Below are 56,450 nucleotides of genomic sequence, written 5' to 3'. Positions count from 1 at the left end.
TGAAAGGAAAAAGAGTGATTGCAGGCATTCTGCTTGCGGGAATTTTAGCAGTCACCCTGGCAGGGTGTAAAAACACAGATAACACGAAAGAAGAAACCGAAAAGCCTGTTATTACCCTCGGCAGTGACAACTATCCACCATACAATTATCTGAATGAGGATGGTGTACCGACGGGAATCGATGTAGAACTGGCTACAGAAGCTTTCAAAAGAATGGGATATCAGGTGGACGTTGTCCAGATCAATTGGGAGAAGAAAAAAGAACTGGTGGAGAGTGGAGAGATTGACTGTATCATGGGCTGCTTTTCCATGGAAGGGCGTCTTGATGATTACCGCTGGGCGGGACCATATATAGCAAGCCGTCAGGTGGTTGCTGTAAATGAGAATAGTAATATCTATAAACTGAGTGACCTGGAGGGAAAGAACCTGGCTGTTCAGTCAACAACCAAACCGGAAGGTATCTTTCTGAATCGGACGGATGAAAGAATCCCAAAACTGGGCAATCTGATCAGCCTGGGACACAGGGAGCTGATCTATACATTTCTGGGAAAAGGATATGTAGATGCAGTTGCAGCACACGAGGAATCTATTGTTCAGTATATGAAGGATTATGATGCAAGCTTCCGTATTCTGGAAGAGCCTCTGATGATCACCGGAATAGGTGTCGCTTTTGCAAAAGATGATGACAGAGGAATCTGTGAGCAGATGAGCCAGACACTGGAAGAAATGCGTCAGGATGGCACATCCCTGAAAATCATTGAAAAATATCTGGATGATCCCCAGAAGTATCTGGAGGTGGATGATCGTGGATATTAAGAGAAAGAAAAAAGAAAAACGAATCCAGCTGTTCGGCGGTCTGATTGGAGTCTGTGTGGCTGTAGCCTCTCTGTTTTATTTCTTCCACGCAGAAAAAGCGGAAGCAGAGAAAAGAATGGTGGAGATTGTAAACTATGTGAAAGTGCAGTGCTCCACCTACACCCATTTTAATGAATCTTCGGAATCAAAAAGCCTCCTCCGTGCCATTGAAAGTGCCAGACAGATGAGTACAAATATTAAAATGGAAATAGAAAACGGCGGTCAGCTAAGCCGGGATTTCCTAAAGGAAAACCTGCAGACTCTCTGGGTGGATGGTATCATTGTACTGGATGCAGAAGGAAAGACGGACTGTGAATACAGCACGGATGAGTCTCTGGCTAATGAGATTACGGAGTATCTGCAAAAAGAAATTATCATGGATTTTGCCGGATATGAAGAAAGAAGCTATTCGGAACGGTTTACCAGGGAAGATGGATCCTTTATTGACATTGCAGCCTGCGCCAGAAAAGATGCACCGGGTATCGTAGCAATCTACTATTACACATCTCCTGAATTTGCCAGAAACTATACGCTGACGATACAGGGGCTTTTAAAGGGCTATAGTACTCAGAAAGATGGAACGATTATTGTTGCAGACGAGGGAATCGTTGTTGCCAGTAATGATGAGAGTCTGTTAGGACATAATACAGCCGACAACGAAGTTGTTCAGGCAATGAAAAAGCATACAGACAGTCAGCACATCTATCATTTGAAGAATGAAGGAACCGGATGCTACGGAATCATGCTGAAGCAGCGTGATTATTACATCTATGCGTATCTTCCGGATATGGAAGTATTCCGTAACCTTCCATTAAGTGTTATAGGTGTTATTTTTCTTTATTTTCTGATGTCCGGCATATTCTGGTTCTGGACATACAGAACCAATCTGGCGCACCGGAAACAAGAATTTGAAAAAGATGAAAAATATAAAGCAGAACTTCTGATAGCAGCAAAAAAGGCAGAAGCCGCCAATGAGGCAAAAACAGAATTCCTTCATCGTATGAGCCACGATATCAGGACTCCGATTAATGGAATCTACGGTTTGATCAATATGGCAGACCATTATGCAGATGATATGGAGAAGCAGAAGGAATACAGAACAAAGGTTAAAGCGGCATCCAATCTGTTGCTGGAACTGGTAAATGATGTTCTGGACATGAGTAAGCTGGAGTCGGGTGAAGTTGTTCTGGAAGAGAGTCCATTTAATCTGAGCAAAATCTCTGAGGAAGTGCTTGTTGTAATTGAACAGATTGCTGCAGAACAGAATATCCGGATTGTATGGGAGAAAAAAGAAATCATACACCGTGATCTTATTGGAAGTCCGGGGTATGTAAAACGTGTGATGATGAACATCCTGTCAAATGCAGTGAAATATAACAGAGAAAATGGACATATTTATCTTAGCTGCATGGAAATCCCATCCGAACAGCCAGGAATGACGACAATGGAATTTATCTGCCGGGATACAGGAATCGGAATGACTGAGGAGTTCCAGAAACATATTTTTGAACCATTTGCACAGGAATATACGGGAAGCCGCACAAAGTTTGTCGGAACCGGACTGGGGATGGCCATTGCAAGGAAGCTGGTCGAGAAAATGGGTGGAACCATTACTTTTGAAAGTGAAAAAGGCGTAGGGACGACATTTGTGATCCGGCTCCCATTTAAAATAGATCCGGATGCGGATAAACGTGAAGAACAGAAGGATGTATCCGAAAAATCTATAAAGGGATTTCATATTCTTCTGGCGGAAGATAATGAGCTGAATATGGGAATCGCTGAATTTATGCTTCAGAATGAGGGTGCGGACGTGATTAAAGCGTGGAATGGGCAGGAAGCGGTTGAGCTGTTCAGAAAAAGTGAACTTGGTGAATTTGATGTCATTCTTATGGACATTATGATGCCTGTAATGAATGGTTATGAAGCCACAAAGATGATTAGGTCTCTGGACAGAGAGGATGCAAAGGAGGTACCGATCATTGCAATGACAGCAAATGCGTTCACGGAGGACAGAATAAGAGCAAAAGCAGCAGGGATGGATGAACATGTTGCTAAGCCAGTTGATGTGGAATTACTGATAAAAGTAATTCATAAATTGGTGAATGATTGATAGAGCAGTGTCAAATAAGCGGTGAAATATAGACAGGAGGACTAAAATATGACAATGCAAGAGTGTTATGAAGCTATTGGAGGAAACTATGAAGAGAGGATGTTCAATGTATTCGTGTTTTATTACATCAAACATCTGTACAAAATAAAGAAATATCTGCCACGATAAAAGCGACGGTGGATAATAACAGTCAGATGTATAGAATGAAATTGCATACATTGTGGTCGCCTTTAAAGAAGGATGGATACATTGGAATCATTGGATATTTTGACACTGTAAAATAGAAAAATGCAAAATTAGAGTAATTACAATGCCACGTAAAGGGATAAAAATGAATAAATCAGTATTGCAAAGAGGTATCATTTTTATATTGTGCAGCTGCATCCTTTTTTCAATCTGTCCGGTTTATGCTTTTGCAGCAGAAAATCAGAAAGAGAGAGTTGTCAGGATTGGTGTACCGGATGATATATATGATAAGATAAATGGAAATGGAAAAAGAAGCGGATACGGCTATGAATATCTGCAGAAAATCGCAGGTTATACCGGATGGAACTATGAATATGTAGATTGTACATGGGAAAATTGTTTCGACAAATTAAAAAATGATGAGCTGGATATGATAGAAGGAATCTCTTATACGGAGGAACGGGCAGAGACTATGCTTTTTTCCGCTATTCCAATGGGAGACGAAAGATATTATGTCTATGTAAAACCCGATCATACAGACATCTCATCCTCTGACACTGCATCTTTCAATGGGAAAACGATTGGGGTGCTTATGGGTTACCTGTCGGAAATGGTATTGAACGAGTGGGAAAAGAAATATGATCTGCATACACAGCATGTCAATGTTTCAAATAATGAAGATGCTTTGAAGAAAATTGCAGACGGAGAAATTGACGCTTTTGTATCGTTAGAGGATTCCCGTCTGGATGGGTACGGAATGGTGGCCTTAACGAATCTCGGAAGTTCAAAAATATATTTTGCGATTGGCCAGAGTCATTCTGATTTAAAGACAGAGCTGGATAATGCTATGAGAAGGATCACAGATGATGATCCTTATTATGCAGATGAACTGCATAAGCAGTTTCTATCAGTGGACAGGGTATATTTTCTGACGGGAGAAGAACAGAAATGGCTGTCAGAGCATGGAGCAATCAAAATCGGTTATTTGATAAACGATGGCGGGGTCAGTACTCTTGATACAGAAACCGGAAAAGTGAGCGGCCTGATCATGGATTACACCCAGCTTGCACAAAACTGCCTGGAAGGACAGACTTTGAAATTTGACCTGAAGGGCTATGATTCACAAGAGGATATGCAAAAAGCGTTGCATGATGGAGAAATTGATATGATTTTTCATGTGATGCAAAATACGAATGCTGCCGAAGACCTGGGCTATGATTTAACAGATACTGTCTGGAAGTACAATATGGCGGCTGCAACGGTTAAAAAGAGTTTTGATGAAAATGCTGAAAATACGGTTGCGATACCAAGAGAAGACAGTGATTTGAAGTCTTATGTTTCCTACAATTATCCACAGTGGCATGTGAAGGAATATGCTACATGGAAGGATGCAAAGAAGGCTGTTTATAATGGAAAAGCAGACTGCATGATTATGGACTCAGGCAAGTTGGAACAATATTCTGATGATAATAAACTGCATAGTGTTTTTCTGGAAAAGTACGATATGGTGTCATTTGCAGTCAGACGTGGAAACAGCATGCTGCTGTCTGTCCTGAATAAGACTATAAAAACAATGTCTGTTTCAAAATTCTCCAATGCTGTGTATATGTATGACAGTAATCTGAAGAAAGTTACGGCAAAGGAGTTTATAAGGGACAATTTCTGGGGCTTTACGGTGCTTGTTGTATCTGTTTTTTTGATCGTGCTGATACTGATACTTGGATTACTCCAAAAAGCCAGAATTGCAGAGAAAAAGGCAAAAGAGGCACAGAAGCAGGCAGAAAATGCGAACAGTGCAAAGACAGATTTTTTGAGACATATGAGCCACGATATCCGGACACCTTTAAATGGAATTATTGGGATGATCAATATATCAGAGCGTTATTATGGCAATAAAGAAAAATTGGATGAATGTAAAGCAAAGGTAATGCAATCCATGGACTATCTGCAGTCCCTTCTGAATAATGTTCTGGATATCGGAAAAGTAGAATCTGGAACAATACAGCTGGAACACAAGCCATTTGATCTGGTTGCAATGCTCGTAAAACAGATTTCGATTGTTGAGACAAATGCAAAGGAGTATGGTATCAGCTTTGAAGGCGGAGCTTCCATGAGTACTTTTCATCACAGATATGTTATTGGCAGTGAGGAATATCTAAACCGCCTTCTTATGAATCTTGCTGGAAATGCCGTTAAATATAACCGAAGCGGTGGTAAAGTAATCCTGTATTTCAATGAGATTTCAAGCGATGACAAGACGGCGGTTTTTGAATTTGTATGTTCTGATACGGGACTTGGTATGAGCGAAGAATTTCAGAAACATGCATTTGAATCCTATGCCAGGGAAGGAAAAGAAACAACGAATGGATATAGTGGTGCCGGACTTGGACTTTCTATTGTAAAAGATATTGTGGACAGGATGAACGGAACAATCAAACTGGAAAGTAAAGAAAATGTAGGTACAACGTTTACCGTCACGATACCACTTGAGATTGATCATAATGCTGAGAAGGAACAGCAAAAAAAAGTGGAAAAGCCTGATCTGTCCGGTAAGAGTGTATTATTAGTTGAGGATAATGAGCTAAATCTGGAAATTGCAAAAATGTTGCTGGAAGATGAAAAGATGGTTGTGACTACGGCAGAAAATGGCGAGAAGGCTGTGGATATTGTTTCCCAGTCAGTTCCGGGCAGATTTGATTTTATTTTTATGGATATCATGATGCCGGTAATGGATGGATTAGAAGCAGCCAGACAGATAAGGACATTGAACCGTAAAGATACAAAAGAGATACCAATCATTGCGATGACAGCGAATGCATTTCAGGATGATATCAGGGACTGCATAGATGCCGGAATGAATGCACATATTGCAAAACCCATTGATAGTAAAAAAATAGAGGACACTTTGCTATTGGTTTTAAAACAGAAAATGCAGTAAGACAATTCTTTGTGTTGTGTTTCTGGCAGCCCCGGTCAGGGCGGCAGATTCAGATGAAGATATTGATGCGGCAGTGCAATTTTATGAAACCAGGAGGTTGACAAGGAGATTTAATATGATTTCGAGAGCAAAGAAATATGTGGCAGTGTTACTGGCTTTTGTATGCGTGTGTATGATATTTTCTCCCCAGACTGCATATGCAGCCGAGGACAGTTCGCAGCATGAAACTGTCAAAGTCGGTTTCTTTGCCATGGATGGTTATCATGTGATGGATGAAGAAGGCAACCGCAGCGGGTATGGCTATGATTTTCTTCGGCTGATGGCCCGTTATTGGGATGTAGATTACGAATATGTCGGATATGATAAGAGCTGGGATGATATGCAGCAGATGCTTGAAGATGGCGAGATTGATATGGTAACATCTCCCCGCAAAACACCGGAAAGAGAGGAAAAGTTTGATTTTTCACGTCCGATCGGAACCAATAATGGGATTCTGACCGTCCGCAGTGACAACAGCACGATTGTGGATGGCAATTACAGTACTTATAACGGTATGCGTGTGGCATTTTTGAACGGAAGCTCACGAGATAAAGAGTTTGCGGAGTTTGCAGGCAATAAAGGATTTACATATGATCCATTTTATTTTGATACGACAGCAGAGATGGAGGAAGCTCTTCAGAGCGGAAATGTTGATGCTATTGCTGCCACTTCTCTGAGAAAAACAAACAATGAGCGTATCGTGGATAAATTTGACAGCAGCGATTTCTATGTCATGGTTAAAAAAGGTAATACAGAATTGCTGGATGAGATCAATTATGCAATCGACCAGATGAATGCAGTTGAGAGTGACTGGAAAACGACACTTTATAATAAAAATTATGAAAGCATCGAAACTAAGAATCTGGAATATACGGAGAAAGAAAAAAGTATTATTTCACAGTATTCCAAGGACAACCCGCTTCATGTTCTGTGTGATCCGACCCGTTATCCATATTCTTATAATGAAAATGGTGAGATGAAGGGGATTATCCCGGATTACTTCCGGAAAATTGCAGACTATGCCGGGATTTCCTATGAGTTTCTTACACCTGCCACCAGAGATGAGTATATTGCCTATCAGAAAAATAAGGAAACCACAGATATAAGCATCGATGCACGCCTGGAAACAGATAATTATGCTGAGACGAAAAAATGGGGGATTACTGCACCTTTCATTACGATGCAGATGGCAAGGGTGACACGGCGTGACTTTGATGGAAACATTAATGTTGTTACTACTGTTGACCAGACAGTATCAAAGTCAATTGAAGATGCAATGGCACCCGGTGCAGAAAAGCTGATGTGCAGTACCCGACAGGAAATGATGGAAGCTGTCCGTAAGGGTAAAGCAGATGCTGCCTTCGTCTACTATTACATGGCACAGGCGTTTGTGAACAGTGACACTACGGGCACCATGACATATACTCTGCTGGAACAGCCTACATTCACCTACCGTATGGTAATTTCATCAAATGAGAACCATGCGCTGGCTGGTATTCTGACAAAAGGAATGTATGCCATGCCCAAAAATCTTGTTGAAGATCTTGCAGCAAAGTATACCGCGTACAAAGCAACAGAGCTGACATTTGTTGACTGGATCCGTCTGCATCCTGGTGCTACTGTTTTGGCTCTTCTTATTTTTGGATGGCTGCTGACTGCTATGGCTGTGATCATGGTGCATCTCAATGCAAGAAAAAAAGCTCAGGAGACGGCCCAGGAGAAAGCTGAGGAAATGGCGGAACTGGCAGAGCATGCACAGGCTGCAAACAAGGCAAAAACAGCATTTCTGTCACACATGTCCCATGATATGAGGACACCGATGAATGCAATCATAGGATTTACCAGTATTGCAATGAAAAACAATCCGTCAGACAAAGTGAAAAATTGTCTGGAAAAGATTGAGGAAAGCTCAGAGCATTTACTGTCGCTGATCAATGATATATTAGATCTGACCCGCATCGAAAGTGGAAAAGTGAAATACAATCCGGTACCGGCGGATGTGAAAAACATTACAGATTCTGCATTGGATATTATAAAAGGCTTTCTTACGAACAGGGATATCAACTTTAAGATTCAGCGTGAAGAAGCAAAGATTCCAAATGTACTTGCGGATCCTGCACGCCTGCGTGATGTGCTGGTCAATATTCTGAGCAATGCCGTGAAATACACTCCGGATGGAGGGACGATTACATTTGAAGCCCGGTGTCAGGAAAAGGGTGAGGATGGATATGTAAATATGCGTTACCGAATTTCGGATACTGGTATTGGCATGAGTAAGGAATTTACAAAAGAAGTTTTTGAAGAATTTGCACAGGAAGATTCCGATGTGAGAACGCAGTACCATGGAGTTGGACTGGGGATGGCTATCGTAAAGAAGTATGTAGATATGATGGGTGGAACCATTTCCGTGCAGAGTAAAAAGCATGAGGGAACCACATTTACTGTGGATATTTCTTTGGAAATTACAGATAAGGAATGTAATAAGTCAGACACAGGTTTTTCGGAAAAGGTAAATCTTACAGGTGTGAATGTCCTTCTTGCGGAGGATAATGAACTGAATGCAGAGGTTGCTGCCGTGCAGTTGGAAGAGTTTGGGATGAATGTAGAAAGAGCTGTGGATGGAAAGAATGCTGTTGAGATTTTCAGAAATCATCCGAAAGGCACATTTGATGTAATCCTGATGGATGTCATGATGCCTGAAATGAATGGTTATGAAGCGACAAAAGCAATCAGGGCAATGAATGACAGACTGATGGAAAAAACATCCCTATCATAGCGATGACAGCTAATTCATTTGCAGAAGATATTCAGGCATCACTGGATGCAGGCATGAACGCACATTTGTCAAAGCCGATTGTGATTGATGAAGTTATAAAAACGATTTTAAGGTATGTACATAATTGATTAGCAGAGGTTCATGAATTAGTGGAATAAAATTGACAGGAGGACTAAAATATGACAATGCGAGAGTGCTATGAAGCTATTGGAGAAAACTATGAAGCTGTCTTGGGATGCCTTCACAGCGAAGCACTGATTCGGAGATTTGCATTAAAGTTCCTTGAAGATCAGAGTTATATACAGTTAAAATAGGCATTGAAAAATCATCGGAAGCATGCATCCACCTGGGCAACAATATCTGCATCGATCCAGCCCCTGGCTGCATTTTCTTGAAGGATGGCAATGGCTTTTTTGTGGTGCATGCCAGCCTTGTAGGGGCGTGTTTCGGTCAGTGCATTGTCATGCAGGAGGGCACAGACGGTTAAGTCCTGCAGTGATTCTTTGGGGATTTCCATGGCTTCTGCCATGCAGACACATATCGTTTGTGCAGGAAAAATACAATTGCCGTTAGCTTTCCGTAACGGAAGGTTTTGTTGCTGGGTATGCGTTGTGCAAACAGCAACACGCGATTTTTGCCGAACTATGTCGAACGGAATTTCTTGCCGGATAAGTGGCTCTGTGCTATGCTTTCTTTATACATTTCTATGATTTTTTTCAAAAGTTATCTTGTTTATTATCATGCTTATCAGGATCATAATCCCGTTTTTACTGCATATCAAGGAGGCGCCAGTGGCGCGTTTATCAATTTTTTGTTTTAGGATTCTACTCCGGAGGAGGCGCGCTGCCGGATGGAATTAATACATGAAAATCTGTGACGCCAAGGGTATGGAAACACTGCAAAAACTTGTAGAGGAAAAGAAAATGTGCGTTTGCGGAAAATTAAAAAGGGGGAATCTGTATGAGAAAACACAACACGATGCGAATGGCCTATGCATTGGGTGTAGCGGTTATGCTTAGCTTCAGCCTGTTTAGCGGAACACTGGCCAGGTATGCGAGTTCTGGTAGCGGAACAGATATGGCCCGGGCTGCAAAATGGGTTATCAATGCCGGAACAGGAGGAAACCTGAAGGCGATTTCAACGAACGGTACCGATAGTATGTCTTTCGATCTGTTCAATAAAGTACTGGATACTAAGGGGGTAATAGAGGACAAGCGTGTTAAAGCTGGTGGTGATGAGACAATAGTGGCACCTGGCACCTGGGGATATGTTGATCTGAAAATCCAGAACCTGTCGGAGGTGGCAGCAGATTATGCGATCAATCTGGATGCAGAAGGAGAATCTTCTTTGCCCCTGGATTATGCGATCTTAAAAATTGATGGTTTTAAAAATGAGATGGCTTGTCCGGATGCCAGCACTGTAACATGGAAGGCAGATCCGTCAGAGGTGAAGGTAGCATCTACATCAGATACATTGAATCATACTGATGGCAATGTACTTTACCGCGTATACTGGAAATGGGATTATATGCGGGCCAATAAGGATCAGGAAGATACGGATATTGGCCGTAACGGGACAACAACGCAGACTATTAAGGCAACTGTAAAAGCGACACAGGCAGACTAGTGTATTAACAGATTTTCTCTAGATACCAGAAGCAATATTGTGTATAATAGACTTAACTGTTTGTGTTAACAAAGCATACAGGGGCTGAATGATACATAGAAAACCGTTGTTGTTCATGGAGCGGGAAATCCTGGATTGAAGCTCCCGTTGCCGGAGCCCTCTGGCATGTGAACAATACCGGAAAAAAGCTTTACGGGAAAGAAGGAGGATCTGTCTGTGCTAAAGGAATGGATCCCGGTCAAGATGCCGGAAGAGAAGGAACTGAAGACGAGACTTGAGGCAGCCAGAGAGAAACTTGCGGTACAGCAGCTTCAGATGAAGGAGAAGAAAGTTCCGGTTCTGGTGCTGGTAGAAGGCTGGGGAACCTCGGGTAAGGGCTCTAGCATCGGACGGGTCATCCAGAATATCGACCCGCGTTTCTTCAAGGTTTTCGATATGGAGAAAAAAAGCGAGGAGGATGCCCGTAAGCCATTTTTATACCGCCATTTTGCAAAGATTCCGGAAGCGGGAAAGTTCGTGTTTTTGGATTCAGGCTGGATGAGTGAACTGACCTCTGCTTATCTTCAGGGCGAGCTTTCGGAGAAAGAATATGAAAAACGGCTGGAGAGTGTGCGCCGTTTTGAGCGCCAGCTGACGGATAACGGCTATCTGGTGGTGAAGCTGTTTTTGAATATTTCCAAAAAGGAGCAGGGGAAGCGCATCAGCCATCTGACTGAAGAGAAGGATACGCAGTGGCGCGTCAGCAGCTACGATCTGTGGCAGCATGAGCACTATGAAGATTGCGGGGAAGTGTTCGCGGATTATTTAAAGCGGACAAGCATGCCATCGACTCCATGGTACATTATTGATGCGAAATCGAGAAAGTGGACGGAACTGCAGATCATGGAAATCCTGACCCAGGGAATCGATGTTGCCCTCAGCAACAGCCAGATGGCAGTGCCGCTGTTACAGAATGTGTTCCCGCTGGAGCGCATGCCTTTGCTTTCCGAGATCCCGCTCGATAAGACCATTACTGACGAAGAATACAAAAAAGAGTTAAAGCAGTTAAAGGAACGCCTTGGGGAGCTGCACAACCGCCTGTACCGCAAGAAGGTCCCGGTGATCATTGCTTACGAGGGCTGGGATGCCGCAGGAAAGGGTGGAAATATCAAGCGCATCACCAGTGCGCTGGACCCGCGTGGATACGAGGTGCATCCGATCGCAAGCCCGGAGCCGCACGAGAAAGCCAGACATTACCTGTGGCGTTTCTGGACCAGACTGCCCAAGACAGGTCACATTGCCATTTTCGATCGTACCTGGTATGGCCGTGTTATGGTAGAGCGGCTGGAGGGCTTCTGCAGTGAGAATGACTGGAAGCGGGCTTACCATGAGATCAATGAGTTTGAGAAGGAGCTTCATGACTGGGGCGCTGTCATCATCAAATTCTGGGTACAGATCGATAAGGACACCCAGCTTGCGCGGTTTACCGAGCGCCAGAACACCCCGGAAAAACAGTGGAAGATCACCGATGAAGACTGGAGAAACCGGGAAAAATGGGATCAGTACGAGCAGGCAGTAAACGAGATGATCGCGAAGACCAGCACGACCTACGCACCGTGGCATATTCTGGAATCTGTCGATAAAAAATATGCCCGCATTAAGGCAATGAAGATTGTAATCGAGGAGCTGGAGAAAGTGCTGGAAGTTCATGAGTAAACTGAACGAAAATTTTATTTATGAAATTCTGTCAGTAGTGGAGGAAATTCCAGAAGGGTGTGTTGCTTCCTATGGACAAATTGCAAAACTTATCGGTCGGGATAAAAATTCCCGGCTGGTGGGGAAAGTGTTGAGTCGGGCTGAATGGTATGGGGAGTATCCCTGCCATCGGGTTGTTAACCGTGCGGGGCGTACCGCTCCTGGCTGGTGGGAGCAGAGGCTTCTTCTGGAAGACGAGGGTGTACAATTCAAGAAAAATGGCTGTGTGGATATGAAAAATTACCAGTGGAAATGTGGAACAGAGTGAAGCCTGACTGAATGTACGGAAGCAGTTTACTCGGAGTGCAAGTGAAATATCAGAAAAAATCCATGAAAAGAGGAAGCATAATTGTATGAATATACTTGTGATTGATGCGCAGGGCGGCGGCATTGGAAAACAGATTGTGAGTGCTTTGAAAAAACGTTATCCGGAGCAGTATATCACCGCGGTGGGAACCAACAGTCTGGCTACTTCTTCCATGTTAAAAGCAGGGGCGGATGCGGCAGCCACCGGCGAAAATCCGGTCATTGTGTGCAGCCGTAGAGCCGATGTGATCATCGGACCGGTCGGAATTGTGATTGCGGACGCACTTCTTGGCGAGATCACGGCAGCCATGGCAGCGGCTGTCGGACAAAGTCCGGCAAAGCGCATCCTGGTCCCGGTAAACCACTGCGATAACTATATCGTGGGCGTGACGGACTTAAGCATGGCAAAGCTGATCGAGGGTGTGGTTGCGGAAGTCGGGAAGCTGATGGAAAGTGGAAACTGTGTTCGTAAATAAATATTTTGGGATATATAATGCCATAGAATATAAGCTGAAGTTAACTTCACATTCAACTTCTAGTTGCCATATCGGCAAAGTTATGCTATAATTCTTCTCAATTGGACAGCACGAAGCTGTTTTACAGAGGCAGAAGCTTCTGAATGGTGTTTGATTTTACGACGTATTTTTTGAAGAATGTATGCACAGGAAGGCATACGGCTTTTCCAGGAGAAGCCGCTTGCCTTCCTTTATTATTTTTTGAGAAAGAGAGGACTGGATACGATGGACTTACAGGAGTTTTTCAAAGAAAACCCGAAGGTGGCACTTGCTTTTTCCGGCGGTGTGGATTCTTCTTACTTACTTTATGCAGCTATGAAATATGGGGCAGATGTGAAAGCGTACTATGTAAAGGCTCTGTTCCAGCCGCAGTTTGAGATGGATGACGCAATGCGTTTGGCAGAGCAGTTAAAGGCTCCGGTCCGTGTGCTGCGTGCCGATGTGATGTCTGACCCGCTGGTAGTTTCCAATCCATCTAACCGTTGCTATTATTGCAAGAAGGTCATCTTTAACATGATCATGAAGGCAGCTGCAGAGGATGGTTATACGGTATTGCTGGACGGAACCAATGCTTCTGACGATGCGGGAGACCGCCCGGGCATGAAAGCATTGCAGGAGCTGCAGGTAAAGTCTCCGCTTAGAGAGTGCGGTCTGGTAAAATCTGAGATCCGCCAGCTTTCCAAAGAGGGTGGTCTTTTCACCTGGGACAAACCGTCTTATGCATGTCTGGCAACCCGTATCCCGACCGGCTGCGAGATTACGGCGGAGAAGCTTCAGAAGACCGAGGCAGCAGAGAATTTCATGTTCTCCCTTGGCTTCAGCGATTTCCGTGTGCGCATGATGCCAAACGGTGCGGCAAGATTGCAGGTTCCTGCCGCCCAGCTTCCGCTTGTAATGGAAAAGCGCGAAGAGATTCTGGCAGAGCTTAAGAAAAGCTATCCGGCAGTGCTTCTGGACCTGGAGGTTCGCGGATGAATAGTGAGATCAGAAAAACATTAGAGGCCGTGAAAAACGGTGAACTTTCGGTTGATGATGCGCTCCTTGCCATCAAAAAGGAGCCATTTGAGGATATCGGTTATGCCAAAGTAGACCTGCACCGTGGAATTCGCCAGGGTGCCGCAGAGGTGATCTACGGAGCCGGAAAGACACCGGAGCAGATGATCGGAATTATCGGAGCAATGCTGGAGCATGAGGTGCAGACCATCCTGATCACCCGGCTTTCACCGGAAAAGGCAGAAGAAATCCAAAAAACTTATCCTCAGCTGGATTACCGGAAGGATGCAAAGATTGGTACGATCGGACAGTTCCCGGCAGCAGACGGCATGGGAAAAATCGTGGTGGCAACAGCAGGAACCTCGGACATTCCGGTAGCTGAGGAGGCTGCACTGACTGCGGAAGCACATGGAAATGAGGTTGTGCGTCTGTACGATGTAGGCGTGGCCGGACTTCACCGCCTGTTAGCGCATATGGATGATATCATGAGTGCATCGGTGATCATTGCCATTGCTGGAATGGAGGGAGCACTCGCCAGTGTGATCGGAGGCCTGGCAGATTGTCCGGTCATTGCCGTGCCGACCAGCATCGGATATGGTGCGTCCTTTGGCGGCGTTTCTGCACTGTTATCGATGCTGAATTCCTGTGCCAGCGGGGTATCGGTGGTAAATATCGATAATGGTTTTGGCGCCGGATACCTGGCAAGCATGATCAATCATATGGCTGAGGCGAAAAAATAAAGAGTAGTTAAAGAACGGAGAAGAAATAGATGAAAACATTATATTTACAGTGTAACATGGGTGCTGCGGGCGATATGCTGACTGCTGCACTGTTAGAGCTGGTGCCAGATCCAGATGCTGTGGTAGCGGAATTAAACGGTCTGGGAATCCCGGGTGTGGAGTTTGTGAAGGAGCCGATGAGCAAGTGCGGTATTGGCGGAACCCATATGAGCGTGAAGGTGCATGGAGAGGAAGAGTCGGAGGAGATGTTCCACCACCACGATCATGAGCATATGCACGAAGGCCATGCACATGATCACGACCATACTCATGAGCATACACATGATCACGCACACCATCATCACCACAGCAGTCTCCATGACATCGGGCACATTGTGTGCGACCATCTGAATCTTCCAGAGCAGGTGAAACAGGATGTTATGGCAGTCTATGGTCTGATCGCTGAGGCGGAGAGTCATGCGCACGGAGTTCCGGTAACGGAGATCCACTTCCACGAGGTGGGTACCATGGATGCCATTGCAGACATCACGGCGGCTTGTCTGCTGATGAACCGCATCGCCCCGGATCAGGTCATCGTTTCCCCGGTTCATGTGGGAAGCGGACAGGTACGCTGTGCCCATGGCATTTTACCAGTTCCGGCTCCGGCTACCGCGTACATTTTAAATGGAGTGCCGATTTACGGCGGAGCAGTAAAGGGTGAGCTTTGCACACCGACCGGTGCTGCGCTCTTAAAGCATTTTGCAACCCGCTTTGGCGATATGCCGGTGATGCGCACCGAGGCAATCGGCTACGGCATGGGTAAGAAAGATTTTGAGGTGGCAAACTGCGTCCGCGCGATTCTTGGTGAGACAGAGGATGCCGGCGATACGGTTGCACAGCTGGAATGCAACGTGGATGACATGACTGCGGAAGAACTTAGTTTTGCCATGGAAACCATTCTGGCAGCTGGTGCGCTGGAGGTTTACACGGTGCCGGTTGGCATGAAAAAATCCAGACCGGGTACGCTGTTGAGTGTACTGTGCCATGAGGACCAGAAGCAAAAACTGGTGCAGGTGATCTTTAAAAATACGACAACGATCGGCGTGCGGGAGCACAGCTGCAGCCGCTACACGTTACAGCGCAGCTTTGAGACCGTACATACACCATACGGAGATGTCCAGAAGAAAATTTCTTCCGGTTATGGGGTAAAGCGGGAGAAATATGAGTATGAGGATCTGGCACGGATCGCCAGAGAGCAGGGGATGTCTCTTGCTGAAGTGAAGAAGCAGGTTTTATAAAACAGGGATGCAGCTGTGGGAAGCAGCCGCGGGAATGAAACGGCAGAAAGCAGCCCGAAAGAAGGAAGGCAGCAGAAGCAGCCGCAAAAACAAAATGGCAGCAAAGCTGTCAGGAGATCGGGAGAACAGGAATCGTGCAGGAACAGATGAATCAGGATGAAATTTTGGATACGCTGACGTCTTATTGGACGGACCGTGCGCAAAGCTACAGTGCGCAGAATATTGCGGAGATGAATGACTGGCGGAGGCAGGCATGGAGGGAGCTGATTCTTTCCCATGGACCACAAAAAGAATGCCTGCGCGTGCTGGATATTGGAACAGGCCCAGGCTTTTTTGCCATTAATCTGGCGCTTGCCGGGCATGAGGTGACTGCGGTCGATGTGACCGGAGAGATGCTTGCGCATGCGAAACAAAATGCTGAAAGCTATGGTGCAAAGGCAAAGTTTGTCCTTCACCGGGGAGAATTTCTTCCGTTTGAAGATAACAGCTTTGACTTGATCGTCAGCCGCAATGTGGTCTGGAACCTGGAGTACCCGGAGCAGGCGCTTTCGGAATGGGCGCGTGTTCTTGCACCGGGCGGCCGTATGGTTTATTTTGATGCCAACTGGTATCTGTATCTTTACGACGATGAACTCCGTGCGCAGAAAAAGGCAGCAGAGCAGGCTTTCCGCGCGAAGTATCCGGTGCACAATTATGCCGGAAATCTTCCGAAATCGCGGATTCTGGAGCTGGAGCAGACGGCATATTCCCTTCCTCTTTCCAAAGAAAAAAGACCGGAATGGGACAGGGCTGTGTTAGAAAGGCTGGGAATGCAGATTATAAAGGTGATTGACGATATTGGACCGGGGGTGCAGGATCCGCTGGACTGGGAGCGAGACCATCCGATCCATACGTTTATGATCTGTGCGGAAAAACCAGAAACCTAGACGGAATTTTGCTGCGTGCACACAGGCATGCATGGCAGCAGGAAGAGGTCCGATTGTACTGGGACGATGAAAGATAGGAGAAATTGCCGGGAAAGGGGGAATGGCTATGTCAGTTTTACACAGTGTACGGGAAAAACATCCTGCATGCGGATATGCGCTGAGACGGATCATTGCGCTCATTCCGGTACTGCTCGGTGTGACATTTCTGACATACGGTCTGATGTATCTTTCTCCGAAGGATCCGGTCGAGATGATGCTCCAGGGGCAGGGCACGGCACCGGCTCCGGAGGTCGTAGAAGCAATGCGGCATCAGCTTGGCTTAGACCGTCCATTTCTGGTTCAGTATGTGGACTGGCTCTCTTGCTTTGTCCGCGGCGATATGGGAGTATCGTATCTGGATGGTGCTCCGGTGGCTGGGAAATTGTTGTCCGCGCTGCCGAATACCTTGAAACTGACGGCGGCATCGGTGCTTGTGACGGTTCTTTTTTCGCTTCCGCTTGGTGTCCTGACTGCTGTGAAACAGGGAAAACCGGTAGATATCAGCATTCGTTTTCTGAGTTTTATCGGCAACAGCCTGCCCAACTACATTGTGTCACTGCTGCTTTTGTATGTTCTGGCGCTGAAGCTGGATTGGTTCCCGATCCTTTCTACAGGTTCCTGGGACAGTCTGGTGCTTCCGACGCTGGCGCTGGCGATTCCTATGACCGGAAAATATATCCGGCAGGTGCGGGCAGCCGTGCTGGAGCAATTGAGAAAATCTTATGTGGATGGCGCGTATTCCCGGGGCCTGGCTCCGGGAATTGTACTGTTTTCTTATGTGCTGCGCAATGCCATGACAACAATTTTGACGTTATTGTCCATGTCGGTGGGTTCTCTTTTAGGAGGAACGGCCGCCATTGAAGTGATCTTTTCCCTGCCGGGAATGGGATATATGGTAACCAGTGCGGTTACTTCCCGCGATTACCCGGTCATCCAGGCGTTTGTTGTCTGGATGAGTGTGATCTATCTGCTCATCAATCTGTTGACAGATTTCTTCTATTTTTATATGGATCCGCGGATTAACGCCGGAATGGAGGAGGGGGCATGAAGCATTCAAAAACCTGGGCAAAAAGAAAAATGATGGTTTACCTGCTCTTGTTTCTTGCACTTTGTTTATTTAGTCTGGTTTCGGCGCGTCTGGCTCCGCACGATGCGGAACTGGTAGATTTGCTTGCGGCAAAACATCCGCCGGATGCGGAATATCCGATGGGGACAGATGGACTGGGACGATGCATTTTATCCCGGATTCTGGCAGGAGCGTACAGCTCCATCTTTGCTTCGCTTTTGATCGTAGTATTATCTATGTTTATTGGTTGTACTATAGGGATGGTCAGCGGGTATGCAGGCGGCATCGCAGATGAAATCCTGATGCGGGTTGTCGATATTTTCCTTGCATTTCCGGGCATTGTGTTATCGATCGCAGTAGCAGGGATGTTAGGGCCAGGGCTGAAAAACGGGATTTTTGCATTAGCGGCAACGGGCTGGACGCAGTATGCACGCCTGACACGCAGCTATGTGCTTTCCATCCGGCAGGAAAATTATGTCAAGGCGGAAATCTTAAATGGCCAGAGCAGTGGGTCTATTTTGCTGCGGCATGTATTTCCCAATGCCATCCGGCCAGTCGTTGTGACCGGAACGCTGCATTTGAGCAGTGCTATGCTGAGTATTTCCGGACTGAGCTTTCTCGGACTCGGCTCCTCCACCGCGGAGTGGGGCAGCATGCTTTCGGAAGGACGCAGTCTGATGCAGCAGTGTCCGTGGATTGTTTTGTATCCGGCGCTTGCGATTTTTCTGGTCACGATTCTGTTTAACCTGCTGGGAGACAGCGTGCGGGATGTGCTGGACCCGGGCCGGTAGAGACAAGTTGTACGATTGTTGCTGTGAAAGGCCGCAACAGATGTTGGGAAGGTTGCAGACAGATATATGGAGACAAGGGCAGATATGAAAACAGATGGACACCGGCAATTTGGAAGTGAAACAGGAAATCGGAGAGTTTGGGATTTCAGATAGAATGAAAAGGAGAGTAGAAATGAAAAAAACAACAATTGCATGTCTGATCATGCTGGCGGTTCTGACGCTGACAGCATGTGGCAGTAAAACGGCTGGGGGCGTTGGAAGTGAAGCTGGATCGAATGCAGCAACCATGAACGGGAAGACCCCGGGCGCTGCAGCAGGCGCTCCGGAAGGTTCTGCTGGAAAAAAAGATGCGAATGCGTCCAGCAATTTGGAGGCTGGCACAGACACACGCAGCAATTTTGTCTTCGGTGATTATGTCGGCAATGTTGACCCGGCTTCGGGAGCGTATGCCTGGGTCGGCATGCGTACCGGTGTCATGGAATCATTATTCCGGTTCGATGAAAATTTAAATGTGGAAAAAAATCTGGTAAAGGAGTATTCCGTTTCAGACGATGGACTGGCCTGGACTATTGAACTGCGCGACGGGGTACTTTTCCAGAGTGGAAATCCCGTGGATGCGGAAGCGGTAAAGGCCTCTCTGTTACGGACCTGCTCCATGCAGAGCCGTGCGGCGCAGGAATTGAATATCGCATCCATCGACGCAGAGGGCAATACATTAAAAATCACAACCAACACGCCGAATCCGGTTTTGCCGAACTGTCTGTGCGACCCATATTCCGGCATTGTGGATGTGAAAAGCCTGGATGATGCGGGCAACGCAACAATAGGAACCGGACCATTTAAGCTGGTGGAATATGTTGAAAACCAGCGCATGGAACTGGATGCTTTTGATGATTACTGGGGTGGAAGACCGGCAAGCAAGCATGTGACGATCCGCGCCATCAATGATCTGGATGCTTCCAGTATGGCACTGCAGAAAGGGGAACTGGATGCCTGCTACGGTTTGTCTTACGATGCACGCGACCTGTTTGACGGTACAAAGGGCTTCAAGATTTCCCAGGCTGCAACCTCCCGTGTATACAAGATTTATTTTAATCTGGAACATGAATTTACGGGCGACCCTGTATTCCGGAAAGCCGTCTGCATGGCAGTGGACCGTGAAAATTACGCGAAGGTGCTGGTAAACGGAGCGGGAACTCCGACGAAAACCACGTTTCCGGCGGTCACGGCATTCAGCGATGAAGCATCTCTGGCCAACGTCCCGGATTTCGATATGGAGGGCGCAAAAAAACTGTTGGAGGAACATGGTTACAGGGACTCGGATGGAGATGGAATTCTGGACAAAGACGGAGAAAAAGTTTCTCTCCAGATCATTACCTATGGACGAACCGGTCTGCCGCAGAGCAGTCAGGCGCTGCAGTCTGCTTTAAGCCAGCTTGGCATTGAGGCAAGTGTAGAGCAGTTAGACAGCACCGAAGACCGCGGCCATGCAGGAACCTTTGATTTAAGTGTATACGCAGAGGTAACGCTTCCGACTGGTGATCCGTATTCTTATCTGATGAACAGCTACGGAACGGACGGTACCAACAATTTTGGTAGATATTCCAATGCAGAGGTCGATGCCCTGCTTGGAGAACTTGCCGTGGAATTTGATACTGGCAGGCGTGCGGAGCTTGCAAAGCAGATCGACAAGACCGTGCTGGCTGATAACTCCTATTGCAATATGTTTCATTTAAATATGTATATGGCGATGAAGGATACGGTTGAGGGACTGGAGCAGTCACCGGTGGATTATTATCATATTACGGCGCAGACCTGCGTGAAGTAGCGAAAGGAATGGTTTGTGTCAGGCAGGTCCGTGTATCCGTGGATTATGATGAAACAGAGTAAGGTTGCCTTGCTGGAAAAGGAAAAGCAGATGCCAGTGGAGAGGAGGGGATTTGGTGGAGCAGAAAATGCAGCTGAAGTGTGCAAGACCGTTGGAGCAGGATGTGCAGCCGGAATGTGTAATGCAGCCGGAGCAGGAAGCGCAGCCAGAATGTGTAATGCAGCCGGAGCAGGAAAGCTGGCCTGAACAAAATGCATTGCTGGAATTAAAAAATCTGTCAGTGCGCTATGCAGATGGTTCCGATTCTGTTCTGCAGGGAATCAGCCTTTCGCTGCATGCTGCGGAAATTGTCTGCGTGATCGGGGAAAGCGGATCGGGGAAGAGCACGCTGTTTCAGTCAATCCTTCAACTTCAGGACCGGGTGATGGTCACGGAGGGAAGGGTGCTGTTTCGGGGAGAGAGTTTGTGTGAGTCAGCTGCCCGGAAACTTCGGAGAACAAACGCTTCTGGATCTGCAGATCATTTTTCAGCAGGGAAAGAAGCCTGCCGGACTGCGGACAGACGACTTTGGAACCGGAGAAAAAGGCGGTTTGGAACCGGCGGGCTTTGCAGCATCCGGGGTACCGGAATCGGCGTCGTGTTTCAGGAGCCGGGCGTATCGCTCGATCCTACCCGCAAAATCTGGCGGCAGTTTTACGATGCCATGCATGCACATGACAAAAGCGTGCGAAAAGCGGATGCGAGAAAGCAGGCAAAATTGCTTCTGGAACAAATGGAATTTTCAGATCCCGACCGGATTCTCGACAGCTGCCCGGTGCAGCTGTCTGGTGGTATGAATCAGCGGGTAGCGATCGCATTAGCGATGGTTCTAAAGCCAGATGTTCTTCTGGCTGACGAGCCGACCAGTGCACTGGATGTTACCGTACAGGCACAGGTGATTAAAGAACTGCTGGAGCTGCGCCGGCAATATAAAACGGCCATTCTTCTGATCACGCATAATATGGGAGTCGCTGCGAAGATGGCAGACCGGATCGTGGTGATGAAAGATGGGCAGATCGTGGAGTGCGGTACCAGGGAAGAGGTTTTGAAACATCCGAAGCATCCGTACACCCGGGAACTGCTGGCAGCAGTTCCAAAACTTATGAAGACGGCAGGCGCATGTGGATAGTTTCTTTGGGCGCGCAGCAATTGGGATGCTGCCGGGCGTGTGTGCGTGGCCAGCAACACTTGCCAGCCAGGATTTACAGGTAAGGAAGACCATTGCCGTGCACGTGCGTGGCCAGCAACATGGACGATTCGGGAGGTGATAATTTTGCAGTCAGACATGCAGCCGATACTGGAAGTATCACATATCACAAAAACATTTCATGAGCATGGCGGCAGGCGGTTTTGTGCAGTCAACGACATTTCCCTTACTGTGAGACCGGGCGAGTGTGTTGGAATTGTCGGAGAGAGCGGTTCTGGAAAGTCGACTCTGGCACGCATTGTTACCCGCCTGGTCTTGCCGGACAGCGGTTCAGTAAAGCTGTGCGGAACGGAGCTGACTACAGCAAAGGGAGCTGCCCTGCGTGCGGCTTACCGGAACATAAAGATGATCTTTCAAGAGCCGAGAAGCTCGTTTGATCCGCGCTTAACACTGGGGGAAAGCATTTGCGAAGCCCTAAAGTTGGTCATGCCGGACAAAAAAGCACGCAGGGAAGAGGCTGGGCGGCTGCTTTGCAGTGTCAGCTGGATGAAAGCTTTCTCGGCCTTTACCCGGGACAGGTCAGCGGCGGGGAATGCCAGCGTGCCGCGATCGCGCGGGCGCTTGCACAAACCCCAAAGCTTTTGATCTGTGATGAAGCGACCTCTGCGCTGGATGTGTCTGTGCAGGCGCAGATCATAGCGCTTTTGAATGAGATCCGGCAGAATCAGCAACTCTCAATTTTATTTATTTCTCACGATCTCGCACTGGTCAGCAGCTTTTGCGACCGGCTTTATGTTCTTTATAAGGGAAGGGTTGTAGAAGAAGGGGAGACTGCGCAGGTGATCCAAAACCCCAGACAGCCGTATACGAAAAAACTGATCGATTCGGTGCTGTCTGTGTAATGGCAATAACGGTGTAAATTAATAGGGCAGAAAGTGTAGGAATTGCTAATTACCTGCGTATTCATTTCGAATTGCAGGAATGGAAGATATTAGAAAAAGGAAGATATCCGAAGATATTTACAGAAAGGAAATTTTGTAATGTTAACACAGGAACAGATCAACAAAGACTGGACCGTCCGGTCTGATAATTATAACAATTATGTTGAGGAGGAATTTGCCACGGACCGTCCGAAAAAATGGCTGGAACTGATTGAGTCCCAGGCACCGGACAGCCGTCCGCTCCGGATTCTGGATGCCGGATGCGGTCCGGGCTTTTTTTCTGTCCTGTTATCAAAGGCCGGACACCAGGTGACGGGCATTGACGGTTCCGAAGGAATGCTGGAGCACGCCAGAAAAAATGCGGAACATTACAGGGTATCACCGGAGCTTTTGAAGGGAGATTTCGGTGCCCTGCCATTTCCAGACGATACCTTTGATCTGCTGGTCAGCCGGAATGTGACCCACATCATAAGAGAGCATCTGAAGGTATACGGGGAGTGGCTGCGGGTCTTAAAACCGGGCGGTGTGCTCCTGATCTTCGATGCCAACTGGCATCTGCCGTATCAGCTGGGACCGGTGCGGGACGAGGCGATCCGCCGCGAGCGCGAAGGTCTGGAAAAATACGGAAGGGGCTATACCCATGACGGTTCCTACGAATACATCGACAGTGAACTGGAGCCGGAAAATTACCGGGTATTCGGAAACGCGCAGCGCCCGGATTTCGACATGGGCGTGCTCAGACAGCTCCCGTGTACCGATATCTCCTTTGTGCGGGATGTCACGAAAGAACTCTGGAGCGAACGCGAGAAGTTCTTTTACGCCGCAACACCGCTGTATATGCTGCGGGCGGTGAAAAAACGGACGAAATAGGGGGATATTTATTTGGAAAAGCGGAGAAAATTTCAACACAAAAGAAAGCGCTTTTGATCACGGGTGCATGACAGACGGGAAAAACATTTGCAATCCGGCAGTATGCGAAAAGCACAGGGAAAAATCTGGCTGAAAGAAGCCGGTGTGGCATTGCCGGTGTATTGTGCTTCGGAACCAGCATTGCGGCGTTCACAAAATCTTCACAAAAAAATTAGCACTCAACTATTGACAGTGCTAACAATGCGTGCTATAGTACATGTAGAACAAAGGAAAGGGATACAGAGGGAACAAAGAAAGAGGTTCCCGGAGATCCCTGAAAGATCCTGGTTCCAAAGAAACAAGGTTAAGCATAGAAAAGCATAGATAGAAAAGGAGAGATGACTTATGTTAATGCCGAGTATTTTTGGTGAGGATATGTTTGATGATTTTATGAGAGATTTTCCATTCTTCGATGAGAACGCTGGAAATAAGATAGAGAAAAAACTTTACGGACGTCATGCAAAGAACATGATGAAGACCGACATTAAGGAACTGGAAGGTGGCTATGAGCTGGAGATGGATCTTCCAGGATTCACCAAAGACGAGATCACCGCAGAGCTGAAGGATGGTTACTTAACCATCAGCGCATCCAAGGGACTTGATAAGGACGAGCAGGAGAAAGAAACCGGTAAGTACATCCGCCGCGAGCGTTATGCCGGTGCGTGCCAGCGTTCCTTCTACGTTGGTGAAGACATCACTGAGCAGGATATCAAGGCCGAGTTCAAGCACGGCATCCTGAAACTGTTTGTTCCGAAGAAGGAAGCACAGCCGAAGGTAGAAAATAAAAAATACGTAGCCATTGAAGGCTAATACAAATGACTGAAACTTCCCCGGAAAACAGTAAGGCTGCCTGGCCGGGGAAGAAACCGCAGCCATAATTATAGAAGACTGAATTTGATAATAAGTAAATTTTAGATAGATAAAGGAGAGATGACTTATGTTAATGCCGAGTATTTTTGGTGAGGATATGTTTGATGAATTTATGAGAGGCTTCCCGTTCTTCGATAACAGCGCAGAGAACAACGTTGAGAAGAAACTATATGGTCACAACGCCAAGAACGTTATGAAAACCGATATCAAAGAGCTGGAAGGCGGCTATGAGCTGGAGATCGATCTTCCGGGATTCACGAAAGAGGAAGTCACCGCAGAACTGAAGGATGGCTATTTAACCATCAGTGCCGCTAAGGGACTTGATAAGGATGAGCAGGAGAAAGAAACCGGTAAGTATATCCGCCGTGAACGTTATGCCGGTGCGTGCCAGCGTTCCTTCTACGTTGGTGAAGATGTGACCGAGCAGGACATCAAGGCAGAGTTCAAGCATGGTATGCTGAAGCTGTTTGTTCCGAAGAAGGAGCAAAACCGGCTGTAGAAACCAAGAAATATGTTACCATTGAAGGCTGATGCGTAAGCAGGCTGAGATGGCAGCAGAACCGCATGAGAGAAAGTGAATAAAAAGTCCACGGGCCAGTAAATGTGCTGGTCCGTGGACTTTTTGCGTGCTTGTAAAAGCCAGCGTCCGGTTGCTGTCCCATATCTGCATTTGGAATCTTAAGAAAAAAGTTTCCTTTCTTCATAAAACGATGACAATTTGGACACAATTTTATTGTTCAATAGGAGTGGCTGTAGAGATAGACACAGTTACAGATCGCATATGCATCAGCAGCCGGAAATGTTTTCAGATCGAGGAAAAACAGATTCCGTCTGCTGAAAAAGAAAGGTTGGTTAAAATGAAAAAAAGAGTATTGATTATGATGAGTACCGCAATGGTCATGGTATTTGCAGCAGCTTGTTCTTCAAAAAATACCCCGTCTGCTACAGCAGGTGAGACAACGGCTGCAGTGGCAGAGACAACACAGCAGGAGACCACAAAGGCAGAAAGCACAGCCGCTGCTGAGAGTCTGAACACAGATGAAGCAAAGGATTCAGAGGAATCTAAGGCAGATTCTGCCGCAGATCAGGAAGAAGCAAGCATGACAGGCACGATCAGCGATATCAAGGATTTCATGTTTACCATCACATTTGATGGTCAGGATTACGGCTTCAGCTTTGATCAGAATGAGAAGCCGCAGGGGTTAGACAGTGTAAAGGATGGTGATACCGTGATGGTAACCTATACCGGTACGGTAAATACCGTGGATGCCTTCACCGGAAAAATCCTTTCTGTTGAAAAAGTAGACTAAGAGGAAAACGTTTGGCAGGTCTGTACAGTGAATGTTCAGATCTGCCAAATAACATTATATGCTTCAGGAAGCACTGTAGGAATCTACCGTAATGGTATAGCAGCTGCTTCCTTTTTTTATTACCGTTCCGTCCCTCTTTTTGATGGTGACGTTTGCGCTGCCTTCACCGCCGTTGTCATCCGGTCCGCCCTTGCCGTCCGGCACTTCTTTGCCATCTGGCGCGCCATTTCCGTTATTGTTTTCATTCTGTCTGTCCTGATCTTTGTTTGATGTGCCTAGTATAAAGAACAAAGCTTAAATTCACAAAATGTTCATAAAAACAATAAAATTCTGATAAAATGAGAAAAAAAGAAATATTTTGCAACAAATCAACTGTACGAGTACGTAAAAAAATGGTATGATGCAAGAAAGAAAATAAACTGGGAAACAGCTTTATCGTTGAGTTTTAAGGATAATAGAGTAATGATCAGACAAAATCTCATATAAAGGGGGAACCAATCATGGCAGATTATATTATGGCACTGGACGCGGGGACAACCAGCAACCGCTGTATTCTTTTCAATAAAAAGGGCGAGATCTGCAGCATGGCGCAGCGGGAATTTCACCAGTATTTTCCGCAGCCGGGCTGGGTGGAGCATGACGCGGATGAGATCTGGGCCAGCATGCTGGGGGTGGCCGTGGAGGCCATGAGCCGCATCGGCGCAGAAGCAGCAGACATTGCGGCAATCGGTATCACCAATCAGAGAGAAACCACCATTGTATGGGATAAGGAGACCGGAGAACCCATTGCCCACGCCATTGTCTGGCAGTGTCGCCGCACCGCAGCCTATTGTGATTCCCTGAAGGAACAGGGCTATATGGACAGCTTCCGGAAGAAAACGGGACTTGTTATTGACGCGTATTTTTCCGCTACCAAGATCAAATGGCTGTTAGATCATGTGCCGGGAGCAAGGGAACGTGCGGAAAAGGGTGAGCTTTTGTTTGGCACCGTGGAAACCTGGCTGATCTGGAAGCTGACCAGGGGCGCGGTACATGTAACCGATTATTCCAATGCTTCCCGCACGATGCTGTTCAATATCAATACGCTGCAGTGGGATGATGAAATCTTAAAGATTCTGGACATTCCGAAATGCATGCTGCCGGAGCCAAAGCCGTCAAGCTGCGTATACGGAGAGACAGATCCTTCTTATCTGGCGGAGCCATTCCCATTGCCGGGGCTGCAGGTGACCAGCAGGCGGCACTGTTCGGTCAGACCTGTTTTGAGGCGGGTGAAGCGAAGAATACCTATGGAACAGGCTGTTTCCTGCTCATGAATACCGGAGAAAAGCCGGTATTCTCCCGAAATGGGCTGGTCACCACCATTGCCTGGGGACTGGACGGAAGGGTAAATTATGCGCTGGAGGGTTCCATCTTCGTAGCCGGGGCGGCGGTCCAGTGGCTGCGGGATGAGCTGCGGCTGATCGATTCGGCAGAGGATTCCGAGTATATGGCAAAAAAAGTGAAGGATACCAACGGCTGCTACGTGGTTCCGGCCTTCACCGGCCTTGGGGCGCCGCATTGGGATCAGTACGCCAGAGGAACTATTGTGGGTATTACCCGGGGCGTGAACAAATACCACATCATCCGGGCCACGCTGGAGTCTATCGCCTACCAGGTACACGACGTACTGGTGGCCATGAAAGCGGATTCCGGTATTGACCTGACTTCCCTGAAGGTAGATGGCGGAGCCAGTGCAAACAATTTCCTGATGCAGACCCAGGCAGACTTCATCCAGGCACCGGTCAGACGCCCGGCCTGTGTGGAAACAACAGCCATGGGTGCGGCCTATCTGGCAGGTCTGGCCGTCGGTTACTGGAAGAATCAGGAGGAAGTTAAGGAAAATCAGGAAACAGACCGGATCTTTATGCCGGAGCTGGATGAAAAGACCCGCAGGACCATGGTCCGCGGGTGGGAGAAAGCAGTGCGCTACGCATACGGCTGGGCGCGGGAACGCTGAGTGCCACAACAGGATCAGGCTGTCGGAAGTGCAATTTGGCGATAAAAAACACCGGAGCGCTGGGCAAAAGGCTCAGGACTCCGGCGGTGCAAAAAAGTCGCGTTCAATAAACAGGCATACACTGTCGACAAAGCTGTCCGGATCACAGGGTTCTTCCTGATCGAGATAGCATTGTACAATATTAAAATAGAAATCTGTCATCAGGCTGGTGAATATAGGGGCAGGAAGCTTCAAGCGGTAGCCCTTTTGTTCAGCAGCCTGAATTTTATCATTCATAATGCGGATGAGGCCGGTGCGGATGATGCGCATCAGGTCACCATCCTGATTGGCACGGTAGATTTTCTGGTACAGAATCCGGTTCTCGCCGATAAGACGCAGCAGGATCAGCAAGAAATCCCGCACGGAAGAACGGTTGATGAAATACATGACATCTTCATCCAGGCCAAGCTCATCTACCATGGAGCCAAGGCAGTAATGGAGCAGGTCATATTTATCCTCAAAATAGCGGTAAAACGTAGACCGGGAAATCAACGCGGTATTGCAGATGTCGGTCAGTGTGAGCTGTTCAAAGGGCAGGGCTGCAAGCTGGGAAAAGAGAGCACCCTTTAAAAGCGCATAGGTGCGGCGTGCGGTAATGCTGGTTTTCCGGGATGTAGACTGTGCCATGATAACCTCCGTGATTGATGAATTTGCGCATGAAAAACAGAACGGGTTCATAATGTATAATTCTGGACAAATCTAAAAAAGATGTTTCATTATGAACATTCCAAATAAAACTGATACTTGTGTATTTTAACATATACATAGATAATAATGCAAGAAAATGAAGCGGAATTCAGGAGGTTTCTATGGATTATCGAGATAAATTGCACAAAAACAAGGGGTTCTTAACGACTCCTATAGGTGTCGCATTTTTGGCGGCAGGACTCATGCTGCTGTCTTACCCGGTGCCGGTGCTGGCGGCTGCTTCTACCATTGAGGCAGGAAGTGGTGCTGTGGCAGAGACAAAGCCGGCGTCTGTATATGGAACGACAACAGTAATCGATTCAGAAGAAACAGAAACGGCTCGCGCAAACTGGATAAAGGAGGGGGACGACTGGTATTATCTCCTGCCAGACGGAAGCAGGAACCGGCAGGATCTCCAGTTTGACAATGCCCTTTATAAATTTAACTGGAACGGCTCTTTAAAGACTGCCCAGTGGGTACCGAATACCGGCGGCGGTGCTTATCCGGTGTTCTGTTACGATGAGGAAACACAGTTCTTGTTCGATCAGCTAAATGACGAGAAGCGGGATCTGTATTTTGAGGAATACCCGGACCGGGAAGAAGACTACAGTGGTGATGAAAAGACGCAGTACGACCGTTATGCCGGATTCCTCATGGATGAAAAGCTGAATCAGGCAGCAGCTTACCGTCTGGAAGCGGCTCTGGTCAATGGCTACAGCGGTGATGCGATTCCCGGTGAGGGAACCTTAAAGAATTACCTGGAAAAAATTTCCTACCGGAAAAATTCCAGCTGCCGGGAACTTTACCTGCGGGGGCGGGAGGATGCGGATGACGCCTTTGACAAGCTCATCGGCAAGACTCAGGACAAATACGATTCCAGCGGAAAACGGAAAGATTCCCTGGAGTATTACCGGCGTATCGGCATGGCGCATGCGGAGAAAGACGGAGAACACTATTTTATGGTGATCCTGATGCGGTAGAAATGAAAAGAAAAAGGGAAAGAGGAGCAGAGATCAGATATGAAAGACAAAAAATCTCTGAAAGAGAAATTGAAAGCGCATCTGCCCCACAAAAGGGGAGTGGAAGAGCAGCAGAAGAAAGGCACGGAGGATACCGGCTTTACCATTCGCCTGGCGCGTTTTATCATTGAAAAGCGTGCCTGGATCGAGTCGCTGTTCATTGCGGGCTGTATTTTCAGTGCGGTAGCCATGCTGTTTGTGAATGTAAACTACGATCTGACAAAATATGTTCCTTCCACGGCCCAGTCCAGCATGGGACTGGATGTGATGAAGAAGGAGTTTGGATATCCGGGAACAGCCCGGCTGATGCTAAAGGATGTAAGCCTGTACGAGGCGAAGCAATATAAAGATAAGATCCAGGCCATTGACGGTGTGGATCAGGTCCTCTGGTGCGACACCACGGTCAATGTCTATGCAGGAGAAGATTTCATCAATATGGATGATATCAAAGACTACTACAAAGACCGCTGTGCGGTTATGGATATCACTTTTGATGAGGAATCAGATTCCCCGAAGACCGAGACAGCTATCGATGAGATGAAAGCCATCACCGGAGACAAGGGCTGTTATGTCGGTATGGCAGTGCAGAACAAATCCCTGATCCAGACTACCCATGAGGAGATGAACAAGATCCTGGTGGTCGCGGTCATCATGATTTTTGTGGTACTTTGTCTGGCGACCACTGCATGGACAGAGCCGATCCTGTTTTTGCTGGTTATGGGTGTGGCAGTACTTTTGAATAAGGGAACCAATATATTCATCGGTACGATTTCCTTTCTGACCGATAATGTAGCCATCATTTTACAGCTGGCGACCTCCATGGACTATTCCATTTTCCTGCTGGATGCCTACATGAACTGGCGTGATACCGGACTTTCGGAGGAGGAAGCAATCGTCAAGGCAGTTGAGGAAGCGATCAACTCCATTTTTGCCAGCAGCCTGACTACCGTAGTCGGTTTTCTGGCGTTAGTTACCATGAAATTCAACATTGGCTTTGATATGGGACTGGTTCTGGCAAAGGGTATCATATTCAGTCTGCTGACGGTGGTACTGTTCATGCCGGCCATGATCCTGAAATTTACCAGATGGAATGATAAGACCAAGCACCGTTCCTTCTTTCCGGACTTTACAAGGCTTGGAAGGGGCGTGTACCGCATCCGTTATCTGGTTCTGGCGGCAGTGCTTCTCATTACCCCGCCTGCTTATGTGGCTCAGCAGATGAACAATTTTCAGTACGGAAACAGCGCTGTGGGCGGTGCTCCGGGAACTCAGGTATATGCGGATGACCAGGAGATCACCGCAAAGTTCGGCCGAAGCAACATGATGCTTCTGATCTATCCGAACACGGACCCGGTGGCAGAAAAGAGGCTGTCCGATGAACTGGAAGATCTTCCATATGTAAAGAGTGTAACTTCCATGGCCAACACACTGCCGGAGGGCATACCGGAGGATTTCCTTCCGGATTCTACCGTCAGCCAGCTTCACACGAAGGACACGGCACGGATGCTTTTATACATAAGAACCAAGGGCGAGAGTGACAAATCCTTCGAATATACGGATCAGATCCGGGATCTCATGAAGAAATATTATCCGGAGCATTCGTACGTGGTCGGAGAGACACCGTCTACCCAGGATATAAAGGAAACAATTACGGACGATAACGCCCGGGTAAATCTGCTGACACTGCTGGGCGTATTCCTGGTTGTAGCCTTCAGCTTTAAGTCAGTGCTGATCCCAATCGTGGTCATGATCCCGATTGAAGTTGCCATCTTCATTAACATGGCGGTTCCGTATGTGCAGGGCGTGGATATGATCTACATGGGCTACATTATTGTCAGCAGTATCCAGATGGGTGCGACGGTAGACTATTCAATCCTGCTTACCAACAATTATATCGCGAAGCGTGCAACACTTTCGAAGAAGGAGGCCTGCATTGAGGCGGTGACCCGGTCCTGTTCCTCTATTTTTACATCCGGCGGCATTATCACCCTGGCAGGATATATTGTATATCTGATTTCTACGACGGCGGCCATTGGAGATCTGGGACATCTGATCGGACGAGGAGGCTTCCTGAGTCTGATCCTGGTACTGACGCTGCTTCCGGCACTTCTGGTGCTGACCGACGGACTGGTCATTGAGAAAAAATGGAAAGGCTCCAGAAGAAGAATCCGCGAGCGCTATGTGACCAGAAGGCAGCAGTTCCATGAGCGGGCAGAGCAGATCCGGACGAAGCTGGAAGAACACAGGAAAGAGAAATAAGGGCAGCAGGAGGAGAATGTCATGAAGAAAAGATATCAGAGACTGGGTGTCATGGGGCTGGCGGCAGTTATGGCATGTACCGGCACGGTTCTGCCGGTGCTTGCCGGCCAGGCATCTGTGGCTGTGGATGAAAATATGTATGTAAACCTGGATTACTATGGAAACGTAGACCGGGTCAATGTGGTGAAGGGCTGTGATCTGAATGGCCAGACCACGTTCACCGATTATGGCAATTACACAGCGGTGACCAATATGTCCGATTATACGGAGCCGGTCATTGAGGGAAACAAGGTAACCTGGAACGTGTCGCCGGATTACAGGGGACGCTTCTATTATAAAGGTGAGCTGGATGCGAAGAAGGTGGCACTCCCATGGAATTTTGATGTTTCCTATAAGCTGAACGGTGTGCCGAAAAACGCAGACGAGCTGGCAGGCGCTTCCGGACTCATTGAGATCCACATTGACGCGAAGTTTAACGACAGCGCGGATGTGAATGAATATTATAAGAACAACTTTGTTCTGGCTGTAGCAGTTATGGTGGATACCAATGACTGTTACAGCCTGGAAGCAGACGGCGCTCAGAAGCAGACCATCGGCGGCAACAGCGCCGTTGTGTTTACGGCGCTTCCGGGTGAGGATGGAGACTTCACCGTCCGCATCGGCACCGACAGCTTTGAGACCAGCGGCGTGTTCATGGCCATGACTCCGTTAACCGGCAGTGATTTAGAGCACGTGACCGACTTAAAGGAGGCAAAGGATACCTGGAAAGAGAGCGGTGATCAGATGCACGACAGCATGCAGCAGATGGCTTTGTCTGTTGAGGCCATGCGGGACGGCATCCATTCTTTACAGAACGGCATGAACTCTGCGGAGAGCGCAAGACAGACCTGGAGCGGTTCAAAAGACAGTATTCTGGCAGGCAATGACCGTGCGCTTGAGACCTTAAGCGCTGTCTCGGATCAGCTGGAAGCGATGATCCCGCATATCGAGACCGCCAAAGAGGCGGCAGATGTAGCGCATGACAGCCTGGGCGATATCGTAAACACGGTGCGCGAGATGCAGGATCCGTTAAATAAGCTGCACAGTGCACTGAAGGGAATCAAGAGTGGGGCGGAAGATATGTCCGGCCAGGTTTCTCCGCTGAATTCGCTGATGCAGCAGATCATTGCGCTGGACGCAACGCTGCAGGCCAGCGAGCAGGCTTATGTAACGGCTCTTGGAACCATGGGTGTCAGCCTTCAGAATGTGGATGATGACTATTATATGGATGAAGACTGGGAGGTCGATCTTTACGATGACCGTGTTGCCTCCCCGAACAATGCCGGAAGCACCGGCAGTGTATCTGGTGTGGCAGGCGGCATCACCCTGAACCAGCCGGAGCTGCTGCAGACTCTGATGACGAAGAAGGCAGCACTGGAGAAATTGTCCGCAGCCAGCAGCAAACTGGCTTCTGAGCTTTCCGGTCTTTTGGGCGATGTGGCAGATGCAGCCAAATATTCCTCTGAGCTGACCGACAGCCTGGAGATGCTTACCGAGGACACCGCGGCTCTGTACGATTCCATGGACAGCTACTACCCGGATCTGCAGGCAACACTGGATGACTCCGAGGAACTGATGAACCGGACCACCGAGACACTGAACACGAGCCTGAGCACGGCAGCCATCGTGCAGAATACCTTAAAGAGCAGCAGTGACAATCTGGACGCTGCCACCCGCGACAGCATCCGCGGTACCCTGGAGCTTCTGGATAAGAGCTTAAGCGTGCTGGACAGCACCGCTTCCATCCGCCATGCAGGCGTGACCATGAAGGAGGCCATCGATAAGGAATGGGATGACTTAGACGGAGATACCCGTTTTCTGAACATGGATCCGAAGGCGGAGAAGGTATCCTTCACATCCGATGAGAATCAGGAGCCGGAATCCGTGCAGATCATCCTGCGCACCGCAGAGATCAGCCTGGATGATGATGATGAGGTTCTGGATGCGGAGACTGAGGCAGCAAGCCAGAGCCCGCTGCGCCGGATCTGGATCGTGATCGTGAAGATGTGGAAAGCATTTGTGGAAATCTTCCGGAACAGATAGAAAAGCTGTAGATAAAAGGAAAAATGGACAGGGGGTTTAGAAGCATATGAAAGGAAACCGAATCATAACCATAGGCCGTCAGATCGGAAGCGGCGGCAGTGAGATTGGCATGGAGGTGGCAAAACGCCTTGGAATCCAATGCTATGACAGGCAGCTGATCGAGATGGCCTGCAATTACGGAGAACTGGATCAGGATATTCTTGCGGAAGCGGAGGAGAAGCGGCCGAATCCATTTCTTTACTCTGTGCCGCGTCAGATGCAGAATGATAAGACCGGAAGAGGCATTGCCATCAATGACATGGTATTTAACCTGCAGTCGGAGGTCATCCGGCAGCTGGCAGAGAAGGAGTCCTGTGTGTTCATTGGCCGCTGTGCCGATTATGTGCTGCGGGAGCAGCCGGGCGTGACTTCCGTATTTATCTATGCAGACATGAATGTCCGGATCGCGTGTCTTATGGAAAGACGCAGGATCACCCGGGATGAGGCCATTACGCTGATCAAAAAGACTGACAAGAGTCGCCGGAATTACTATGAATGCTATACCGGGAAACGCTGGGGTGCCGGTGCCAGCTATGATGTCACCTTAAACAGTGCGGAGCTTGGCCTGGATACCTGTGTGGATCTGATCTGCAGTCTTTATGAACGGAAGCAGGAAGGAGATGCAAAAGCGTGATGAAACAGACAACAAAACGGCTGCTGCTAAGCATGGCCGCGCTCATCTTATCTGTGGGAGCGGTCTGCACCAGCTATGCGGCATCGGATAAGCGTAAGGTCGGCAAAATGGATCTTGTGTTTGATTCTGACCTCGGCATTGGTGCGGATGGAAATTCTTATTCTGTTACTGTGGATGGCGCGAATACAGACCGCTACTACATCAGTGATACAGAGGTTGTAAACGAGGATTCCGATGATTTCAGTGACAGCAATCCGCCGGAGATAGAAGTGACTCTGGCAGTGGCAGACGAAGATCAGTGGTATTTTGCCAGCGCTTCTTCTGATGCGTTCCGCTTAAACCTGGCAACTTCGTCAAAGAACCGCTATGACAAGGTTCAGTTTGTCAGCGCAAAGCGCTCGGAAAAAAACACAATGCTGACGCTGCGGGTAAAGCTAATTTACGATAAGAAGTCAAAGCTTGATAATCGTTCCGCCATTTCTCTGGCGCAGAATGCGGCATCTTCGTCTGCCGGCTTCGGCTGGGACAGCGCTCATCCGGGCACGGCATCCTGGAATACGGAGAAATCCGCCCGTTACTATCAGATTCAGCTGGTCAGAAACGGCATCGACACCGGCATCATGCGTTCGGTATACAAGAACCACTACGATTTTTCTTCCCAGATGACCGAACCGGGCGAATACCAATTCCGTGTCCGTACTGTGCGCCAGAGCAGCCATAATAAGAGTGAGTGGGTGACCTCGGAGATATGGACAGTGGCCGCAGCGGAAAACGAGGAAAACGGATCGGATGTGGTAAGTGCCGGGACCGAGTAAAACCGGATTGCAAATAGGATATTGAGTTTTGCGTGCGTTTCCTGTATGATGAATGTGCGCAACAAAGAAAGCAGACGGCTGCAGGCGCAGGCGTCTGTTTTTGCAGCTTAGCAACAAAACAGGAGTAGAATATGAACGAACTTACCATAGAAGAATTTAACGCCCTTTCTCCGGACACCTATGTGCTTTACGATATCCGCAGCACGGAGGAGATCAACCATGGTGCCATCAGGGGCGCCATTGCCAGTTCTGCGGAAGAACTGGAGGAAAATCCGCCGGAAGAAAAGGAGAAAAAGCTCATCATCTGCTGCAGCCGCGGACGCGTGAGCCGTGATGTGGCGGATATGCTCTGCGGACAGGGCTATGACGCAGTCAGCTTAAAGGGCGGTTACCTTGCCTGGCTTATGGCTGAGATAAAAAAACAGGAGGCAGATGAGATCTGCGACTCTGTCGAGAAGAGTCTGCGCAAAAAATTTCACAAGAACATTTTCAGCAAATTTGCAAAAGCCATCAACCAGTATGAGCTGGTGAAGGAGGGAGACCGCATTGCGGTCTGTATCTCAGGAGGAAAAGATTCCATGCTGATGGCCAAGCTGTTCCAGGAATTAAAGAAGCACAACAAGTTCCCGTTTGAGGTGAAATTCCTGGTTATGGATCCGGGCTACAGTCCGGAGAACCGCCAGGTCATCGAAGAGAATGCCAGAAAGTTAAAGATTCCGATTGAGATTTTCGAGTCGGATATCTTCGATGCAGTCTACACCATCGAAAAATCTCCGTGCTATCTGTGCGCTCGTATGCGCCGCGGACACCTTTATACCTTTGCAAAGCAGCTGGGCTGCAATAAGATCGCATTGGGACACCACTACGACGACGTTATTGAGACAATCCTTATGGGAATGCTTTACGGCGCCCAGGTTCAGACCATGATGCCGAAGCTCCACAGTACCAACTTCGAGGGCATGGAGCTCATCCGCCCGCTGTATCTGGTACGCGAGGATGATATCAAGGCGTGGAGAGATTATAACAACCTGCATTTCATCCAGTGTGCCTGCAAGTTCACCGACACCTGCACCACCTGCAATAATGAGGAAAACCAGTCCAAACGCGTGGAAGTCAAGGAGCTGATCCGAACCTTAAAAGAGAAGAATCCGTTCGTGGAGAGCAATATCTTTAAAAGCGTGGAGAATGTCAATCTGGATACGGTCGTAGCCTACAAGCAGGGCGGCGTGCGCCATCATTTTCTGGATACCTATGACCGGGAACCGGAGACTGCAAAACCGTGCTGCTCAGACGCTGCAGACGATTAAACGGTCCTCTTTACTTGCGGTATGACCTGTGTTATACTTGGGATAATTATGAGTGTGGGCAGGTTATTACAAAAGCATTGTGCAGGAAGGTAAAATAAAGAACGGGAGGCGTTTACAAATGGATATTATGATTTTTCTTGGCTGTATTCTGCTGCTGGTATTGTTTGTTGTTGTAGCAGTGGTAACCAGTATGTTAGGCACCATCGGTGCCATTGTAGCAGAGGAAGATGACGAAGAATAAGCTGTACAGAGAAAAGAATCCGGACTATTTCGGATTCTTTTTTTCTGCCATGACCCAAAGTGATCCTGACAAACTGTCTATCAACGATGGAAGAATGACCGCGACACGCGGACAAAAAGAGAAAACGACCGTATCACACGGAAAACATATAAGAAATGAGTGGAAATTAAAATTCCCTCTTGCATTTACATAAATACATCGTTATAATGACCATAGCTTTAAGATTTTACCGAATTAATGTGGCAGATGATATAAAAAATTGTCAAACCGGATATTGCAAAAAATCAGGGACGTATTATCGGAGAAAGATTGGTCTCGGTATACGTCCCTTTTTTGTCACGGTGTCCGGACAGCGGTTTCGGCTGGGAAATCTGAAACTCATCATAGAATTCGGTATCACAAAAGAAGCATAAAGCGAAAACGAGGAAAGAAGGAAACAAACATGAAAAAGACACTGGCAGGAATTGTCCTGAGCTGTGTGCTTGCAGCGTCCCTCACTGCATGCGGTGGTTCTAACAATTCCGCAAGCACTTCCGCAGCAGAAACTTCTGCAGCAGCAGGCGAGAGCACCGAAGCAGCAACCACGGAAAGTGGTGACAAGGTTGTACGCATTGCAGCAGTAGATCCGCAGGTAGCACTGGATCCGCAGCAGTATACCTACAGCATTGTAATGAAAATTACCGACAACATTACGGAGTCTCTGCTGACCACCACTGAGAATGGACTGGAGCCAACTCTTCTGGCAGCTATGCCGACCATCTCCGATGACAACATGACCTACAGCTTTGAGCTGCTTCCGGATGTAAAATTCCATGATGGAACGACTCTGAAGGCTTCCGATGTTAAGTATTCTTACGAGCGTCTGATCAAAATGGCAAAGATGGCAACCCTGCTTGAGAATGTGGTTGGTTACGACGAGATGAGCGCCGGTACCGCAGATGAGCTGTCCGGTATCGAGGTTCAGGACGATACCCACTTTACCATTCAGTTAAAGAAACCGTACGCACCGTTCCTTTCCGTTCTGTCTACCGCATACTGCGCAATCTATCCGCAGGAGGCATGTGAGGCAGCTGGCGATAACTGGGGTATGACCACCCTGATCGGTACCGGTGCATTCAAGCTTGACAGCTACCAGAGCGGTGTCGGCGCAACCCTTTCCCGTTTCGATGACTACCATGATGGTGCAGTTGCACTGTCCGGTCTGGACTACAAGTTCATCGAGGATGTTAACACCCAGGTCCTTGAGTATCAGAAGGGCAATGTAGACTATGTAGATGTTGATCCGTCCATCTACCCGGTATACTCCAGCAACCCGGATCTGAAAGATCAGATGCATGGCTTCCAGCCGACTGGCTGCTACAGCCTGACTGTAAACAGCAAGACCTATGACGATCCGAAGGTAAGAGAGGCCATTGCGCTTTCCATCGACCGTAAGGCTATCTGCGATAGCATCCTTCACGGCACTGCAACCGTTCCGACCTCTTACATTCCGGCTGGTATCATCGGTCATGATGACAGCCTTCCGGAGTTCGAGTACGATCCGGAGCAGGCAAAATCCCTTCTTGCAGAGGCAGGATATCCGAATGGCATTGACCTTCGTGTAACCGTAAACACCAAATATCAGGGCAACGTAGCAATCGCAACCGCATTCCAGCAGCAGGCAAAGGCAGCAGGCATCAATGTAGAGGTTGAACAGGTTGACTCTGCGGCATGGTCCGATATGAAGAAGAACGGCGGTGTTGACTGCGGTATTTCCAACTGGTATGTAGATTACTCTGATCCGGAGAGCATGCTGTACCCGATGACCAAGACTGACACCAACTCCAGCTTCTGGCACAATGCCGAGTTCGATAAACTCATGGATGAGGGTATTGCAACCACCGATGAGGCAGAGCGTCAGGAAATCTACAAAAAAGCAGAGCATATCATGACCAGAGAAGACTGGGCAACCACTCCTCTCTACAATGAGACCAAGTTCTATCTGTTAAATCCGCATATCACCGGATTTGAGATGGATGCGACCTTCCGTATGTTCTGGAAGAATGCTGATATTCAGTAATTATTGCGGCAACAATTAAAAATGTTTAGAGAAACAGAGGGGCTGCGCATTTTGGCAGTTCCTCTGTTCGCATGTAGGAGAAAATAAAATGCTTTCATACACAGGAAAACGTCTGCTCCAGACGATCTTTGTTCTTCTGGGCATTAGCTTGATCACGTTTGTTCTGCTTCAGGTGGTACCGGGTGACCCGGTTGCCTGATGCTGGAGAAGCGTGCAGATCCGGAGACCATTGCGAAAGTGCGCAAGGAGCTCGGTCTGGATCTGCCATACTATGTACAGTATCTGAATTTTATAAAAGGCGCCATCCATCTGGATTTTGGTACCTCCTATTTCACCAAGGAGGTTGTTACCGATGCGCTGATCCGCTGCTTTAAAGTAACCGTAAAGCTGGCATGCATGTCCTTTATCTTTGCTTCTGTTATTGGTATTCCGTGCGGAATCTTTGCAGCAGTCAAGAGAGGAAAAGGCATCGATACCGTTGTTATGGTACTTTCTATCATCGGTGTATCTGCACCGGCATTCTGGGTAGCGATCATCCTGCAGATCCTTTTCGGCTTAAAGCTGAACATTCTGCCGATCTCAGGATTCGATACGCCGGCATCTTACATACTTCCGAGTCTTGCGCTGGGTGCGCGTTACGCAGGAAATATTGCACGAATCACCAGAACCAGTATGCTGGAAGTACTGGGACAGGATTACATCCGTACCGCGAAGGCAAAGGGTGCCATGCGCTGGGCCGTTATCTTGAAGCACGCCCTGAAAAATGCCATGATCCCGATCGTAACTCTCGTAGGTACCGATTTTGGTTACATGCTGACAGGTTCCATGCTGATCGAAAAGGTATTCTCCATTCCGGGAATCGGTAAGCTGGCAGTAGATGCCATGTCCAACCGTGATCTTCCGCTTCTGGAGGGCACAGTTATGTACATCGCATTTGTATTCGTTGTTGTAAACCTGATCGTTGATGTTTCCTATGCATTTCTGGATCCGCGAATCCGCTACGGGAAAGGAGCAGCATAAGAGATGGCTAAGAAATTACTTGGATTTTTTAATAAACAGAAACAGTTTGAGCAGGATGTTATGGAAAACGGCATGCAGTATTCCAGCTTCTACGGAGACAGCCTGCGCCGTTTAAAGAAGAACAAAATGGCAATGTTCTGCGCATGTGTACTGATCCTGCTGGCACTGATGGCAATCTTCGCTCCGCTCATCGCACCGTACGATCCGACTTATCAGGATTACAGCGCTGTGCTTGGCGGACCGTGCAAGGCACATCCGTTCGGAACCGATGAATTCGGCCGCGACATCTTATCCCGTATCATCTACGGCTCCAGAGTATCCATCAGTATCGGTATCGTGGCACAGATCATTGCTTCTATCGTAGGCGTAACCTTAGGTTCCCTGGCCGGTTACTACGGCGGCTGGATCGACAGCCTGATCTCCCGTGTCATGGAGATCTTCCAGGCATTCCCGGATCTGATCTTCGCTATGGCGATCATGACCTTCATGGGTAAGGGTGTCCTGAACCTGTTTATCGCCCTGGGCCTTCTGACCTGGGTCCGCACCGCGCGTATGATCCGCGGTTCTGTCATGCAGTTAAAAGAAAAAGAATACGTAGAGGCAGCCCGTGCCTGCGGAGCATCTACCTACTGGATCATTATGAAGGAACTGGTTCCGAACTGTCTGTCCACCATTATCGTCCTGGTTACCCTTGGTATCCCGAACGCAATCATGTATGAGGCATCCTTAAGCTTTTTGGGCATCGGTATCCAGCCGCCGACTCCGTCATGGGGCAATATGATCAGTGCGGCACAGACCTTTATCAGCTACCGCCCGGTATATAGCATCATGCCTGGTGTGGCGATCATGATCACAGTTATTGCATTCAATATCTTCGGTGACGGTTTACGAGATGCACTGGATCCGAAGCTGAGAAGTTAGGAGGTATGAGAGATGGCAGAGAATATTTTACAGGTAAAAAATTTAAAGACCTACTTTCATACTGAGGCCGGACTTGTGAAAGCGGTTAACGATGTTTCCTTCAATGTGGAAAAAGGTAAGACCCTCGGCATTGTAGGTGAGTCCGGCTGCGGAAAAAGTATCACTTCCTTATCGATCATGGGTCTGGTAGAGCGTCCCGGTAAGATCGAGGGCGGTGAGATCCTGTTTGAGGGGGAAGATCTCTTAAAGATGACCGAGGCACAGATGCGCAGCATCCGCGGTAAGAAGATTGCCATGATCTTCCAGGAGCCGATGACTTCCTTAAATCCGGTTTACACGATCGGCCAGCAGCTGATCGAGGCACTGCTCCTTCATGAGAAGATGACCAAGCAGGAAGCAAAAGCCCGCGCCATTGAGATGTTAAAGCTGGTTAAGATCCCGCTTGCAGAGCGCCGCTTCGATGAGTACCCGCATCAGCTTTCCGGCGGTATGCGTCAGCGTGTCATGATTGCCATGGCACTCTGCTGTAATCCGGCTATGCTGATCTGTGATGAGCCGACTACTGCGCTGGACGTAACCATTCAGGCGCAGATCCTGGACCTCATCAATGAGTTAAAAGAAAAGACCGGAACTTCCGTTATGATGATTACCCACGACCTGGGTGTTATCGCAGAGGTTGCGGATGATGTTATGGTTATGTATTCAGGTAAGGTCGTTGAGCACGCAAGCTGCGACCAGATCTTTGATAAGCCGATGCATCCGTATACGGACGGACTGATGAAGTGCATTCCGAAGCTGGATGATGACGACACCAAAGAATTGAGTGTTATCAAGGGTATGGTGCCAAGCTTTGATGACATGCCGGCCGGCTGTGCGTTCTGTCCGAGATGTCCGCAGGCCCGCGAGATCTGCCGTCAGAAGATGCCGGAGTTAGTCGAGGCCGAGGGCCGCATGGTGCGCTGTTTTAAATATACGAAGGAGTGGGAGGAGAACATCTGATGAGTGAAGTAAATGAAAAGACTCCGCTTCTGGAGGTCCGGAACCTGCGGAAACTGTTTGCGGGAAAATCTTCCTTCTTCCAGAAAGATAAGTCATGGATCAAGGCGGTGGACGATGTATCCTTTACCCTGAATCCGAAAGAAACCCTGGGTGTGGTTGGTGAGTCCGGCTGCGGTAAGTCTACCATGGGCCGCTCTGTGCTCCGTCTAATCGAGCCGACCTCCGGCGAGATCTTCTACAAAGGAAAGGATTTCGCCAAGGCAAGCGGTCAGGAACTGCGGAAAATGCGCGCAGATATGCAGATTATTTTCCAGGATCCGTACGCATCCTTAAATCCGAGAATGACCATCGGCGAGATCATTGCCGAGCCGTTAAATATTCAGAAACGCTATAAGACCCAGGAGGAGACCCGGGCACAGGTGTTAAAGGTGATGGAGGTCGTAGGACTGAACACCAAATACTACAACCGCTATCCTCACGAGTTCTCCGGCGGACAGCGTCAGAGAATCGGTATTGCCCGCGCGATCGTGCTTAACCCGTCTCTGGTAGTCTGTGATGAGCCGGTATCCGCACTGGATGTTTCCATCCAGTCTCAGGTACTGAATCTGCTGCGCCAGCTGCAGGAATCCATGGGAATGGCATATATCTTCATTTCCCACAACTTAAGCGTTATCAAGCATATTTCAGACCGTGTCATGGTTATGTATCTGGGACATGTGGTAGAGCTGGCGGACAAGAAAGAGCTGTTTGCGAACCCCTCCCATCCGTACACCCAGGCGCTGCTGTCTGCAATTCCGGTACCGGAGCGCCATTCCAAGAGAAAGAAGATCATTCTCCAGGGCGATCTGCCGAGCCCGGCAAACCCACCGTCCGGATGTATCTTCCATACCCGCTGTTTCATGGCTCAGGAAATTTGTTCCACACAGAAGCCGGAGCTTAGGGACATCGGAGGAGGTCATCTGTGCGCCTGCCATTTTTGCAATGGAGCCTGTGCACAGAACGGAACTACAGAAGAAAAATAATTGAGGAGGTATAAAAGTATCATGAAAATCACCAACATTAAGACCTACAGAATGCAGGTGCCGCTGGTGCGCCCGTTCCGCATTGCACTGGGTCTCATCACTCACGCAGTCAGCTGCCTGGTTGAGGTTGAGACTGATGCCGGCATCACCGGTTATGGTGAGGGCTCTCCGGGACCGCTGATCACTGGGGAAAATCTGGATGGTACTATCGCAACGGTAGAGCGTCTGAAAGAAAAACTGATCGGCATGGATCCGCGTGACATGGAGGCAATCTATACCGTGATGAACCGTACCGTAGCGTATGCAGGTACTGCAAAGGCAGCCATCGACCTGGCATGCCATGACATCATCGGCAAGAGCACAAATCTTCCGCTGTATAAGGTTCTGGGCGGACTTTCCGGCGAGATCGAGACAGATATGACCGTTGGCATCGATGATCCGGCAGTCATGGCAGAGCATGCAAAGGCACATGTGCAGGCAGGCTTTAACGTGATCAAGACCAAGGTCGGCGTAGACTTTGCTTCCGATCTGGCAAGAGTCCGTGCAATCCGTGAGGCAGTCGGTGACCAGGTGAAGATCCGTCTGGACGCAAACCAGGCTGGAAAGCCAAGGAGGCTGTTGAACTCATCAACCGCCTGAATGAGTACGATATCGAGCTGGTAGAGCAGCCGGTTCCGCGCTTCGATTTTGAGGGACTGAAATTCGTGACCGCCCACAGCTCTGTGCCGATCATGGCAGATGAAAGCTGCTGGGACTCCAAGGATGCCCTGCAGTTAGTATCCCAGCGAGCTGTAGATCTCATCAACATCAAGCTGATGAAGTGCGGCGGCCTGTATGAGGCAAAGAAGATCACTGCGATCGCAGAGGCAGCAGGCGTGGAGGTCATGCTGGGCTGTATGGCAGAGGAGAGTGGTATCGGTGTAACCGCGGCTGCTTCCCTGGGTGCAGCATTAAAGAACATTACACGTGCGGATCTGGACGCAACCTTCTCCTTAAAAGAGCTTCCGTACGAGGGTGGCTTTACCGTAAAAGATACCAGACACCTGATCCTTTCCTCTGATCCGGGCCTTGGCATCAAATGTCTGAAAAAGGAGATGCTGGCATGAACCGTATGACACCGGAGGGCAAGGCAAAGTTAGAAGAGCTGATTGCCCGTGTAATGAAAGATGGCCAGGCACGCGGTATCGCGGTCGGTATCGTCAATGCAGCCGGAGAGATCCAGTACGAAAATTACTTCGGTTACCGTGATGCGGAGAACAGGCTCCCGATCACCAGAGACACCATTTTCGGTATGGCATCTGTGACCAAATCCTTTACGGCACTGTCCATCATGCAGATGCAGCAGGACGGCCTTTTAAAGGTAGATGATCCGGTTTCCAGATACATTCCGGAGTTCACCAACAAGAATCAGTCTGAGCCGGTTAAGCTGTGGCATTTGATGTGCCACAGCGGTGGCTATTTCCCGCTTCCGCGTATCGTAGTGGATAAGACCGCGCAGGAGATGGGGATTGAGGATTCCCTGGATGCAGAGCTCATTTACCGGGAAGACTTTGCAGAGGAGGGAATCCGCCGTGTGGCAGGCCGCCTGGATGCCCAGACCCGTTTCACCGGACGTCCGGGACAGCGCATGAGCTACTGCAACGACGGTTTTGGTCTGCTTTCTGATATTGTGCGCCGTCATTCCGGTTATGGCTCCTTTGCAGAATATCTGGATAAGAAGATCCTGAAGCCGATCGGTATGGACCGCAGCAACATCAGCTTTATCCGCAACAGCCAGGACGAGAATGCGGCAATCCTGTATTCTCTGGAGAACGGAACCTGGAGAGCTGACCGCGACTACCAGAACGATGCATTCGTCCTGCACGGCGGCGGTGGTATGAAGTCCACTCTGGGTGATATGCTGAAGTATGCGGTTATGTATCTGAATGAAGGTGTGGCGGGAAACGGAAACCGCATTGTAGAGCGCTATGCTGTTCAGGAGATGGAGAAGCCGAGACAGTTTATGAAGCCGGGCATATACTATGGATACGGTCTGGAGACGAAGCAGGTAGGTGACCGTGCTGTTTATGAGCACGGTGGAAGCCTTCCGGGCGTATCCTCCAACTTCTCTTTCTGTCTGCAGGAAGAGGTTGGTATTGTAGTGCTGTGCAACACCATGGATGTTTCCGTGGCAGCCATCGCAGATGCAGCCTGAATGCCTACTGCGGCCTTGAGGTCGAGGAAGAACGGCAGATCCACGCAGAACGCAGCTGGAGCGCCGAAGAACTTGAAGAGTTAGCCGGAAGCTATGTATCCGGTGAGGGTGATGCATTCACGCTGACTGCAGAAAACGGAACTCTGAGCATGAAGGTAAACGGAAATCCGACCGCACTTCAGGCCGTATATCCGTGGCAGGGTATGGTACGGAAAACCTATTCCGACATTTACCTGACTGCGATTCGTGACGAAGAAGGTCACGTATTTGCGGCGCGCTATGGCAGCCGGATCTTCCCGAAGGAAGTATAATCATTTGAAAAGAGATTCCTGCTTTTTTCAAAGAACAGGATCTCTTTACTTTTTGAAAAATACGATTTATAATAGACAGTGTTTCCATATGAAATGCAGGCGTAGTTCATCGGTAGAACATCAGCTTCCCAAGCTGAGGAGGCGGGTTCGATTCCCGTCGCCTGCTTCTTTCATTTTTTGCCGGAGCCTTATTTTATAAGGATCTCCGGCTTTTTCTATGTGGTTATAAGTTGAAGACAGCTGGAACAGTATCCGTTTTACTCCTGCTCCATCTCCGCATTCACGTAATCTTCACAGGAGCGCATAGCTTCAATGGTCTTTGCAAAAAGATCATCCAGCTCCCATCCCAGGCGTTCGGCTCCGGTACGGATGATATCGCGGGAGCACCCGGCAGCGAATTTTTTATCTTTGAATTTTTTCTTTAAGCTGGAAACCTCCATATCTTTTGTGCTCTTGGATGGGCGCATGCGGGCAGCGGCACCGATCAGCCGGTCAGCTCGTCAGCAGCAAACAGCACCTTTTCCATCTCGTGGACAGGCTCTACATCGCAGCAGATGCCGTAGCCGTGGGAGCAGATAGCATGGATCATGTCATCACCCACACCGCCAGCTTTTAACAGCTCCGGTGCCTTGATGCAGTGCTGCTCCGGGTAAAGTTCGAAATCGATGTCGTGGAGCAGTCCGCAGATACCCCAGAACTCCTCATCTTCCCCGTAGCCAAGCTCTTTTGCATACCAGCGCATAACGCCCTCCACGGTAAGGCTGTGCAGAATATGGAATGGCTCTTTGTTGTATGTCTTCAGTAAGTTTAATGCTTCGTCTCTTGTAATCTGGCTTTTCATGGTTGTGTTTCCTCCTGATGTGTAACAAATTTCTCTCATTATACAGCGATTGTCTGTGCTTGTTAAGAGATTTCCGCAAAGATCTCTCCCGCCAGCTTTCCCGGCAGCAAAATCAGGCGGCCGCTGACCCGGAAGAGAAAAAAGCGCCTGCGGCGGGAGCGGCGCACACAGTGGATGACTGCGCCCGGGACAAAGCCCTGCTTTTCAAGACGTTCCCGTCTGGCTGGTTCACTGGCGATCCAGATAATGCGTGCATCGGCGGCGGACGGAATGTGACTGAGGGGAAGAACCATAGCATTCCTCATGAATCGTGCTCTGTTACGATAAGATATGCGGAATTTCAGGGGAAATAGCTTGCCATGGCCGGGTTTGTCATGTAAAATGAGACACAGTTTTGATGCAGCAGGAAATTTGGAAGGAGTTTTGAATGAGTATTTTAAATGTAGAACATTTGAGCCATGGTTTTGGTGACCGTGCTATTTTCCAGGATGTGTCATTCCGTCTTTTAAAGGGAGAGCACATAGGCCTGGTGGGTGCAAACGGAGAGGGAAAATCCACGTTCATGAACATCATCACGGGCAAATTGCAGCCGGATGAGGGCAAGGTCGAGTGGGCGAAGCACGTGCGTGCCGGTTATCTGGACCAGCATACTGTGCTGGAAAAGGGCATGACCATCCGCGATGTGTTAAAGAGCGCATTTGCGTATCTGTTTGAGATGGAAGAGCAGATGAATGCCATCTGCGATAAGATGGGCGAAGCATCTGAGGATGAGATGAATGCCATGATGGAAGAACTGGGCACGATCCAGGATCTTTTGATGGCACACGATTTCTATATCATTGACAGCAAGGTAGAGGAAGTCGGCCGTGCGCTTGGCCTGCAGGAGATCGGCATGGACAAGGATGTTTCCGAGCTGTCCGGCGGTCAGAGAACGAAGGTGCTTTTAGGAAAACTGCTTCTGGAGAAGCCGGACATCCTGCTTTTGGACGAGCCGACCAACTATCTGGATGAGCAGCATATCGAGTGGCTGAAGCGCTATCTCCAGGAATATGAGAACGCATTTATCCTGATCTCCCACGATATTCCGTTCTTAAACAGCGTTATCAACCTGATCTACCACATGGAGAACCAGAAGCTGGACCGCTATGTGGGCGATTATGACCATTTCCAGGAGGTCTACGCGGTCAAGAAGGCGCAGCTGGAGGCTGCTTACAAGCGCCAGCAGCAGGAAATTGCCGAGCTGGAGGATTTCGTGGCCCGTAACAAGGCGCGTGTATCGACCCGGAACATGGCCATGTCCCGCCAGAAAAAGCTGGATAAGATGGAAGTCATCGAGCTGGCGAAGGAAAAGCCGAAGCCAGAGTTTAACTTTATGGAAGCCCGCGCCGCAGGCAAGATGATCTTTGAGGCAAAGGATCTGGTGATCGGCTACGACGAGCCGTTAACCCGCCCGTTTGACATCAGCATGGAGCGTGGAGAGAAGGTCGTGTTAAAGGGTTCCAACGGAATCGGAAAAACCACGTTATTAAAGAGCATCCTTGGGCTGATCCCGGCACTTTCCGGCAGCGTGGAGCTGGGCGATTATCTGTATCTTGGCTATTTTGAGCAGGAGATGGCACCGGGCAATACCACGACCTGTATCGAGGAAATCTGGAAGGAATTCCCGTCCTACACTCAGTACCAGGTGCGCTCTGCCCTGGCAAAATGCGGACTGACCACCAAACATATCGAGAGCCAGGTGCGCGTCCTTTCTGGCGGCGAGCAGGCAAAGGTAAGATTATGTAAACTGATCAACCGCGAGACCAATGTCCTGTTGTTGGACGAGCCGACCAACCATCTGGATGTCGATGCCAAGGACGAGCTGGCCCGCGCCTGAAGGCCTACAAAGGAAGTGTTCTTTTGATCTGCCATGAGCCGGAATTCTATGAAGCTTTGCCACCCGCGTAGTAGATTGCAGTGAGTTCTGCCTGAGAGGGTAATCGGGCTGCTGTTTGCGCAATGCGTGAACAGTAACACAAACAATATTCTTGTCGTTTTTTGTCGACGAACTTTTCTTGTACTGGTTTCATTCCTGTGCTATGATGATGGCACAGGAATGATTCATCTAAAATCTGGATTTTTCATATTATCTTATTTTCTTAGTTTTTAATCCCATTTCAATTTCTACAAATTACGGATGCTGGGTTAAAAAGGAATTCCATTATTATCAATTTTTAGCGTATTCAATCAAGAGAGGGGGATGCGATGCAGGCTGAAATAAGGGAAAAGTGTCTGCTTTTTCTGCTATGCGCCTGGACTTTTTTAGCAGCCGGACCGGCAGTGATGGTGTATGGGGGAGAACATGCAGGGCTGCGGGAGAATCTGCAAGCCAGTTCTGAAAAAAATCTGCAAGTCAGTCTACAGAAAAATCTACCGGTTAGTCTGCAAAGAAATCCACAGGAAAACCAGCATGTAACTCAGCTCAGGCACTGGAACATTGGGGATACAGTGACGCGCAATATCGGTGGAAAATCATACCGTTTTCGCTGCATCGACCAGAATTATGCGGACCACATGGACGATCACAGACAGGGGGCGCTTTTTCTTTGCGATGAAGTGATTCCGGCCAACACAGGTTCGCGCTATGAATTTGAGACACCAGGAGACGGTTCGCATGGGTATGTGTATTACCCGGGGCCTATTGTGCGCTTTGGAAACAGCGCAGAGTATAAATATTCGTCTGTACGCGCCTGGCTTTCCAGGTCAGCGGGGAATTTTGCTGATGCGGTCTGGATCAATACCGGCGTAGAACGAGGCTACGAGGGTCAGACACCGGCTGGATTTTGGGAACATTTTCCGGAAGAAGGGCTGCGTGCGCATTATCTGGGAAGCCAGAAGCTGGAAGATAAGCTGTTTCTTCTTTCTGTGGATGAGGCATACCGTTACCGTGACTGGCTGTGGAAATTCGGACCGGTCACAAAGCGAAATCCGAAAACGCAGATCAGTGAATTCTGCAAAGGGTACTGGCTCCGGACACCCTGCAAAGCAGCGTCAGGCACGCAGGTTTATATTGTCGATCTGGTGCAGGGGAATATCCGGCCGGAGGCAGTGCGCAGTGATCTGCGGAGTGCGGGCAGGCGCGGAGACACAGCCACAAATACGGGCACGCACGGAAACACAGCCTCAAATACGGGCACGCACAGAAACACAGCCACAAATACGGGCACGCACGGAAACGCAGCCGCCAATATAGGCATGCATGGGAGTCTGGTGCAAAGGGAGACCGGGATGACGGCTGGAACGAAGCGTACAGGAGCAGAAATGGAGGATGAGGAAGTGAAAGTAACCGGGACAACCGGGGTACGTCCGGCATTTGTATTGCCGCAGCGGTAAACCTGCATGCGCCTGCAGCCAGGTGCAACACTGCAAACGAAATTTCTGGCAGGCGCACATGGCATCCTTGAATTCATGCGCCTGATTGGCGGCGGAACTTTTCATGGCAAAGAATGGATCAGAATTTGTGGCTGCTTGCGCAACGCGCGGACGGCCATGGAAATACGAAATAACGAGGGGGATTTATGGGGGAAAACAACAAGAATTATGATGTACGGCGGAAAACGGCATCGGCAATGGCGGTGCTGCTTGCGGTGATGGCACCGGGAGTATTTCCGGCTGGTGCGGCAATGGCAGAGAGTGCCGGAAGACTGGTGCCGGAGCGCGAGGGAGAAACAGTCTGGGCTAGCGGAAGCGATGCTGGCCATGGCGGAAGAGAATGGAGGGAAAAACAGGGAGCAGAAGAACACAGAACAGGAGAAAGGAAGAAATCCGGCGCTGCTCAGGAGTATGACCAGATGCATGATGAGGAAGATGATGAAGAAGCGGATGAAATTGAGCTGGAAGACGACTGGCTTGCAAGGCTGAAACATGCGCTCTGGTTTGAAGTGACAACATCGTCTGACGCACAGCTGCAGGACGAGACAGAACTGTTGCCAGGCACGCGACTGTGGGGACAGACTGCGACATCATCCGATGTACAATTGCAGGACCAGCCAGCGACCCCGTCCGATCTGACGCTGTTTGCGCAGATTTCCTTAACCGGGGATCTGTGGACGGACTGGAATGGCAACGCAAATTTTCCGGGAGAAGGAACAAAGGAGGCACCGTACCAGATTGAGAATTTGTCGCATCTGATGGGACTTTCGGAAGCAGTAGCAGCCGGAGAAGATTTTGCGGACTGCTATTTTGAACTGACGCAGAGTCTGGATCTGGGTGGCATTTCTATTAACCGGGGAAGCTGGAATCCGATCGGCTGGTACCGGAATGCCGCAGACATGAATGGAGAGGTGCAGACTCCGTTCCGTGGGCATTTCGACGGATGCGGCAATACGATCACCGGACTGAAAATCATCGGGGAGTTAGATGGAAAGAAAAATCTGGGGCTGTTCGGCGTGATCGATGGTGGATCTGTGGAAAATCTGGAAATTCGTGGGGATCAGATCCGCGGTGCAGACCAGGCTGGAATACTTGCCGGAACGCTGAAAAACGGTGCGGTAGTCCGCAATGTAACGGTGTCCGGTTATGTTTATTCGGAGCGTGATGCCGGAGGAATTGCGGCAGTGATCAGTGGCAGCGGAAAAGGAACGGCCTCCGGGACACAGATCCAGGAGGCAGATGGCTCCGTAATCGTGGAAAATTGCCGCGCAGAAGGCATTGCCATCAATGCAGTTACCGCAAATGGAGCGAAAGCTGGCGGTGCGGTGGGCGGAATAGCCGGCCGCGTAGAAAAGGCGTATCTGATCGATAACGTGGTGATCACCCAGAATGGCGATTCAGACCGGGTCCAGGGCAAGGGATATGTAGGCGGAATTGCCGGGAGTATGAGCTTAAGCGGCATTTACAATTCTTATGTCAACGGCACGATCGGCGGCAACGCAAGTCTGGCGGTGGGCGGCATCGTTGGAAAATATGAGAGCGGAAACCTGATCCTGGCCCGCATGGCAGGAACAATCTCGCGGACCAATGCCGGAAGTGCATCCCGCGAGGGAACCTTTGTGGGAACCCGCGACAGCAGTGCCCGTTTTACCTACGGAACGGAGCGGGACAGCAGGATTTCTTACCTGTTTACCAACACACTTGCGAAGGCAAAGCAGGTGTTTGGAAGTACCATCGATGGGGACAACCGCTTCGCGGAAGATGCGCACATCGGCTACTGGTCTGACCTGGAACGGAAGTATAAGACCGTGTCCGGGCAGATCGAGTATGACTGCGGGGACCGTTTCTTTTATGAGGAATTGGAAGATGGCGTGCGCTACATTGTTACCCAGAAGCTTGGGCGCGAGTTTACGATGGAGGGCTACAAAAAGGATCTGCCGTTTGCGATGGATCATTTTGCCCCGGGCTTCATGGGCGAACCTGCAAGAGGATATCTGGTCTATATTCCGCGTATCGATGCACGAAATGCGAACGGAACCTACGATACAGATGTAGCGGCATTGTCTGCAATCTCTTCTACGGGAAGCTCTTACTACCGGGACATTGACAAGGACCACCCATCTGCGATCAAAGCAGGCGCGGTCGTGACCGTGGCGACAGCACCGAAAAACACAGCGGAGAACCGTTATCAGATGATCGTGGACCTGAATGAGGCGGGCGGGGTAAAGCCGCCTACTTATCTGGATGAAAACGAAGACGAACAGCCGATGCAGTATGTGGGCGGTGGTGCTTATTCGTTTCTTATGCCGGAGTGCGACACACAGCTGAATGCAGAGTATGTAAAAGTAACGACCAGGCTGACTGCCGATCCGGAAGAAACGAGGATTTCGGTGGTGCAGACCCGGAGCGGGGACCGGAAGCACCCGCAGATCGTCACAGAGGTGAAAAATACGGATGGGGTTTTAATCGCGCGTTATGTAGACGGAGTCCAGGATCACAGTGTGGAAGTGCAGCCGGTGCTCATTCATGTGGAGCATAACGGAAATGGCCAGACGGTAGACAGGACGGTGCGCTGGCTGGTCGACGATACCGATCTTCTGGAAAACCGCTCTGAAACAGGCTATACCATGAAGGATGCTTCGGTCATGCCGAATATGAATTCCGCCTTTATTACCAACATCATCAACCGGGAGGTCCAGGCGCAGGCAGCAAACCAGTACCGGGAAAAGATCCGTGATACGGTTTACACCCGGTACGGCGTGGTATCTGCCGTGACGAATCCGGAGACATCGGTGAATCATCAGGCACTTTACGCAAATTGCCGCGTTGCGGTGGATTTCCAGATCGTAGACCTGACAACGGTGCGGGTGGAAACACTGAGCCTGAACCAGACAGAGGCACACTTTACGGTCACAAGAAAACTGACCGGAAGCTGTTACCAGTCGTCGGAAAGCATCACGGTTTCAGAGCCGGTAGTGCTGACTGCATCGCTGAATCCAGAGCATCCGTTTTATGAGCAGGTGAGCTGGAAGGATACGGAGAGCGGGAAAAATATCCGTCTGGAAGTATCGGGAGCAAACCAGCAGGATTGTAAGGTCATGCCGGTGTGGGACCCGAAGGGAGAAAACAATCCGGCGTGGATCCAGAACCTCATTCACCGCGACCGGACGCTGAAGCGGGAAAAGCCGTTAGAAAAGGTAAATGGAAACGGAATCCGGGAAGAAATCGTCACTGCAGTGAGTGAAGACCAGACGCACGGACATATCCAGGCGCAGTGCAGGGTCCGGATCCAGTTTGTCACCGTGGATGAAACAGTGCCGCGCGTTTTTAGCGGCGGCTCCGGTGGCTCTGGCGGCGGGGGCGGCGGCTCCAAAGGCTCTGGCGGGTCAACCGGAATTACTTCCGGAGGAGTGACAAAGGCAGCCGGCCCGTCCATGCCTTCTTATGTGGTAACGGGAACCTGGATGCAGAATGCAGCAGGCCAGTGGATGTTTGCGGACAAGGAGCGTACCTACGTAAAAGAATGGGCTGCCGTGCATAATCCGTATGCCAGCACAGCTGCCGGGCAAAGCGCTTACGACTGGTTCCGGTTTGATGAGGCAGGATTTTTAGTGACCGGCTGGTACCAGGATGCAGACGGAAACCAGTATTATTTAAACCCGTCTTCCGATGGAACCCAGGGCAGGATGCTTACCGGCTGGAACTGGGTCGGCGGACAGTGTCTGTACTTTGAAGAGGAGTCCAATGGCAGCCGCGGTGCACTGAAAAAGAACTATACGGCTCCGGACGGAAAACAGACCAATGAGCAGGGCGCATGGGTTGTGAACGGAGTGGTACAGCGGCAGGAAGAAACGGAGGGTGCGCAGGTGCAGAAAGAGGCTTCGAAGGGATAACGGCAAATTGCGGATGAAGAAGAAACTACGTTATTGTTTGCACAATGCGTGAATAGGAAAGAACAGTATGTGCGCTTTGCGTAGGATGCAAGGCCGCGAATGCGCAGGAAAATACAGGGAAAACAGGGGTATGGGAAAACGAATGGGAGAAAGAAAAAAATCCGTAAAGCGGGCAGCGGCAATGCTTCTGGCAGTTGTTCTGGCCAGTAAAACACTGCTTCCAATTCTGCCGCAGCTGCCATGGAGAGCGCAGGCAGCGCAGCTGGGCGATACCATCATTGCTTACGGGGCGGGATTTCATCATTATTGTATTGACGGAGCCGGAGCGAACCGGGCCCTGATCGACGGGGACGAGTATGTCTGCATACTGCCGTCCGAGACGCTCAGCCGGGAAGAAATGGCACTGGTCTTCTGGGGGATGCTGACACTGCAGGCAAGCTTTGGAAATATGCCGCAGGTCAATGCCGTCATCCAGAACATCAATGCCGGGGCGGCAGCCCAGGGAATACCGGCAATCTCCCAGTTCGTAACGGAAGCGGATTTAAAGCTTTTGATCCATTCTGCGGCAGTCCGCGGGAAATATCCGTGGCTGAAGGAAGTGCTGGCGAAAGAAGAAACGTATCTGCAGCTGGCGGGACTGCTGGGCGGGGGTGCACGAACCACCGCTTTGCCTGGCATTTCCGGACAGTGGAGAGGAGTGGAAGCTGTCCATGCAACTGGCGGGGGCATTCCGTCCGTGCTGCAGGGACATACGCAGGCAGGAAATCCGCTGCGGCTGACTCCTCACAGGAAAATGGGCAGTCTGGGGAGTACGTTTTGTCGTTTGATCCGTCCGGCGCGGATGCGGAATTTATCCGTACCGTTCCCCTGAAATATTCCACCACGGGAGCGGACGGCTCCTTTACACCGCAGCTTCCGGGCGGCTGGGTCTGTCAGAAGACCGATACGGAAATCCGTCTGACCAGCACAGGCGGCAGCGGTGCCCTGTATCTGATGTTTGATGTCCGTGGGACACAGTATGCTTCTGGCGGCGGAACCTTTTCTTCCCCGGAGGAGGTGTATGACCAGTGTCTGCAGATCTGGCGCTGCAGCCGCTGCGCGGGCACGCATCGCCAGATGTATAACGGCGCAGCTCCGCTGTCTGCGCACCAGCGTCTGGCATTTGTAGAGGTGAATGCCCCGGAAGTTTGCTATTACGCAGGAACCGGAGTGGCGGCACCGGGAGGTGCAGCGCAGGGTGGTGCCGGGAGCCTGGTATTTGAAATCTACCGGCATGAGGAGGAGTGGACTTCCACCTACAATGTCCGCCTAAGAAAGTACGACCATGAAACCGGAAAACCACTGGAAAATGCCGTGTTTTCCTTATATGAACGCTTTGACGATAAGGAGGAGGTTCACACAGACCGTGACGGTGCAGCCTATATCTATGCAGGAGGCGCACCTTATAAGAGCTTTCACAAGGACAGCCCTGTTTTATGGGACGATTTCCGCTTTGTCTCAGCTATGATAACGGATGAAGAGGGGGAATCCGGGAAGACGGTAGAGCATGGTTACCATTACGATAAGACCTTCTGTGACGGACATCCGGCGCCTGTTTTTGTCCCGGTGCCGGAAGAAGAGGAGGACGAAGAAACCGGGGAAATTGAAAATCAGGCAGAGATCGCTGCGGCGAAAGAAGAAAACCGCCGTCTGGCATCGCTCTGGCAGAGCACCTTTCGTTCCTGCGAAGCCTGGGCCGGTGGCGATTTTTCCGGTGTCCATTTTCACTGGCTGATGCCGGAAGTAGATATGGGCGAGATTGGAAGTATCGCATCGGGCGGCGGCGAGGAAGGCGAAACTCCCTCAGCCGGTGCTACCGTCTCGGCTGGCGGAACCCGCTCCTTTACCGATTCCGGTTGTGAGAGCGACACCCGGGAAACCTATGCACGTTTCATTGCATTAAAATACAGCTATGCCATTGCGGAGGATACAGCGCGGGAAGGTTATACACTTCATGGCAACCACAGAGATGACCTTCCGATCGAAGTCATTACAACCGATGCTTCTGAAAATGGAGCCAACGCCAGCTTCGCGGGCCTTTACAGCAGAGACATCCAGGTCAGTGACCAGGCAGCAGCCGAACCGGCCAGGGTGTTGGTGCAGCAGCGCAGACAGGCAGAAGAGGGACGCATGGCTGCAGAGACGGAAGTGCCGGTCGTAAAAAAAGAATCAAAGAGTATCTGGCAGAGAATCTTTGCTGTCTTTTTCCCAACATGGATCGATGAAGAGTCACTGGTCGATGACCGGAAAGAGGAATGTGCCCAAAAAGAAGAGGAGAAAGCCGGGCAGACTCAGAAGAACATGATGGCAACGGCATCGGATGCATGGGATGAAGAACATGAACCGGATACGGAAGGTGAAGCAGCAGAACAGAAAGACCGCGTACCGGATATGAAGAAGGAGACGGAGCGGAAGGCCACGATATCGAATGCGGAAAGTGACGAGACGGGAGAACAAGCAGCAGGATCGGATGTGGAAAGTGATGAGACGGGAGAACAAGCAACAGGATCGGGTGTGGAAAGTGGCAAGACAAAAGAACGACAGATCTCAGGAATACGTAAAACGGCAACGGCATCGGATTTGGTCTTGCGGGAAGTGGAAAACAGAAGTTCTGCTTTGCAAACGGATCGTGCCAGCCAGAATGAAGAGGACGATGCGGAGC

47 protein-coding genes, 1 tRNA gene and 3 pseudogenes (1 of these 51 only partly in view) are annotated in these 56,450 nt (G+C 49.3%); 46 read left to right on the top strand and 5 right to left on the bottom strand.

The window, feature by feature from the left end:
- The 5 genes from DXA97_RS10695 to DXA97_RS21575 form a co-directional block, all read left to right on the top strand.
- Positions 1-815 (top strand): ABC transporter substrate-binding protein (locus DXA97_RS10695; protein WP_243107629.1); only part of this gene is annotated, 815 nt, incomplete at its 5' end.
- Complete coding sequence (locus DXA97_RS10690) at positions 799-2,964, top strand: ATP-binding protein (RefSeq protein WP_118719996.1); 2,166 nt, start codon at positions 799-801, stop codon at positions 2,962-2,964. The genes DXA97_RS10695 and DXA97_RS10690, both read left to right, overlap by 17 nt.
- A gap of 331 nt (positions 2,965-3,295) precedes the next feature.
- Positions 3,296-6,088, top strand: coding sequence for a transporter substrate-binding domain-containing protein (locus tag DXA97_RS10680; RefSeq protein ID WP_182436864.1), 2,793 nt, complete (start codon positions 3,296-3,298; stop codon positions 6,086-6,088).
- A 115-nt stretch (positions 6,089-6,203) separates the two neighbouring features.
- A complete protein-coding gene (locus tag DXA97_RS10675; protein WP_243107628.1) occupies positions 6,204-8,903 on the top strand; it encodes a transporter substrate-binding domain-containing protein in 2,700 nt (899 codons plus the stop codon).
- A 179-nt stretch (positions 8,904-9,082) separates the two neighbouring features.
- Entirely contained in the window at positions 9,083-9,217 is a 135-nt protein-coding gene (locus tag DXA97_RS21575; protein ID WP_279221162.1) for a hypothetical protein, read from the top strand.
- An 11-nt stretch (positions 9,218-9,228) separates the two neighbouring features.
- Here the strand turns inward: DXA97_RS21575 and DXA97_RS10665 are convergent, their stop codons facing one another.
- On the bottom strand, positions 9,229-9,432 hold the full coding sequence (locus tag DXA97_RS10665) for a hypothetical protein (protein WP_118719992.1): 204 nt from the start codon (positions 9,430-9,432) through the stop codon (positions 9,229-9,231).
- A 431-nt stretch (positions 9,433-9,863) separates the two neighbouring features.
- On the opposite strand from DXA97_RS10665, the gene DXA97_RS10660 reads away from it, so the two are divergent.
- The 18 genes from DXA97_RS10660 (at position 9,864) to DXA97_RS10575 (ending at position 25,960) form a co-directional block, all read left to right on the top strand.
- Complete coding sequence (locus DXA97_RS10660) at positions 9,864-10,529, top strand: hypothetical protein (RefSeq protein ID WP_118719990.1); 666 nt, start codon at positions 9,864-9,866, stop codon at positions 10,527-10,529.
- Positions 10,530-10,745: 216 nt separating this feature from the next.
- Entirely contained in the window at positions 10,746-12,224 is a 1,479-nt protein-coding gene (gene pap / locus DXA97_RS10655; protein ID WP_118719988.1) for a polyphosphate:AMP phosphotransferase, read from the top strand.
- Positions 12,217-12,531 carry an MGMT family protein gene (locus DXA97_RS10650; protein ID WP_118719986.1) on the top strand — a complete coding sequence of 105 codons (315 nt, stop codon included), beginning with the start codon at positions 12,217-12,219 and terminating at the stop codon, positions 12,529-12,531. The genes pap and DXA97_RS10650 overlap by 8 nt, the downstream gene beginning before the upstream one ends.
- An 85-nt stretch (positions 12,532-12,616) precedes the next feature.
- A complete protein-coding gene (locus tag DXA97_RS10645) occupies positions 12,617-13,045 on the top strand; it encodes a DUF3842 family protein (protein ID WP_118719984.1) in 429 nt (142 codons plus the stop codon).
- Positions 13,046-13,309: 264 nt separating this feature from the next.
- Positions 13,310-14,059 (top strand): ATP-dependent sacrificial sulfur transferase LarE, encoded by a 750-nt coding sequence (larE, locus tag DXA97_RS10640; protein WP_118720010.1) that lies wholly within the window; start codon positions 13,310-13,312, stop codon positions 14,057-14,059.
- Entirely contained in the window at positions 14,056-14,817 is a 762-nt protein-coding gene (gene larB, locus DXA97_RS10635) for a nickel pincer cofactor biosynthesis protein LarB (protein WP_118719982.1), read from the top strand. Before larE ends, larB begins: the two co-directional genes overlap by 4 nt.
- A 29-nt stretch (positions 14,818-14,846) precedes the next feature.
- Positions 14,847-16,094, top strand: coding sequence for a nickel pincer cofactor biosynthesis protein LarC (gene larC / locus DXA97_RS10630; protein ID WP_118719980.1), 1,248 nt, complete (start codon positions 14,847-14,849; stop codon positions 16,092-16,094).
- Between the two features lie 134 nt (positions 16,095-16,228).
- Positions 16,229-17,020 carry a class I SAM-dependent methyltransferase gene (locus tag DXA97_RS10625; RefSeq protein ID WP_147353351.1) on the top strand — a complete coding sequence of 264 codons (792 nt, stop codon included), beginning with the start codon at positions 16,229-16,231 and terminating at the stop codon, positions 17,018-17,020.
- 106 nt (positions 17,021-17,126) lie between these two features.
- Positions 17,127-18,107, top strand: a complete 981-nt coding sequence (locus DXA97_RS10620) for an ABC transporter permease (protein ID WP_118719976.1) — start codon at positions 17,127-17,129, stop codon at positions 18,105-18,107.
- Complete coding sequence (locus DXA97_RS10615; protein WP_207666280.1) at positions 18,104-18,916, top strand: ABC transporter permease; 813 nt, start codon at positions 18,104-18,106, stop codon at positions 18,914-18,916. The genes DXA97_RS10620 and DXA97_RS10615 overlap by 4 nt, the downstream gene beginning before the upstream one ends.
- A 172-nt stretch (positions 18,917-19,088) precedes the next feature.
- A complete protein-coding gene (locus tag DXA97_RS10610) occupies positions 19,089-20,744 on the top strand; it encodes an ABC transporter substrate-binding protein (RefSeq protein WP_182436863.1) in 1,656 nt (551 codons plus the stop codon).
- 115 nt (positions 20,745-20,859) lie between these two features.
- The gene (locus tag DXA97_RS10605) at positions 20,860-21,912 is read left to right on the top strand and encodes an ABC transporter ATP-binding protein (protein ID WP_118719972.1); all 1,053 of its coding nucleotides are present in this window, start codon (positions 20,860-20,862) and stop codon (positions 21,910-21,912) included.
- A 144-nt stretch (positions 21,913-22,056) separates the two neighbouring features.
- On the top strand, positions 22,057-22,575 hold the full coding sequence (locus DXA97_RS20915) for an ATP-binding cassette domain-containing protein (RefSeq protein WP_279221160.1): 519 nt from the start codon (positions 22,057-22,059) through the stop codon (positions 22,573-22,575).
- The gene (locus DXA97_RS20910) at positions 22,572-22,832 is read left to right on the top strand and encodes an ABC transporter ATP-binding protein (protein WP_243107631.1); all 261 of its coding nucleotides are present in this window, start codon (positions 22,572-22,574) and stop codon (positions 22,830-22,832) included. The genes DXA97_RS20915 and DXA97_RS20910 overlap by 4 nt, the downstream gene beginning before the upstream one ends.
- A 138-nt stretch (positions 22,833-22,970) precedes the next feature.
- Positions 22,971-23,741 (top strand): class I SAM-dependent methyltransferase, encoded by a 771-nt coding sequence (locus tag DXA97_RS10595; RefSeq protein WP_118719970.1) that lies wholly within the window; start codon positions 22,971-22,973, stop codon positions 23,739-23,741.
- Positions 23,742-24,125: 384 nt separating this feature from the next.
- The gene (locus DXA97_RS10585; protein ID WP_118719967.1) at positions 24,126-24,590 is read left to right on the top strand and encodes an Hsp20/alpha crystallin family protein; all 465 of its coding nucleotides are present in this window, start codon (positions 24,126-24,128) and stop codon (positions 24,588-24,590) included.
- A gap of 127 nt (positions 24,591-24,717) precedes the next feature.
- Positions 24,718-25,149: an Hsp20/alpha crystallin family protein gene (locus tag DXA97_RS10580; protein WP_347561558.1), complete on the top strand. Its 432-nt coding sequence runs from the start codon at positions 24,718-24,720 to the stop codon at positions 25,147-25,149.
- Positions 25,150-25,507: 358 nt separating this feature from the next.
- Positions 25,508-25,960, top strand: a complete 453-nt coding sequence (locus tag DXA97_RS10575) for a hypothetical protein (RefSeq protein WP_118719965.1) — start codon at positions 25,508-25,510, stop codon at positions 25,958-25,960.
- Positions 25,961-26,023: 63 nt separating this feature from the next.
- Here DXA97_RS10575 and DXA97_RS10570 read toward each other — a convergent pair whose 3' ends face one another.
- A complete protein-coding gene (locus DXA97_RS10570) occupies positions 26,024-26,251 on the bottom strand; it encodes a hypothetical protein (RefSeq protein ID WP_118719963.1) in 228 nt (75 codons plus the stop codon).
- Between the two features lie 209 nt (positions 26,252-26,460).
- On the opposite strand from DXA97_RS10570, the pseudogene glpK reads away from it, so the two are divergent.
- Positions 26,461-27,956, top strand: a pseudogene (glpK, locus tag DXA97_RS10565) (glycerol kinase GlpK).
- Between the two features lie 72 nt (positions 27,957-28,028).
- Here the strand turns inward: glpK and DXA97_RS10560 are convergent.
- A complete protein-coding gene (locus tag DXA97_RS10560; RefSeq protein ID WP_182431655.1) occupies positions 28,029-28,622 on the bottom strand; it encodes a TetR family transcriptional regulator in 594 nt (197 codons plus the stop codon).
- A 182-nt stretch (positions 28,623-28,804) separates the two neighbouring features.
- Between DXA97_RS10560 and DXA97_RS10555 the strand changes: the two genes are divergently transcribed.
- The 17 genes from DXA97_RS10555 (at position 28,805) to DXA97_RS10480 (ending at position 45,770) form a co-directional block, all read left to right on the top strand.
- Positions 28,805-29,662 (top strand): hypothetical protein, encoded by an 858-nt coding sequence (locus DXA97_RS10555; RefSeq protein WP_147355562.1) that lies wholly within the window; start codon positions 28,805-28,807, stop codon positions 29,660-29,662.
- A gap of 39 nt (positions 29,663-29,701) precedes the next feature.
- Entirely contained in the window at positions 29,702-31,960 is a 2,259-nt protein-coding gene (locus tag DXA97_RS10550) for an MMPL family transporter (RefSeq protein ID WP_118719959.1), read from the top strand.
- Between the two features lie 21 nt (positions 31,961-31,981).
- Positions 31,982-34,042, top strand: coding sequence for a hypothetical protein (locus DXA97_RS10545; RefSeq protein WP_118719957.1), 2,061 nt, complete (start codon positions 31,982-31,984; stop codon positions 34,040-34,042).
- A gap of 46 nt (positions 34,043-34,088) precedes the next feature.
- Positions 34,089-34,715 (top strand): cytidylate kinase-like family protein, encoded by a 627-nt coding sequence (locus tag DXA97_RS10540; protein ID WP_118719955.1) that lies wholly within the window; start codon positions 34,089-34,091, stop codon positions 34,713-34,715.
- Complete coding sequence (locus DXA97_RS10535; protein ID WP_118719953.1) at positions 34,715-35,530, top strand: hypothetical protein; 816 nt, start codon at positions 34,715-34,717, stop codon at positions 35,528-35,530. Before DXA97_RS10540 ends, DXA97_RS10535 begins: the two co-directional genes overlap by 1 nt.
- Before the next feature lie 131 nt (positions 35,531-35,661).
- Complete coding sequence (locus DXA97_RS10530) at positions 35,662-36,837, top strand: ATP-binding protein (protein WP_118719951.1); 1,176 nt, start codon at positions 35,662-35,664, stop codon at positions 36,835-36,837.
- Positions 36,838-36,955: 118 nt separating this feature from the next.
- Positions 36,956-37,078, top strand: a complete 123-nt coding sequence (locus DXA97_RS21570) for a hypothetical protein (protein ID WP_279220306.1) — start codon at positions 36,956-36,958, stop codon at positions 37,076-37,078.
- A gap of 442 nt (positions 37,079-37,520) precedes the next feature.
- Positions 37,521-39,137, top strand: a complete 1,617-nt coding sequence (locus DXA97_RS10520) for an ABC transporter substrate-binding protein (protein ID WP_118719947.1) — start codon at positions 37,521-37,523, stop codon at positions 39,135-39,137.
- Between the two features lie 198 nt (positions 39,138-39,335).
- Positions 39,336-40,157 (top strand): ABC transporter permease, encoded by an 822-nt coding sequence (locus DXA97_RS10515; RefSeq protein ID WP_243107627.1) that lies wholly within the window; start codon positions 39,336-39,338, stop codon positions 40,155-40,157.
- A gap of 3 nt (positions 40,158-40,160) precedes the next feature.
- Positions 40,161-41,078 carry an ABC transporter permease gene (locus DXA97_RS10510; RefSeq protein WP_118719945.1) on the top strand — a complete coding sequence of 306 codons (918 nt, stop codon included), beginning with the start codon at positions 40,161-40,163 and terminating at the stop codon, positions 41,076-41,078.
- A gap of 12 nt (positions 41,079-41,090) precedes the next feature.
- A complete protein-coding gene (locus DXA97_RS10505; protein ID WP_118719943.1) occupies positions 41,091-42,077 on the top strand; it encodes an ABC transporter ATP-binding protein in 987 nt (328 codons plus the stop codon).
- On the top strand, positions 42,077-43,099 hold the full coding sequence (locus tag DXA97_RS10500; protein ID WP_118719941.1) for a dipeptide ABC transporter ATP-binding protein: 1,023 nt from the start codon (positions 42,077-42,079) through the stop codon (positions 43,097-43,099). The genes DXA97_RS10505 and DXA97_RS10500 overlap by 1 nt, the downstream gene beginning before the upstream one ends.
- Before the next feature lie 21 nt (positions 43,100-43,120).
- Complete coding sequence (locus tag DXA97_RS20905; protein ID WP_243107626.1) at positions 43,121-43,738, top strand: enolase C-terminal domain-like protein; 618 nt, start codon at positions 43,121-43,123, stop codon at positions 43,736-43,738.
- Positions 43,726-44,205, top strand: coding sequence for an enolase C-terminal domain-like protein (locus tag DXA97_RS20900; protein WP_347561559.1), 480 nt, complete (start codon positions 43,726-43,728; stop codon positions 44,203-44,205). The genes DXA97_RS20905 and DXA97_RS20900 overlap by 13 nt, the downstream gene beginning before the upstream one ends.
- Positions 44,202-45,293: a serine hydrolase domain-containing protein gene (locus DXA97_RS10490; RefSeq protein WP_182436862.1), complete on the top strand. Its 1,092-nt coding sequence runs from the start codon at positions 44,202-44,204 to the stop codon at positions 45,291-45,293. The genes DXA97_RS20900 and DXA97_RS10490 overlap by 4 nt, the downstream gene beginning before the upstream one ends.
- Entirely contained in the window at positions 45,245-45,604 is a 360-nt protein-coding gene (locus DXA97_RS10485) for a hypothetical protein (protein ID WP_118719937.1), read from the top strand. The genes DXA97_RS10490 and DXA97_RS10485 overlap by 49 nt, the downstream gene beginning before the upstream one ends.
- A gap of 95 nt (positions 45,605-45,699) precedes the next feature.
- Positions 45,700-45,770: transfer RNA gene (locus DXA97_RS10480), tRNA-Gly, on the top strand.
- Between the two features lie 91 nt (positions 45,771-45,861).
- Here DXA97_RS10480 and DXA97_RS10475 read toward each other — a convergent pair.
- Both DXA97_RS10475 and DXA97_RS10470 read right to left on the bottom strand, forming a co-directional pair.
- Positions 45,862-46,445, bottom strand: a pseudogene (locus DXA97_RS10475) (HD domain-containing protein).
- 62 nt (positions 46,446-46,507) lie between these two features.
- Positions 46,508-46,738 carry a FeoA domain-containing protein gene (locus DXA97_RS10470; protein ID WP_182436861.1) on the bottom strand — a complete coding sequence of 77 codons (231 nt, stop codon included), beginning with the start codon at positions 46,736-46,738 and terminating at the stop codon, positions 46,508-46,510.
- A gap of 134 nt (positions 46,739-46,872) precedes the next feature.
- Between DXA97_RS10470 and DXA97_RS10465 the strand changes: the two are divergent.
- The 5 genes and pseudogenes from DXA97_RS10465 to DXA97_RS10440 all read left to right on the top strand — a co-directional run.
- Positions 46,873-48,424 (top strand): annotated as a pseudogene (locus DXA97_RS10465) (ABC-F family ATP-binding cassette domain-containing protein).
- Positions 48,425-48,932: 508 nt separating this feature from the next.
- Positions 48,933-49,817: a hypothetical protein gene (locus DXA97_RS10460; protein ID WP_147355561.1), complete on the top strand. Its 885-nt coding sequence runs from the start codon at positions 48,933-48,935 to the stop codon at positions 49,815-49,817.
- Between the two features lie 185 nt (positions 49,818-50,002).
- Entirely contained in the window at positions 50,003-53,749 is a 3,747-nt protein-coding gene (locus DXA97_RS10450) for a hypothetical protein (RefSeq protein WP_118719929.1), read from the top strand.
- A 130-nt stretch (positions 53,750-53,879) separates the two neighbouring features.
- Positions 53,880-54,620: a hypothetical protein gene (locus tag DXA97_RS10445; protein WP_147355560.1), complete on the top strand. Its 741-nt coding sequence runs from the start codon at positions 53,880-53,882 to the stop codon at positions 54,618-54,620.
- On the top strand, positions 54,566-56,450 hold the beginning of the coding sequence (locus DXA97_RS10440; protein ID WP_118719925.1) for a hypothetical protein. Its footprint extends 3,713 nt past the window's final position; the window shows 1,885 of its 5,598 coding nt (coding positions 1-1,885); its start codon is at positions 54,566-54,568; the stop codon falls past the right edge of the window. Before DXA97_RS10445 ends, DXA97_RS10440 begins: the two co-directional genes overlap by 55 nt.

This window comes from Clostridium sp. OF09-36, assembly GCF_003481985.1.
Taxonomy (GTDB): domain Bacteria; phylum Bacillota; class Clostridia; order Lachnospirales; family Lachnospiraceae; genus Brotaphodocola.
The sequence above is the reverse complement of the archived record's forward strand: the minus strand, read 5'-3'. Positions and strand labels throughout refer to the sequence as shown.

Coding starts and splice junctions, on each gene's coding strand:
- DXA97_RS10560 (WP_182431655.1), bottom strand. CDS start 28,622: ATGGCACAGTCTACATCCCGGAAAACCAGCATTACCGCACGCCGCACC.
- larE (WP_118720010.1), top strand. CDS start 13,310: ATGGACTTACAGGAGTTTTTCAAAGAAAACCCGAAGGTGGCACTTGCT.
- DXA97_RS10680 (WP_182436864.1), top strand. CDS start 3,296: ATGAATAAATCAGTATTGCAAAGAGGTATCATTTTTATATTGTGCAGC.
- DXA97_RS10595 (WP_118719970.1), top strand. CDS start 22,971: ATGTTAACACAGGAACAGATCAACAAAGACTGGACCGTCCGGTCTGAT.
- DXA97_RS10665 (WP_118719992.1), bottom strand. CDS start 9,432: ATGGCAGAAGCCATGGAAATCCCCAAAGAATCACTGCAGGACTTAACC.
- DXA97_RS10545 (WP_118719957.1), top strand. CDS start 31,982: ATGAAGAAAAGATATCAGAGACTGGGTGTCATGGGGCTGGCGGCAGTT.
- DXA97_RS10580 (WP_347561558.1), top strand. CDS start 24,718: ATGTTAATGCCGAGTATTTTTGGTGAGGATATGTTTGATGAATTTATG.
- DXA97_RS10660 (WP_118719990.1), top strand. CDS start 9,864: ATGAGAAAACACAACACGATGCGAATGGCCTATGCATTGGGTGTAGCG.
- DXA97_RS10550 (WP_118719959.1), top strand. CDS start 29,702: ATGAAAGACAAAAAATCTCTGAAAGAGAAATTGAAAGCGCATCTGCCC.
- DXA97_RS10510 (WP_118719945.1), top strand. CDS start 40,161: ATGGCTAAGAAATTACTTGGATTTTTTAATAAACAGAAACAGTTTGAG.
- DXA97_RS20905 (WP_243107626.1), top strand. CDS start 43,121: ATGAAAATCACCAACATTAAGACCTACAGAATGCAGGTGCCGCTGGTG.
- DXA97_RS10535 (WP_118719953.1), top strand. CDS start 34,715: ATGAAACAGACAACAAAACGGCTGCTGCTAAGCATGGCCGCGCTCATC.
- DXA97_RS21575 (WP_279221162.1), top strand. CDS start 9,083: ATGACAATGCGAGAGTGCTATGAAGCTATTGGAGAAAACTATGAAGCT.
- DXA97_RS10555 (WP_147355562.1), top strand. CDS start 28,805: ATGGATTATCGAGATAAATTGCACAAAAACAAGGGGTTCTTAACGACT.
- larB (WP_118719982.1), top strand. CDS start 14,056: ATGAATAGTGAGATCAGAAAAACATTAGAGGCCGTGAAAAACGGTGAA.
- DXA97_RS10505 (WP_118719943.1), top strand. CDS start 41,091: ATGGCAGAGAATATTTTACAGGTAAAAAATTTAAAGACCTACTTTCAT.
- DXA97_RS10650 (WP_118719986.1), top strand. CDS start 12,217: ATGAGTAAACTGAACGAAAATTTTATTTATGAAATTCTGTCAGTAGTG.
- DXA97_RS10500 (WP_118719941.1), top strand. CDS start 42,077: ATGAGTGAAGTAAATGAAAAGACTCCGCTTCTGGAGGTCCGGAACCTG.
- DXA97_RS10615 (WP_207666280.1), top strand. CDS start 18,104: ATGAAGCATTCAAAAACCTGGGCAAAAAGAAAAATGATGGTTTACCTG.
- DXA97_RS10575 (WP_118719965.1), top strand. CDS start 25,508: ATGAAAAAAAGAGTATTGATTATGATGAGTACCGCAATGGTCATGGTA.
- larC (WP_118719980.1), top strand. CDS start 14,847: ATGAAAACATTATATTTACAGTGTAACATGGGTGCTGCGGGCGATATG.
- DXA97_RS10610 (WP_182436863.1), top strand. CDS start 19,089: ATGAAAAAAACAACAATTGCATGTCTGATCATGCTGGCGGTTCTGACG.
- DXA97_RS10445 (WP_147355560.1), top strand. CDS start 53,880: ATGGGAAAACGAATGGGAGAAAGAAAAAAATCCGTAAAGCGGGCAGCG.
- DXA97_RS10470 (WP_182436861.1), bottom strand. CDS start 46,738: ATGGTTCTTCCCCTCAGTCACATTCCGTCCGCCGCCGATGCACGCATT.
- DXA97_RS10520 (WP_118719947.1), top strand. CDS start 37,521: ATGAAAAAGACACTGGCAGGAATTGTCCTGAGCTGTGTGCTTGCAGCG.
- DXA97_RS10490 (WP_182436862.1), top strand. CDS start 44,202: ATGAACCGTATGACACCGGAGGGCAAGGCAAAGTTAGAAGAGCTGATT.
- DXA97_RS10675 (WP_243107628.1), top strand. CDS start 6,204: ATGATTTCGAGAGCAAAGAAATATGTGGCAGTGTTACTGGCTTTTGTA.
- DXA97_RS21570 (WP_279220306.1), top strand. CDS start 36,956: ATGGATATTATGATTTTTCTTGGCTGTATTCTGCTGCTGGTATTGTTT.
- DXA97_RS10450 (WP_118719929.1), top strand. CDS start 50,003: ATGGGGGAAAACAACAAGAATTATGATGTACGGCGGAAAACGGCATCG.
- DXA97_RS10585 (WP_118719967.1), top strand. CDS start 24,126: ATGTTAATGCCGAGTATTTTTGGTGAGGATATGTTTGATGATTTTATG.
- DXA97_RS10540 (WP_118719955.1), top strand. CDS start 34,089: ATGAAAGGAAACCGAATCATAACCATAGGCCGTCAGATCGGAAGCGGC.
- DXA97_RS10515 (WP_243107627.1), top strand. CDS start 39,336: ATGCTGGAGAAGCGTGCAGATCCGGAGACCATTGCGAAAGTGCGCAAG.
- DXA97_RS10620 (WP_118719976.1), top strand. CDS start 17,127: ATGTCAGTTTTACACAGTGTACGGGAAAAACATCCTGCATGCGGATAT.
- DXA97_RS10690 (WP_118719996.1), top strand. CDS start 799: ATGATCGTGGATATTAAGAGAAAGAAAAAAGAAAAACGAATCCAGCTG.
- DXA97_RS10645 (WP_118719984.1), top strand. CDS start 12,617: ATGAATATACTTGTGATTGATGCGCAGGGCGGCGGCATTGGAAAACAG.
- DXA97_RS10530 (WP_118719951.1), top strand. CDS start 35,662: ATGAACGAACTTACCATAGAAGAATTTAACGCCCTTTCTCCGGACACC.